General features: G+C 54.3%; 51 protein-coding genes (2 of these 51 only partly in view). 23 read left to right on the top strand and 28 right to left on the bottom strand.

The window, feature by feature from the left end:
* From moaC to MRY16398_RS20265, 5 genes are all read left to right on the top strand, one after another.
* Positions 1-311, top strand: partial view of a cyclic pyranopterin monophosphate synthase MoaC gene (gene moaC, locus MRY16398_RS20285; protein WP_071195595.1) — the 3' portion only. The gene continues 175 nt to the left of window position 1, outside the view; only the last 311 of its 486 coding nucleotides appear in the window; its start codon lies off the left edge, out of view; its stop codon occupies positions 309-311.
* The gene (moaD, locus tag MRY16398_RS20280; protein WP_071195596.1) at positions 304-549 is read left to right on the top strand and encodes a molybdopterin synthase sulfur carrier subunit; all 246 of its coding nucleotides are present in this window, start codon (positions 304-306) and stop codon (positions 547-549) included. The genes moaC and moaD overlap by 8 nt, the downstream gene beginning before the upstream one ends.
* A gap of 1 nt (position 550) precedes the next feature.
* Positions 551-1,003, top strand: a complete 453-nt coding sequence (gene moaE, locus MRY16398_RS20275; RefSeq protein ID WP_071195597.1) for a molybdopterin synthase catalytic subunit MoaE — start codon at positions 551-553, stop codon at positions 1,001-1,003.
* Between the two features lie 58 nt (positions 1,004-1,061).
* The gene (locus tag MRY16398_RS20270; protein WP_039077229.1) at positions 1,062-1,769 is read left to right on the top strand and encodes a Bax inhibitor-1/YccA family protein; all 708 of its coding nucleotides are present in this window, start codon (positions 1,062-1,064) and stop codon (positions 1,767-1,769) included.
* Positions 1,770-1,864: 95 nt separating this feature from the next.
* The gene (locus tag MRY16398_RS20265) at positions 1,865-2,566 is read left to right on the top strand and encodes a Bax inhibitor-1/YccA family protein (protein WP_125125081.1); all 702 of its coding nucleotides are present in this window, start codon (positions 1,865-1,867) and stop codon (positions 2,564-2,566) included.
* Here MRY16398_RS20265 and MRY16398_RS20260 read toward each other — a convergent pair whose 3' ends face one another.
* From MRY16398_RS20260 to MRY16398_RS20250, 3 genes are read right to left on the bottom strand one after another with little or no spacing between them, the layout of a single operon-like run.
* On the bottom strand, positions 2,567-3,532 hold the full coding sequence (locus MRY16398_RS20260) for a lysylphosphatidylglycerol synthase domain-containing protein (protein WP_039077227.1): 966 nt from the start codon (positions 3,530-3,532) through the stop codon (positions 2,567-2,569).
* Entirely contained in the window at positions 3,532-4,776 is a 1,245-nt protein-coding gene (gene clsB, locus MRY16398_RS20255) for a cardiolipin synthase ClsB (RefSeq protein WP_071195600.1), read from the bottom strand. The genes MRY16398_RS20260 and clsB overlap by 1 nt, the downstream gene beginning before the upstream one ends.
* Positions 4,773-5,534 (bottom strand): endonuclease/exonuclease/phosphatase family protein, encoded by a 762-nt coding sequence (locus tag MRY16398_RS20250; RefSeq protein ID WP_125125080.1) that lies wholly within the window; start codon positions 5,532-5,534, stop codon positions 4,773-4,775. Before MRY16398_RS20250 ends, clsB begins: the two co-directional genes overlap by 4 nt.
* Before the next feature lie 132 nt (positions 5,535-5,666).
* Between MRY16398_RS20250 and MRY16398_RS20245 the strand changes: the two genes are divergently transcribed.
* Positions 5,667-6,065, top strand: a complete 399-nt coding sequence (locus tag MRY16398_RS20245) for a YbhQ family protein (protein ID WP_039077224.1) — start codon at positions 5,667-5,669, stop codon at positions 6,063-6,065.
* An 18-nt stretch (positions 6,066-6,083) separates the two neighbouring features.
* Here MRY16398_RS20245 and MRY16398_RS20240 read toward each other — a convergent pair whose 3' ends face one another.
* From MRY16398_RS20240 to cecR, 5 genes are read right to left on the bottom strand one after another with little or no spacing between them, the layout of a single operon-like run.
* Complete coding sequence (locus tag MRY16398_RS20240; protein WP_125125079.1) at positions 6,084-7,190, bottom strand: ABC transporter permease; 1,107 nt, start codon at positions 7,188-7,190, stop codon at positions 6,084-6,086.
* Positions 7,191-7,199: 9 nt separating this feature from the next.
* On the bottom strand, positions 7,200-8,330 hold the full coding sequence (locus MRY16398_RS20235; protein ID WP_125125078.1) for an ABC transporter permease: 1,131 nt from the start codon (positions 8,328-8,330) through the stop codon (positions 7,200-7,202).
* Positions 8,323-10,059: an ATP-binding cassette domain-containing protein gene (locus MRY16398_RS20230; RefSeq protein ID WP_125125077.1), complete on the bottom strand. Its 1,737-nt coding sequence runs from the start codon at positions 10,057-10,059 to the stop codon at positions 8,323-8,325. The genes MRY16398_RS20235 and MRY16398_RS20230 overlap by 8 nt, the downstream gene beginning before the upstream one ends.
* Entirely contained in the window at positions 10,052-11,047 is a 996-nt protein-coding gene (gene hlyD, locus MRY16398_RS20225) for a secretion protein HlyD (protein ID WP_125125076.1), read from the bottom strand. Before hlyD ends, MRY16398_RS20230 begins: the two co-directional genes overlap by 8 nt.
* The gene (cecR, locus tag MRY16398_RS20220) at positions 11,044-11,718 is read right to left on the bottom strand and encodes a transcriptional regulator CecR (RefSeq protein ID WP_039077219.1); all 675 of its coding nucleotides are present in this window, start codon (positions 11,716-11,718) and stop codon (positions 11,044-11,046) included. The genes hlyD and cecR overlap by 4 nt, the downstream gene beginning before the upstream one ends.
* Positions 11,719-12,019: 301 nt before the next feature.
* Here cecR and rhlE point away from each other — a divergent pair, with 301 nt between their 5' ends.
* Positions 12,020-13,366 (top strand): ATP-dependent RNA helicase RhlE, encoded by a 1,347-nt coding sequence (rhlE, locus tag MRY16398_RS20215; RefSeq protein WP_125125075.1) that lies wholly within the window; start codon positions 12,020-12,022, stop codon positions 13,364-13,366.
* Positions 13,367-13,725: 359 nt separating this feature from the next.
* On the opposite strand, the gene MRY16398_RS20210 is transcribed toward rhlE, so the two are convergent.
* The 5 genes from MRY16398_RS20210 to licT all read right to left on the bottom strand — a co-directional run bounded on the left by MRY16398_RS20210 (position 13,726) and on the right by licT (position 20,494).
* Positions 13,726-14,685, bottom strand: coding sequence for an alpha/beta hydrolase (locus tag MRY16398_RS20210; RefSeq protein WP_125125710.1), 960 nt, complete (start codon positions 14,683-14,685; stop codon positions 13,726-13,728).
* 63 nt (positions 14,686-14,748) lie between these two features.
* The gene (locus MRY16398_RS20205) at positions 14,749-16,140 is read right to left on the bottom strand and encodes a glycoside hydrolase family 1 protein (RefSeq protein WP_039077216.1); all 1,392 of its coding nucleotides are present in this window, start codon (positions 16,138-16,140) and stop codon (positions 14,749-14,751) included.
* A 9-nt stretch (positions 16,141-16,149) separates the two neighbouring features.
* Positions 16,150-17,622 carry a glycoside hydrolase family 1 protein gene (locus MRY16398_RS20200; RefSeq protein WP_039077215.1) on the bottom strand — a complete coding sequence of 491 codons (1,473 nt, stop codon included), beginning with the start codon at positions 17,620-17,622 and terminating at the stop codon, positions 16,150-16,152.
* An 11-nt stretch (positions 17,623-17,633) separates the two neighbouring features.
* The gene (locus MRY16398_RS20195; protein WP_039077214.1) at positions 17,634-19,475 is read right to left on the bottom strand and encodes a beta-glucoside-specific PTS transporter subunit IIABC; all 1,842 of its coding nucleotides are present in this window, start codon (positions 19,473-19,475) and stop codon (positions 17,634-17,636) included.
* Between the two features lie 164 nt (positions 19,476-19,639).
* The gene (gene licT, locus MRY16398_RS20190; protein WP_039077213.1) at positions 19,640-20,494 is read right to left on the bottom strand and encodes a BglG family transcription antiterminator LicT; all 855 of its coding nucleotides are present in this window, start codon (positions 20,492-20,494) and stop codon (positions 19,640-19,642) included.
* Positions 20,495-20,914: 420 nt separating this feature from the next.
* Between licT and dinG the strand changes: the two genes are divergently transcribed.
* Both dinG and ybiB read left to right on the top strand, forming a co-directional pair.
* On the top strand, positions 20,915-23,056 hold the full coding sequence (dinG, locus tag MRY16398_RS20185) for an ATP-dependent DNA helicase DinG (RefSeq protein WP_071195609.1): 2,142 nt from the start codon (positions 20,915-20,917) through the stop codon (positions 23,054-23,056).
* 25 nt (positions 23,057-23,081) lie between these two features.
* Positions 23,082-24,044 carry a DNA-binding protein YbiB gene (gene ybiB / locus MRY16398_RS20180; RefSeq protein ID WP_039077211.1) on the top strand — a complete coding sequence of 321 codons (963 nt, stop codon included), beginning with the start codon at positions 23,082-23,084 and terminating at the stop codon, positions 24,042-24,044.
* Positions 24,045-24,166: 122 nt separating this feature from the next.
* On the opposite strand, the gene ybiJ is transcribed toward ybiB, so the two are convergent.
* The 3 genes from ybiJ to MRY16398_RS20160 form a co-directional block, all read right to left on the bottom strand.
* Positions 24,167-24,427, bottom strand: coding sequence for a DUF1471 family protein YbiJ (gene ybiJ, locus MRY16398_RS20175; protein WP_039077264.1), 261 nt, complete (start codon positions 24,425-24,427; stop codon positions 24,167-24,169).
* Positions 24,428-24,712: 285 nt separating this feature from the next.
* Positions 24,713-24,979 carry a DksA/TraR family C4-type zinc finger protein gene (locus MRY16398_RS20165; RefSeq protein ID WP_039077210.1) on the bottom strand — a complete coding sequence of 89 codons (267 nt, stop codon included), beginning with the start codon at positions 24,977-24,979 and terminating at the stop codon, positions 24,713-24,715.
* A gap of 111 nt (positions 24,980-25,090) precedes the next feature.
* The gene (locus MRY16398_RS20160) at positions 25,091-25,705 is read right to left on the bottom strand and encodes a flavin reductase family protein (RefSeq protein ID WP_039077209.1); all 615 of its coding nucleotides are present in this window, start codon (positions 25,703-25,705) and stop codon (positions 25,091-25,093) included.
* Positions 25,706-25,800: 95 nt separating this feature from the next.
* On the opposite strand from MRY16398_RS20160, the gene rlmF reads away from it, so the two are divergent.
* Positions 25,801-26,763, top strand: coding sequence for a 23S rRNA (adenine(1618)-N(6))-methyltransferase RlmF (gene rlmF / locus MRY16398_RS20155; RefSeq protein ID WP_125125074.1), 963 nt, complete (start codon positions 25,801-25,803; stop codon positions 26,761-26,763).
* On the opposite strand, the gene ybiO is transcribed toward rlmF, so the two are convergent.
* The 6 genes from ybiO to rhtA form a co-directional block, all read right to left on the bottom strand.
* Positions 26,726-28,963, bottom strand: coding sequence for a mechanosensitive channel protein (gene ybiO / locus MRY16398_RS20150; protein ID WP_071195612.1), 2,238 nt, complete (start codon positions 28,961-28,963; stop codon positions 26,726-26,728). The two genes, rlmF and ybiO, sit on opposite strands and share 38 nt — an antisense overlap.
* A gap of 130 nt (positions 28,964-29,093) precedes the next feature.
* The gene (gene glnQ / locus MRY16398_RS20145) at positions 29,094-29,816 is read right to left on the bottom strand and encodes a glutamine ABC transporter ATP-binding protein GlnQ (RefSeq protein WP_039077206.1); all 723 of its coding nucleotides are present in this window, start codon (positions 29,814-29,816) and stop codon (positions 29,094-29,096) included.
* Positions 29,813-30,472 (bottom strand): glutamine ABC transporter permease GlnP, encoded by a 660-nt coding sequence (glnP, locus tag MRY16398_RS20140; RefSeq protein WP_071195613.1) that lies wholly within the window; start codon positions 30,470-30,472, stop codon positions 29,813-29,815. Before glnP ends, glnQ begins: the two co-directional genes overlap by 4 nt.
* 137 nt (positions 30,473-30,609) lie before the next feature.
* Positions 30,610-31,353: a glutamine ABC transporter substrate-binding protein GlnH gene (gene glnH, locus MRY16398_RS20135; protein WP_039077204.1), complete on the bottom strand. Its 744-nt coding sequence runs from the start codon at positions 31,351-31,353 to the stop codon at positions 30,610-30,612.
* 374 nt (positions 31,354-31,727) lie between these two features.
* Positions 31,728-32,231 carry a DNA starvation/stationary phase protection protein Dps gene (gene dps, locus MRY16398_RS20130; RefSeq protein WP_039077203.1) on the bottom strand — a complete coding sequence of 168 codons (504 nt, stop codon included), beginning with the start codon at positions 32,229-32,231 and terminating at the stop codon, positions 31,728-31,730.
* Positions 32,232-32,528: 297 nt separating this feature from the next.
* Positions 32,529-33,416 (bottom strand): threonine/homoserine exporter RhtA, encoded by an 888-nt coding sequence (gene rhtA, locus MRY16398_RS20125; protein WP_071195614.1) that lies wholly within the window; start codon positions 33,414-33,416, stop codon positions 32,529-32,531.
* Between the two features lie 353 nt (positions 33,417-33,769).
* Between rhtA and ompX the strand changes: the two genes are divergently transcribed.
* Complete coding sequence (gene ompX, locus MRY16398_RS20120; protein WP_039077201.1) at positions 33,770-34,282, top strand: outer membrane protein OmpX; 513 nt, start codon at positions 33,770-33,772, stop codon at positions 34,280-34,282.
* A 66-nt stretch (positions 34,283-34,348) separates the two neighbouring features.
* On the opposite strand, the gene MRY16398_RS20115 is transcribed toward ompX, so the two are convergent.
* On the bottom strand, positions 34,349-35,932 hold the full coding sequence (locus MRY16398_RS20115; protein ID WP_039077200.1) for a phosphoethanolamine transferase: 1,584 nt from the start codon (positions 35,930-35,932) through the stop codon (positions 34,349-34,351).
* A 277-nt stretch (positions 35,933-36,209) separates the two neighbouring features.
* Positions 36,210-36,338 carry a manganase accumulation protein MntS gene (gene mntS / locus MRY16398_RS20110; protein WP_039077199.1) on the bottom strand — a complete coding sequence of 43 codons (129 nt, stop codon included), beginning with the start codon at positions 36,336-36,338 and terminating at the stop codon, positions 36,210-36,212.
* Positions 36,339-36,530: 192 nt separating this feature from the next.
* On the opposite strand from mntS, the gene mntR reads away from it, so the two are divergent.
* The 9 genes from mntR (at position 36,531) to MRY16398_RS20065 (ending at position 47,198) form a co-directional block, all read left to right on the top strand.
* On the top strand, positions 36,531-37,001 hold the full coding sequence (gene mntR, locus MRY16398_RS20105; RefSeq protein WP_039077198.1) for a manganese-binding transcriptional regulator MntR: 471 nt from the start codon (positions 36,531-36,533) through the stop codon (positions 36,999-37,001).
* A complete protein-coding gene (locus MRY16398_RS20100) occupies positions 36,998-38,107 on the top strand; it encodes an anion transporter (RefSeq protein ID WP_039077197.1) in 1,110 nt (369 codons plus the stop codon). Before mntR ends, MRY16398_RS20100 begins: the two co-directional genes overlap by 4 nt.
* 100 nt (positions 38,108-38,207) lie before the next feature.
* Positions 38,208-39,311 carry an HlyD family secretion protein gene (locus MRY16398_RS20095; RefSeq protein ID WP_079498276.1) on the top strand — a complete coding sequence of 368 codons (1,104 nt, stop codon included), beginning with the start codon at positions 38,208-38,210 and terminating at the stop codon, positions 39,309-39,311.
* Complete coding sequence (locus MRY16398_RS20090) at positions 39,308-40,879, top strand: DHA2 family efflux MFS transporter permease subunit (protein WP_071195617.1); 1,572 nt, start codon at positions 39,308-39,310, stop codon at positions 40,877-40,879. Before MRY16398_RS20095 ends, MRY16398_RS20090 begins: the two co-directional genes overlap by 4 nt.
* Before the next feature lies 1 nt (position 40,880).
* Positions 40,881-42,404, top strand: a complete 1,524-nt coding sequence (locus MRY16398_RS20085; protein WP_039077194.1) for an efflux transporter outer membrane subunit — start codon at positions 40,881-40,883, stop codon at positions 42,402-42,404.
* 103 nt (positions 42,405-42,507) lie between these two features.
* Positions 42,508-43,548: an aldo/keto reductase gene (locus tag MRY16398_RS20080; RefSeq protein ID WP_039077193.1), complete on the top strand. Its 1,041-nt coding sequence runs from the start codon at positions 42,508-42,510 to the stop codon at positions 43,546-43,548.
* 177 nt (positions 43,549-43,725) lie between these two features.
* Entirely contained in the window at positions 43,726-45,102 is a 1,377-nt protein-coding gene (locus MRY16398_RS20075) for a glycoside hydrolase family 1 protein (protein WP_125125073.1), read from the top strand.
* A 41-nt stretch (positions 45,103-45,143) separates the two neighbouring features.
* Positions 45,144-46,466, top strand: coding sequence for a PTS sugar transporter subunit IIC (locus MRY16398_RS20070; protein WP_039077191.1), 1,323 nt, complete (start codon positions 45,144-45,146; stop codon positions 46,464-46,466).
* 15 nt (positions 46,467-46,481) lie between these two features.
* Complete coding sequence (locus tag MRY16398_RS20065) at positions 46,482-47,198, top strand: GntR family transcriptional regulator (protein ID WP_039077190.1); 717 nt, start codon at positions 46,482-46,484, stop codon at positions 47,196-47,198.
* Between the two features lie 45 nt (positions 47,199-47,243).
* On the opposite strand, the gene ldtB is transcribed toward MRY16398_RS20065, so the two are convergent.
* On the bottom strand, positions 47,244-48,164 hold the full coding sequence (gene ldtB / locus MRY16398_RS20060) for a L,D-transpeptidase (protein ID WP_039077189.1): 921 nt from the start codon (positions 48,162-48,164) through the stop codon (positions 47,244-47,246).
* 216 nt (positions 48,165-48,380) lie between these two features.
* Here ldtB and MRY16398_RS20055 point away from each other — a divergent pair, with 216 nt between their 5' ends.
* Positions 48,381-49,973 (top strand): ABC-F family ATPase, encoded by a 1,593-nt coding sequence (locus MRY16398_RS20055; protein ID WP_039077188.1) that lies wholly within the window; start codon positions 48,381-48,383, stop codon positions 49,971-49,973.
* Positions 49,974-50,128: 155 nt separating this feature from the next.
* Positions 50,129-52,120, top strand: coding sequence for a M48 family metalloprotease (locus MRY16398_RS20050; RefSeq protein WP_125125072.1), 1,992 nt, complete (start codon positions 50,129-50,131; stop codon positions 52,118-52,120).
* Positions 52,121-52,178: 58 nt separating this feature from the next.
* Here the strand turns inward: MRY16398_RS20050 and MRY16398_RS20045 are convergent, their stop codons facing one another.
* Both MRY16398_RS20045 and MRY16398_RS20040 read right to left on the bottom strand, forming a co-directional pair.
* On the bottom strand, positions 52,179-54,542 hold the full coding sequence (locus MRY16398_RS20045) for a glycoside hydrolase family 31 protein (protein ID WP_103245798.1): 2,364 nt from the start codon (positions 54,540-54,542) through the stop codon (positions 52,179-52,181).
* 15 nt (positions 54,543-54,557) lie between these two features.
* On the bottom strand, positions 54,558-55,862 hold the full coding sequence (locus MRY16398_RS20040) for an MFS transporter (RefSeq protein ID WP_039077185.1): 1,305 nt from the start codon (positions 55,860-55,862) through the stop codon (positions 54,558-54,560).
* Positions 55,863-56,160: 298 nt separating this feature from the next.
* Between MRY16398_RS20040 and MRY16398_RS20035 the strand changes: the two genes are divergently transcribed.
* Positions 56,161-57,234, top strand: coding sequence for a LacI family DNA-binding transcriptional regulator (locus MRY16398_RS20035; protein WP_039077263.1), 1,074 nt, complete (start codon positions 56,161-56,163; stop codon positions 57,232-57,234).
* Here MRY16398_RS20035 and MRY16398_RS20030 read toward each other — a convergent pair.
* A protein-coding gene (locus tag MRY16398_RS20030) for a DUF1479 domain-containing protein (protein WP_039077184.1) crosses the window boundary here: on the bottom strand, positions 57,231-57,671 show its final stretch. Its footprint extends 816 nt past the window's final position; the window shows 441 of its 1,257 coding nt (coding positions 817-1,257); its start codon lies beyond the right edge, outside the window — the gene reads right to left on this strand; its stop codon occupies positions 57,231-57,233. The two genes, MRY16398_RS20035 and MRY16398_RS20030, sit on opposite strands and share 4 nt — an antisense overlap.

The following is a 57,671-nucleotide window of genomic DNA, read 5'->3' as shown; positions in this document are numbered from 1 at the left end:
GCATTGCGGGCATCCAGGCGGCAAAACGCACCTGGGATTTGATTCCGCTGTGTCACCCGCTGTTGCTTAGCAAAGTGGAAGTGCAATTACAGGCACAGCCGGAACATAACCGGGTTCGCATTGAGTCGCTATGCCGTCTGACGGGCAAAACGGGCGTGGAAATGGAAGCGCTGACGGCGGCGTCGGTAGCCGCATTGACGATTTACGATATGTGCAAAGCCGTGCAGAAGGATATGGTCATTGGCCCGGTACGTCTGCTGGCGAAAAGCGGCGGTAAGTCCGGTGATTTCAAGGTAGAAACAAATGATTAATGTACTTTTTTTCGCGCAGGTGCGCGAACTGACCGGGTGTGACCGGTTGACGCTGGACGAGATCTTTCCGTCTGTCGAAGCGTTACGCCAACACCTTGCCGCGCGTAACGATCGTTGGGCGCTGGCGCTGGAAGAGGGCAAACTGCTGGCGGCGGTAAACCAGACGCTGGTGAGCTTTGACACTCCCCTTACCGATGGCGACGAAGTGGCGTTTTTTCCGCCGGTGACCGGAGGCTGAGATGGCGCAGACACGTATCATGGTTGGCCACGCGCCGTTTAACGTCGGCGAAGAGTATCAGTGGCTGAATGCGCGGGATGAAGACGGCGCGGTAGTGACCTTTACCGGCAAAGTGCGTAACCATAACCTTGGCGATAATGTCAGCGCTCTGACGCTTGAACACTATCCGGGGATGACTGAAAAGACGCTGGCCGGGATTGTTGATGATGCGCGTGAGCGCTGGCCACTTGGTAACGTCACTGTGATTCATCGCGTGGGCGAACTCTGGCCTGGCGACGACATCGTCTTCGTCGGCGTGACCAGTGCACACCGCAGCAGCGCCTTTGAGGCAGGGCAGTTCATTATGGATTACCTTAAGACGCGTGCGCCGTTCTGGAAGCGCGAAGCCACGGCGCAGGGCGAGCGCTGGGTAGAGGCGCGCGATAGCGATAAACAGGCGGCGCAACGCTGGTAACGCTTTGTCGGGATTGTGTTAATCTTGAAGATGGGTATCCACTTTTTGAGGAGTCATTATGGACAGATTCCCGCGTTCCGATTCTATCGTTTCACCCGCCCGTGCCGGTTTGCAAACCTATATGGCGCAGGTCTATGGTTGGATGACCTGTGGGCTACTGCTGACGGCTTTTATCGCCTGGTATACGGTATTTAATGAAGCCGTATTAATGGCTATCTACTCCAGCCGGGTGGTCTTCTTCGGGCTGATTATTGCGCAACTGGCGCTGGTTTTTGTGCTCTCCGGCCTGATCCACAAACTCAGCGCGGGCATGGCGACCACGCTGTTTATGCTCTATTCCGCCCTGACCGGGCTGACGCTTTCGGGCATCCTGTATGCCTACACCGCGGAGTCTATTGCGGCGACCTTTGTCGTTACCGCCGGGATGTTCGGCGCGATGAGCCTCTACGGCTATACCACCAAACGCGACCTGAGCGGTCTTGGCAGTATGCTGTTTATGGGGCTAATCGGTATCCTTCTGGCTTCCCTGGTTAACTTCTGGCTGAAAAGTGAAACGCTGATGTGGGCGGTGACCTATATCGGGGTGGTTATTTTTGTCGGGCTGACCGCGTATGACACCCAGAAACTCAAAGACATTGGCACACAGCTTGATGTGAATGATAAAGCGCATCTGCGGAAATATTCGATTTTAGGGGCGTTAACGCTCTATCTCGACTTTATCAACCTGTTCCTGATGCTGTTGCGTATCTTCGGCAACCGTCGTTAATGTTATCCCGGCTTGGGGACGTCAGATAGCCAGTGAAAAGCATAAGCCGCACCCGGTTATGTCCGGGTGCGGCTTGTTCACCTCAGGGAGAAGAGATGAAACCTTTTGGTTGGCTTTCGCCGCCGCACATTAAACCCACGGAACTTATCGTTAATATCTGCCTGTGGCTGGCTGGGGGCATGGTGCTGGGTATCGGTGTTGCCTGGCTGGCGCTGCATCTTCCCGTTATTCGGGCGTGGTTTATTCCCGGCCCTGCCATCCTTGTGATGATTGCCGCCTTATTTATCAGCGGTCTTCTCCTTTACTGCCTCTTTGAGCGCTTTAGTACGCCGCTGGCGCTGTTCTGGCTCATCTTGATGAACCTGCTGACCGGGCTACTTTTCGCCTGCATCTTCTCTTGGGCGGGAATCGCCTTAGCGCTGGGCGTAACTGGCGCGATGTTCGCCATCAGCGCGGTTATCGCCCATTATGCGGGCAGCAATATCAGCGGCGGTGGCTATTATTTGTTGATGTTGCTGGTGGGACTTAGCCTGACGGCGCTGGTTAATATCAGGCTGCACAATGGCCCATTGGAGTGGATTGGCTGCCTGGTGATGGTATTGCTGTTTGGATTAACGACGGCGGGCAGCAGTTCACGGATTCAGATATCCGCCCGTGAACTCTATATGAAACAATTTACCACGGTACAGGCCTGCGCCATCCATGGCGCATTGCGGGTCTGGCTGAATATTGCCAGTCTCGTGTTTGAACTGCTACGTCTGGCAAGCTATGTGATTGATGGCATACGCTCCCGCTAATCAACCTTTTGCCATCGCCTTTTCATTTTTCGCACGCAGTTTCTTCGCCCGACCTTCCAGTATCAGATAGGCAATCAGCGCCAGCAGTAGCGGGATAAAATAATAGAGTACGCGGTAGGCCAGCAGGGCTGCGATGATAACCCCTTGTGACATATGTTCCCCGGCCAGCAGTGCCAGAAAGACGGCTTCCAGCACGCCAATCCCCGCCGGGATATGGACAATCACGCCGGCGATACTGCTGACCAGCAACACGCCCAGCACAAAGAAGAAGTTGGCCTGGTGCCCCATCAGTAGCCAGATAATCACCCCCATAGCTATCCAGTTGGCGCTGGAAATGGCCATCTGGGCAAGGGCAAATTTCCACGAGGGAATCACTAACTTCTGTCCTCTAATCGTGAAATGGCGACGTTTCGCAAAGCCGCAGGCCCACAGATAGAAGGCGATAAAGAGCAGCAACACCACGCCAATAATGCGCAGTGTGGTGTCGGAGATATACCAGTGCGCCGGGATATCCACCACGCCGAAGGTAAAGATGATGCCGCCGAGTAAAATATACCCCAGCCAGTTGGTGGTGATGCTGAGCGAGAAAATCCGCGTGATGGTGCTGCTGGGTAATCCAAGGCGGGAATAGAGACGATAACGCATGCCGATCCCGCCCACCCAGGTGCTGAGCGTCAGGTTAAAGGCATAGCAGATAAACGACACCAGCATTACCTGGCGTTTAGCCAGTTTATGTCCGCAATAGGCGCGACCCAGCAGGTCGTAGCAGCCATAAATCAAATAACTGACCACGACCAGCGCGGCGGCACCCAACAGCACGATGCGGTTATAGTCGTGAATAACCTTCCAGACATCATCCCAGTTGACCTTCTGGGCATACAGCACTAACAGGACGGCAACGGCGATAAAAAAGAGCCAGGTGAGAACTTTTTTTGCCAGTCGCCAGCGTGGATGTGATTTCGCCATCAGGATTTCCCTCCGGAATTTTCAGAAGCGACGCGATCCTGAGTCTCTATTTCCGGCTGGATGGGGGGCTTCACTTGGGCCAGCCTTGGCGTATGTGCGGGCAGCCAGCCAACGAGTGCAGGAAAATGGCGCAGGAAGTGGAACACCACCACGCTCTTGGCGAGATTCCACCAGGTCCGCTTGGGTGCCATCGATTCGTCCACTCGCAGGCAGTCTTTGGCGATAATCGCGTTGAGGTTGTCGCGCAACGTCTGGTTGAATTCCCGATCGTGAATGATCAGATTGGCTTCAAGATTTAGCGACAGACTTAACGGGTCAAGGTTGCTCGACCCGACGGTTGCCCAGTGATCGTCCATTAACGCCACCTTGCCATGCAGTGGGCGACGGCGATATTCGTAGACCTGAACGCCCCCTTTCAAAAGATAGTTATAGAGCAGCTCGGCGCCGACTTTGACGATTGGCATATCCGGCTCGCCTTGTACGATGAGCTTCACTCGTACGCCCCGGCGGGCCGCGTTTTTCATTGCATGCAGCAGGCGGTAGCCGGGAAAGAAATAGGCATTGGCGATAATCACTTCGCGCTTCGCATTGGCGAGCATTTTGAGGTAGTGGCGTTCAATGTCATCACGGTGATCGTCATTGTCGCGCCAGACAAACAGCGCCTGAGCTTCACCGGGCGTGCGGTTATCCTCCGCCTGGTGGCGACGTCGTTGCCACCAGCGTCTGACCGGCGCGTTTTCAGGCAGATTTTCCACTTCAAATTGCAAAATGTCGGCCACCACCGGGCCTTCAACCCGCACGGCATAGTCCTGCTTGGCTTCGGGGCCGTAGCTGGTGACATGTTCAGCGGAATAATTAATGCCGCCGACAAATGCCACCGTGTTATCGATCACCACGATTTTACGGTGCATGCGGCGAAAGACGTTGGTCCGCAAACCGAACAGACGTGGACGGGGATCGTAGTAGCGGAAGACGACGCCAGCAGAGGTGAGCGTATTGACGAATTCATCGCTGAGATCCGGCGAACCATAGCCGTCGAGCAACACTTCGATATTCACGCCGCGACGGGCCGCTTTGAGTAAAACAGCATGCAACTCACGTCCTACTTCATCTTCAAACCAGATAAAGGTTTCGAGGATAACTTTCTGCTGTGCCTGCTCAATAGCGGAATACACCGCCGGGTAAAAGTTTTCGCCATTTTCGAGAAGCTCAATACGATTACCCTCTTTCCATGTGCATTTCATAGGTGGATCTCCGCACTCAGAGGGGCATGGTCGGATAAATGGCGCCAGTTGCGCAGCGGCAGTGCTGTGGGCGAGCTGACGCCAGCATTTTTGACATAGATACGGTCCAGACGTAACAGCGGCAGGCTGACCGGAAAGGTGCGGGCAGGGCGGCCATGGGCGCGGGTAAAGATCTCTTCCAGCCCGGCCTGGACTTTTAACGGATGGTTCGCCCGCTGCCGCCAGTCGTTAAAGTCGCCAGCCACCACCACTGGTTCATTTTCCGGCAGCGAATTTACCCATTCCGCCAGCATCATGAGCTGTGCCTGGCGATGGGCTTCACGTAAGCCCAGATGCACACAAATCACATGCACCGGCCGCTCAATATCAGGCGGCACGATACGACAATAGAGCAGGCCGCGTTTTTCACTGCCGTCCACGGACACGTCGCGGTTCTCATAGTGTTCGATAGGAAAACGGGAAAGCACGGCGTTACCGTGGTGGCCTTCAGGGTAGACAGCATTACGCCCGTAGGCGTAATCGCTCCACATAGCATCAGCAAGAAATTCGTAGTGGGTGGTATCCGGCCAGTTCTCCACATGCAGCGGATGAACCTCATGCGCGCCCATCACTTCTTGCAGGCAAACAATATCGGCGCTGACGGTGCGCACCGCGTCGCGAAGTTCCGGCAAAATGAAACGCCGGTTAAAGGCAGTAAAGCCTTTATGGGTATTTATGGTGAGTACTTTCAATGAAAATTGACGAGTTTGTTGGGTCATAATTCTCCTGCCAGCCTCACTATCCTGATGAAAATAAATTGTAGTCTCTGTCACAAAAAGATGCGGGGTTACGGAATTTTCTGTAAATATCAGTACTCTTTGTTAAGAGAAAAATTCGTCAGGAGAGATGCCATGAAGTGGCAACAACGTGTTCGTGTCGCAACCGGTCTGAGTTGCTGGCAGATTATGTTGCATATGCTGGTTGTGGCGGTGTTAGTAACAGCCTGGATGAGCGGCGCGCTGGTGCGGGTCGGCCTGGGTCTGTGCGTCCTTTATAGCGTAACGGTGCTGTTGATGCTGTTTTTGCAGCGCCACCACGAAGAGCGCTGGCGCGGCATTGGCGATGTGCTGGAAGAGTTGACCACCACCTGGTATTTCGGTGTTGCCATGATCGTGCTGTGGCTGCTGTCACGCGTCATGCAAAACAACCTGCTGCTGGCCCTGGTCGGGCTGGTTATCCTCGCAGGCCCAGCGGTGGTCTCCCTGCTGGCAAAAGAGAAGCGTATCCCGTCCAAATCCTTCAAAGTTTAAGGTGCGAGCGGCGTAAGGTTACATCACCTTACGTCGGAACATCGCATAGGCCGCTGAACCCGTGGTGGCCGTTATCACCAGTAGCGGCCACACGCTTTGCCAGACAATCGCGAAGCTCGCATCCTTTAAATAGATCTGCTTGGTAATGTCCGTAAAATGGCGGATAGGGTTAATCCATGTCAGATCCTGCAGCCAGACCGGCATATTCTCGACCGGCGACACATATCCCGAAAGCAGAATAGCGGGCATCATAAAGACAAACACCCCAATAAACGCCTGCTGCTGTGTTGAGCACAGGGACGAGATCAGCAGGCCAAACCCTACCAGCGACAAGCCGTAAATCAGCATCGTGAAATAGAACAGCAGTAGCGATCCGGCAAAGGGGATGTTATAGGCAAGGATCCCGGCGAGCAGCACGATGGTAGCCTGGAACGTCGCCACCACCAGCGCAGGTACCGCTTTGCCGACAAAAATTTGCCAGGTCGCTAGCGGTGAGACCAGCAGTTGATCCAGCGTACCCTGTTCCCGTTCGCGAGCAACCGAGAGTGAGGTAACGATCATCACGCCAATGGTGGTGATCATGGCGATAAGCGATGGCACCACGAACCATTTGTAATCGAGGTTTGGGTTGTACCAGTTGCGGATCACCAGTTCGCTGTTGTTCGGTTTCGTTTTCCCCTCTATCAGCTCCTGTTGATACTCTTTAACGATCTCTTGCAGGTAATTGGCGGCAATCTGCGCGCTGTTAGAGTTTCGTCCGTCGAGAATTAGCTGTAGCGGTGCCTGGGTGAAGGTATCCAGCTTGCGGGAAAAATCAGCCGGAAAACGCACCAGCAGCAGCGCTTTTTGCTCGTCGATTGTCGGGAGAATCTCTTGCGGGCTTTTCAGCATCAGCACATGGGTGAAGGCTTTTGCCCTGGCAAAGCGCTGGGTCAGCTCTACCGCATGTTTGCCGTTATCTTCGTTATAGATGGCAATGGTGGCGTTAGTGACCTCCAGCGTCGCGGCAAACGGGAACAGCAACACCTGGATGACAACCGGCAGAATCAAAATGGCGCGGGTCTGCGGTTCGCGCAGCAGCGACTGCAACTCTTTGCGAATCAGTGTCCATAAGCGATGAAACATGGTGCCTCCCTAATCCAGCCGCCGTTTGGTTTTCACCCACGTCAGGCCAATAAACATGATTGCCGAAGCCAACAGAAACAGCACGTTGATGACCAGTACCACCGGGATATTGCCTGCCAGAAACAGGCTTTGCAGGGTACTGACGAAGTAGCGCGCCGGAATAATGTAGGTCACCGCCCGGATCACCGCAGGCATACTGTCAATCTGGAAGATAAACCCGGACAACATAATCGACGGCAAAAAGGCGGCGTTAAGCGCCACCTGCGCGGCATTGAACTGATTGCGCGTAATGGTCGAAATCAGTAACCCCATCCCCAAAGTGCTGAGCAGAAATAGGCTGGTGATGAAAAACAGGATCACCAGCGAACCGCGATACGGCACCCCGAGAATAAATACCGACACCAGCATACACAGCAACATGGCCAGCATTCCGAGGAAGTAGTAGGGGATAAGCTTGCAGAGCAGAAGTTCAGTACGGGTAACTTCGGTAGAGAGCAGCGCCTCCATGGTGCCACGCTCCCATTCGCGCGCCACCACCAGCGAGGTGAGGATCGCGCCGATCACTGTCATGATGATGGTGACCGCGCCGGGGATAATAAAATGCTGGCTGATGGCGGCGGGGTTAAACCAGTAGCGCATCTGCACGTCAATCAGCGGTTCGAAACTTTCGCCGCGATCGTCGGCCCGCTGTTGTTGCCAGACCTGCCAGATCCCCTGTACATAGCCCTGAACGAAGTTGGCGGTATTGGGTTCGCTGCCATCGGTGATCACTTGTAGCGGGGCATCTTCACCGGGGCGCGCCATCTGTTCGGCAAAATTCACCGGAATGACCACCAGCCCGCGAATGCGCCCGGCCTGCATCATCTGAATGAGTTGCTGGCGATTATCGCTGACCGTCGCGTCAAACCACGGAGAGCCGGTCATCGTATGGGTGAAGTCCAGCGCCTCTTCGCTGTGCTGCTCCAGTAAAATACCCACGCGCAGCTTGCTGGAGTCCAGGTTTATGCCGTAGCCGAAAATAAACAGCAGCATTAACGGGATCACCACCGCAATCAGCCAGCTACTGGGATCGCGCACAATCTGGCGCGTCTCTTTGACGCAGAGCGCGCGCACGCGACGCAGGGAGAGAGGGCTATGCATCGTGATGCTCCTTATCCCAGTTATGGATCAGCGTAATAAAGGCATGCTCCATCGTCGGGTCGGTGTGCTCTGCATCGGCCGTTTGCGCTTTCAGGGCATCCGGCGTGCCGCTGGCGATAAGTTTACCGCGATAGACCAGCCCGATGCGGTCGCAATATTCGGCTTCATCCATAAAGTGGGTGGTAACCATGACCGTGACCCCTTTCTCCACCATGCTGTTAATGTGCAGCCAGAACTCGCGGCGGGTCAGCGGGTCGACGCCGGATGTCGGCTCATCGAGGAACAGAATGTCCGGCTCATGCATCAGCGCGCAGGCCAGCGCCAGGCGTTGCTTAAAGCCCAGCGGCAGGGCGTCGGTTGCCTGATTGGCTATCGCCTTAAGGCCAAACGCGTCCACCATCCGTGTGATTTTATCCTGCTGCGCCCGTCCCCGCAGGCCGTAGACGCCGGAGAAAAAGCGCAGGTTTTGCGCCACCGTCAGGTTGCCGTAAAGGGAGAATTTTTGCGCCATATAGCCAAGATGCTGGCGTGCCTGGCCGGAGCTGGTTTTTAAATCCATATTCAGTACCAGCGCTTTGCCGGAGGTGGGGACCAGCAACCCGCACATCATCTTGAAGGTGGTGGATTTCCCCGCGCCATTCGGCCCGAGCAGGCCGAAAATCTCGCCGCGCTTGACGGCAAAATCGACGTGGTCGGTGGCGGCGAAATCGCCAAATTTTTTCTTCAGTTGCCGGGCTTGGATCACTGTCTCATCCGGCGTACCTTCCACGGTATGCAGAATGGCCCCCAGCGGCGACTGGGTGAACGCGGCACCGCCCAACAGGTCGATAAACGCGTCTTCAAAGCGCGGCGCGGTCTCTTCGATGTCTAACCGGGTCAGTGACGATGCGCTGCGCAGTGCGTCCACCGTTGAGTCTTTCGCCAGAATCACCCGCACCGAACGTCCCTGAATCATCCCGTCGCTGACCTGCGGCAGTTTCAGCAGGCGTTGCAATAACTGGCGGTTGTTTTCCTGCGGGCTGCTGGCGAGAAAACTGCGCCCGGCCATGGTTTGCGTCAGCGCGCGCGGTTCGCCCTGATAAAGCAATTCCCCTTCGTTCATCAGCAGCACATCGCGGCACTGCTCGGCCTCATCCAGATAAGAGGTGCTCCATAAAATCAGCATGCCGTCCCCGGCGAGGGTATGCACCATCTGCCACAGTTCACGGCGTGATATCGGGTCCACGCCGACACCGGGTTCGTCCAGCAACAGCACTTTCGGTTGCCCGACCAGGGTGCAGGCAAGCCCCAGTTTCTGTTTCATGCCGCCGGACAACTTGCCCGCCAGCCGCCCGGTAAAGGGGGCGAGGGCGGTGAATTCAAGCAGTCGGGCAAAGGTCTCCTGGCGCTGTTCCCCGGTGACGCTGCGCAGATCGGCGTACAGGTTGAGGTTTTCTATTACCGTGAGATCTTCATACAGGCCGAATTTTTGCGGCATGTAACCGAGCGAGGCATGCAGTTCGCTGTTGTTGGCGATGGGATCCAGGCCAATAACCTCCGCGCTGCCTTCATCGGGTTTCATCAGTCCGGCGAGCATGCGCATCAGCGTGGTTTTCCCCGCGCCATCCGGGCCAACCAGCCCCGTGACGTATCCGGCTTTCACGGTGCAGTCCAGACGGGCGACGGCGGGTTTCTCCATCCCGGCGAAGCGCTTGACCAGGCCGTTCAGACGGATGGTTGCCTCACTCATTCCGTGCTCCATTATCGAAGCTCACGGTAACCGGCATCCCCTGGCGCAGAGCGTCATCGGCGTCGGTGACGATAATGCGCAGCCGGTAGACTAAATCGGTACGCAAGTCCGGCGTTTCCACGGTTTTCGGGGTGAATTCAGCCGTCGGGGAAACAAAGCCAATTTTGCCGTGGTAAGGCTTATTGGGGCGGCCATCTACGTACAACAATACCGTCTGGCCGGGCTGGGCCTGATGTAAATTGGCTTCACTGATGTAGGCGCGAACCCAAACCGGGCGGGTCAGGGAGAGCGTCAGAACGGTACTCCCGGCATTTAACATACTACCCGGCTCCACGGCGCGGGTGAGCAGAGTGCCATTAGAAGGCGACACCAGTTGGGTATCCTGCAAATCCAGTTGTGATTGCGCCAGTTGCGCCTGTGCCTGCTCGAGGCTGGCTTTGGCCTGGGCTATCTCCTGCGGGCGATTACCAGTACGGTACTGGCTGAGTTTATCTTTTGCCGATTTCAGTGTGGCTTGCGCCTGGTCGCGGGAAGAACGCGCATTTTCCAGGTCGTTGGCGGAAATGGTCCGGCTTTTCCATAGCCCCTGCTGGCGCTGATAAAAGTTTTGCGCGTAATCGTAGGCCGCCTGCGCCTGATTGACCGCCGCCGCCGCCTGGGCAATCTCTTCATCGCGATAGCCCGCGGTGACCAGATCGTATTTTGCCTTCGCCGTCGAGACATTGGCTTGTGCCTGCATAAGGGCATTCTCGTAAGGGGCTTTGTCGATTTCGCCAAGCTTCTGCCCGGCGGTTATCGCATCCCCCTCATCCACCGCAAGTGAAGCGAGACGTCCGCCGACCCGGAAACTGAGGTTCACGGTGCGGATATCCACATTCCCGTAGAGCGTGAGGGTGGCTGCCTGTCGGCTTTGATACCACATCCAGCCCCCGCCAAGCGCGGCGAGTAAGATAACGACAATCAACACGATGACGACAGGCTTTTTCATAACCCGGAACTCCTTGTTAATCCCTGAAGGATAAGATCGATATGGCACGTGATGACCTGGCAAATCAGGTCGGCTTTCTCATCGTCGAATTGCGCCCATCCGGTGCGCAGTAAAATGGTTTCCCGACCCAGGCGGAAGGCGAGGATCTCGCCGATCAGCGCATGGGTGTGCAAAATGGTTTGCGTATCATTGGCTTCTCTGCCGGTGTAAGCCGCAATCAGCCGGGTAAGATGGCTGTGCAACGGGGCGATCACCTGGTCATGAACTAACTGGTAGGCGCGGGTAGGGGAGAGCTGTTCGCGCGAGATAAATTTACTCAGATTCAGCGTGTCATCGTGGGTGAGCAGCATAATCATGTTCTTGCAGGCCCGATGAATCAGTTCACGTATCGCCTCTTTATCGGGTTCCGCCTGGGTAAACAGGATTTCGGCGGCTTCGGCGTGGGGGCGAAAATTTGCGCCAATAAAATCGGCGATCCACTGGGCGCAGGCGAGATAGAGATCCTCTTTTGAACCGAAGTAGTAGGGGATCGCGGCAATATTCTGCCCGGCCAGCGCAGCGATATCGCGCGTGGTGGCATGCAACCCATATTCGCCGAACTGTGCGAGGGCAGCGGCAATCAACTGGTTTCTGGCCTGCTCACCTTTACTGGTCGTCGAGTTCATATTCATCGGTGGAATAAAGTTAATCAATCGATTGATTAACTTTATGGCTATTTTTTCACCGTGTCCAGTCGGGTGTTATCACTCTCTTACCGCTGAAAATAGCGTGCCGTTCCCCAGGCCCCGGGCCATACGGGTTGGGAAAATCGGAGAAATATTTCTTCAATGATTAGCAGAGCGATATTTTATGCGCTGTGTCACAAAAGCTGTTACACTCCGCCCCTTCATGACATTGTGGTTTTTGTCATCTGTCATATTATTATCTCCTCGAAAACTACACCTGTTATGGTCGGGGCGGTGCGGAGTTGTTATGTCTTTTGATTCCCTTGGCCTGAACCCGGAAATTCTGCGTGCTGTTGACGAGCAGGGCTACCGTGAGCCAACCCCTATTCAGCAACAGGCGATCCCAGCGGTGCTGGAAGGCCGCGACCTGATGGCTAGCGCCCAGACGGGTACTGGCAAAACCGCGGGCTTTACGCTGCCGCTGCTGCAACGTCTGGTACAAAAAGAGCCGCATGCGAAAGGCCGTCGCCCGGTGCGTGCGCTGATCCTGACGCCAACGCGCGAACTTGCCGCGCAAATCGGCGAAAACGTACGTGATTACAGCAAATATCTGAACCTGCGCTCGCTGGTGGTTTTCGGCGGCGTGAGCATTAACCCGCAAATGATGAAGCTGCGTAGCGGTGTCGATATCCTCGTCGCCACGCCGGGTCGTCTGCTGGATCTGGAACACCAGAACGCCGTCAAACTGGACAGCGTGGAGATCCTGGTGCTGGACGAAGCTGACCGTATGCTGGACATGGGCTTTATCCACGATATCCGCCGCGTGCTGGCTAAACTGCCTGCGCGTCGTCAGAATCTGCTGTTTTCCGCGACCTTCTCGGATGACATCAAAGGTCTGGCCGAAAAGCTGTTGCGCAACCCGCTGGAAATCGAAGTAGCGCGCCGCAACACCGCCTCTGAGCAGGTAACGCAGCACGTTCACATGGTCGACAAAAAACGTAAGCGCGAGCTGCTCTCCCAGATGATTGGCGAAGGCAACTGGCAGCAGGTGCTGGTCTTCACCCGCACCAAACACGGTGCCAACCATCTGGCTGAACAACTGAATAAAGACGGTATTCGCAGCGCGGCTATCCACGGTAACAAAAGTCAGGGCGCGCGTACCCGTGCGCTGGCAGACTTTAAATCGGGTGATATCCGCGTACTGGTTGCAACCGACATTGCGGCCCGTGGTCTGGATATCGAAGAGCTGCCGCACGTAGTGAACTACGAGCTGCCGAACGTGCCGGAAGATTATGTACACCGTATTGGCCGTACCGGTCGTGCTGCGGCAACCGGTGAAGCGCTGTCGCTGGTCTGCGTCGATGAACATAAACTGCTGCGTGACATCGAACGCCTGCTGAAAAAAGAGATCCCACGTATCGCTCTGCCGGGTTACGAGCCCGATCCGTCTATCAAGGCCGAGCCGATTGTGAATGGTCGTCAGAGCCAGGGCCGTGGTGGTCGTGGTCAGGGCGGTGGCGGTGGTCGCGGACAACAGCAGCCACGCCGTAACGACGGTGGCGCGCCGAAAGCGCCACGTACTCAGGAAGGAAGTAAACCGGCGGGTGAGAAACCGCGCCGTCGTCGCCCGCGTAAACCCGCGGCGAGCGCCTGACGCCTGATGTGATTAAGAAGCCCTGCCCGCGTGCAGGGCTTTTTGTTTTTGGGGTTGAGTAAGGGGCTGTATGTTCCCCCTCACCCCAGCCCTCTCCCTGGAGGGAGAGGGGGCCGATCGAGCTGAGTTCGGCTCTGTTTTTCTCCCTCTTCCTGGAGGGATGAGAGGGTCGGTCGAGCTGAATTCAGCTCTGTTTTTCTCCCTCTCCCTGGAGGGAGAGGGGGCCGATTGAGCAGAGTACGGCTCTGTTTTTCTCCCTCTTCCTGGAGGGATGAGAGGGTCGATCGAGCTGAATTCAGCTCTGTTTTTCTCCCTCTCCCTGGAGGGAGAGGGTAGGGGTGAGGGGGAAAAGGAAAAGCTTATACCGCCGTCGGCCTGAATTGTGCAATCCATGCCTGACGTTGTTCCCGCGCCCGCTGGGCCACGCGCGCCTGCGGATCAGAGTTAAAGCCGTGATACGCCCCAGGCCACACATTCATTTCTACCGCCACGCCTGCACGGATTAACGCCTGCGCAAAGCGAAGATTCTCATCAAGAAACAGATCCAGCGTGCCCACGCCGAGCCAGGTAGGTGGCAAATTAGTCAGGTCCGTTGCTCGTCCCGGCGCAGCATAAGCCGACACCCCCTCCGAGCCCGGCTCGCAGCCCAACAGCGATCGCCAGCCAAAACGGTTATATTCATGCGTCCAGACAAACTCACCGGTCACCGGATTCGGGTTTTCTTCCGTCACCGTACGATCATCGAGCATCGGAAACATCAGGTTCTGAAAGGCAATACGTGGGCCATTGCGATCGCGGGCCAGCAGCGCCAGCGAGGCCGCAAGTCCGGCCCCTGCGCTGTCGCCCATCAGCCCAATATGGTCAGAATGGATACCGAGTGCGGTGGCCTGCTCGTTCATCCACACCAGCGCGGCGTAACAATCCTCCAGCGATCCCGGAAAGACCGTTTCGGGTGCCAGACGATAATCGACAGAGACAATCACGCAGTCGTGTTGCAACGCGGTGGCGCTGGTCAGCGACAGTGACTGCTCCGGGCTACCGAAAAGATGACCGCCGCCGTGAATATGCAAAATGCCCATTCGGTTCTGCCCCGGCGTTGCGGGGGTAATGACACAGACTCTGACGGCAGGATGTGCGGGTGAGGAGATAAGATGTTCTTCCACCGATAACCCAATGTCCCGGAAACTTTGCACGTTAGCCAGCGCTGCCTGCTGGCGTTGTTGGCGAAGGGCAACGAGAGCGTCTTGTGTCAGGGAGAGGGGGCGGCTATCCGCCAGTGCCGGGCGTAATTCAGGATCGACCAAATTCCATGTGTTCATCATGTAGCCTTGTCTGTCTCGGTAATATTTGCAGAGCGGGAAATCTCCCGCTCCGTCATTACCTTACAGTGTTTCGCCGTTGCTGGCGATAACCTGCTTATACCAGTCAAAGCTGCGCTTTTTACTGCGTTTTAGCGTACCGTTGCCGTCGTTGTCCTTATCGACATAGATAAAACCGTAGCGTTTTTTCATCTCGCCGGTCCCGGCGCTGACGATATCAATCGGTCCCCACCAGGTGTAACCCATGATGTCGCAGCCATCGGCAATGGCCTCGCCCATTTCACGGATATGCTGGCGACCATAATCAATACGCGCGGTATCGTTGATGACACCGTTTTCATCTGGCTCATCCACCCCGCCATAGCCGTTTTCGACGACAAACAGCGGCTTACGATAGCGGTCCGCCAGTTCATTGCAGACGATACGGAAACCTTTGGCGTCAATTGGCCAGCCCCAGGCGGTTTTTTCGAGATACGGATTGTCCTGACCGACAGTACCGCCGGTGTCGACGCGAAACTCACCGCCTGCCTGATGCAGCACGCTGCGATAATAACTAAAGCCCAGGTAATCGGACGGGTAACGGGCGATAAGGTCGAGATCGCCATCCTCCATGACCAGCTCAATGTTCTGCTCGCGAAACAGGCGTGGTGTCCAGGCCGGATATTCACCCAGCATCATCACATCAGAGTAGAAGAGTGAACGGCGGCGCAACTGCATGGTCGAGAAAATATCTTCCGGGTTGCAGGTGGCCGGGTAGACCGTGCTCAGCGACAGCATGCAACCTATCTTCGCGTCCGGGATAATCTCATGACACAGCTTGTTGGCCAGCGCGTTGGCGACAAACTGATGATGGTTTGCCTGATATAGCTCCTGCGCCGTGGAGTTGGGGTCAACCGCTCCTGTCGCAAAGGGCATCCGGTTCATATTGTTCAGTTCGTTAAAGGTCATCCAGTATTTGACCTTCTCGCGATAACGCCTGAACACCACCTCACAGTAGCGGGTGAAGAAATTCACCAGTTTGCGGTTCTTCCAGCCGCCATACTCCTGATACAGCGCCAGCGGTGTTTCGTAGTGGGAGAGCGTAATCACCGGCTGAATACCGTATTTCAGCAGCTCATCAAACAGGTCATCATAAAATTTCAGCCCGGCCTCGTTAGGCGAGGTTTCATCGCCACGCGGGAAGATGCGCGTCCAGGCGATAGAGGTGCGAAAACAGGTAAAGCCCATCTCAGCGAACAGCGCCACGTCTTCTTTGTAATGGTGATAGAAGTCGATGGCTTCATGGCTGGCGTAGTATTTATGCGGGTCGATAACCGCATCGTGTTTGCCGGAGGCGATACCGCCGCGTACCACATCGGAGATAGACGGCCCTTTGCCGTCCACATTCCATGCCCCTTCTGCCTGGTTGGCGGCAATGGCACCGCCCCATAAAAAATCGTTCGGGAAAACAGACATATCCACTCCTTAATCCGCCAAATCTTCGCCATTGGAGGCGATCACTTTTTTGTACCAGTGGTAGCTCTTTTTCAGGGAACGCTTCTGGGTGCCGTTACCCATGTCATCCTGATCGACATAGATAAACCCGTAGCGTTTGGAAATTTGCGCGGTGCCCGCGCTCACCACGTCGATTGGCCCCCACCAGGTATAACCAAACAGATCCACGCCATCGGCCAGCGCCTCGCGCATCTGTTCGATATGCAGACGCAGATACTCAATGCGGTAATCGTCGTCGATAGAGCCGTCCGGATTCACCGTGTCCACTGCGCCAAGGCCGTTTTCGGCAATAAACAGCGGCTTCTGATAGCGGTCATATAACTGATTTAGCGCCAGGCGCAGCCCTTTCGGATCAATCTGCCAGCCCCACTGGCTGGTGGGCAGATGCGGGTTACGAACACCGCCGGTGATCAGGTTGCCCTCGGCCCCTTCCAGTTTTTCCGGGTGGGCGCTGACGGTGCTGGACATGTAATAACTGAACGAGACGAAATCCACCGGGTGCTGACGCAGGATCTCATCGTCACCCACCACTTTTTGCAGCGTGACGCCTTTCTCTGCCAGCATACGGTCGGTATAAGCCGGGTAGTAACCGTGCGCCTGCACATCGCTAAAGAACAGCGACACGCGCTGCATCTCTTCGCAGGCCTGCAAATCGTCCGGGTGACAGGTGTGGGGGTAGAGCATCTGGTAGCTGATCATGCAGCCGACTTTCGAGTCGGGAATGATCGCATGGCAGGCTTTAGTCGCCAGGGCGCTGGCGACGAACTGGTGATGCGCCCCCTGGTATTTATCCTGCTCCAGGTGCGGGTTATCCTCTTCAATCACCCCGACGCTGACGTACGGGTGGTGCTTCACGCAGTTAATCTCATTGAAGGTCATCCAGTACTTCACTTTTTTGCGATACCGGGTAAAGCAGGTCGTGGCGAAACGCACATAGAAATCCACTAACTGACGGTTCGGCCAGCCGCCGTAATCGGTCACCAGCGCCAGCGGCATTTCGTAATGGGAGAGGGAAACAATCGGTTCGATACCGTGAGAGTGCAGGGTGTCAAACACCTCGTCGTAGAACTTAAGCCCGGCTTCGTTAGGCTCGCTTTCGTCACCACGCGGGAAGAGACGCGTCCAGGCAATCGACATGCGGAAGCATTTAAAGCCCATCCCGGCGAAGAGAGCGATATCCTCTTTGAAGTGGTGGTAAAAGTCATTGCCCTTGCGCTTCGGGTAATATTTGGTGCTGTTCGGATCCTGCGCTTCACGCACCTGCGCGTGGGTCATTCCCAGCCATTGATCGAGCCAGCGCTCTTTGGGCGTATTGATGTCAAAGGTATAGACATCGGACACGGACAGCCCCTTGCCGTCGACGTTCCACGCCCCTTCGAGCTGGTTTGCCGCCGTCGCGCCACCCCACAAAAACCCTTCCGGAAATGATTTAGAAAATGTCATGCGCTTGCTCCTCATGCCGCTGATGCGGTCAGTGTCAGAAATTCGTCGCGGCTGGCAACATCGCCGTTCGCTTTAACCGGGCTGATATCGCCGTAGCATTCGCTGTTGGTCACCACCAGGATGACGCTCGGATCAATGCCTTCGGCCCGTAAGGCGTCAAGATCAAAGGTGACCAGCAGGTCGCCCACTTCGATAAACTGTCCGGCCTCGATATGGCTGGTGAAGTGCCTGCCGCCGAGTTTGACGGTGTCGATACCGATATGAATCAGGATTTCCGCCCCGGTATCGCTTTGCAGCGCCAGCGCGTGGTGAGTTTCAAAGACCGATGCCACCTTGCCGTTAACAGGGGAACGTAACTCACCGGTGGTGGGATAAATTGCCAGTCCTTTGCCGAAAATCTCGTCGGCAAAGACCGGGTCGCTCAGGGTGTTAAGCGCTTTCAGCTCACCGCTTACTGGCGCAAACAGCTTCTCTTCTGAGCGGGCGATGGGCATCGGGCTTACGCCTGCGACCACCGGCTGTGCTGCCTCTTCAAACCCCAGAATCACCGTGAGGGTGGCGGCACAGACAAAGGAGATGGCGATACTGACCAGCGCCCACAAAAAGGTTGGGCCCACCAGCGCCGGAAGACCAGGCAGGCCGCTTAAAGCGAAGGCGTAGGTTTTCACTCCCATCGCCATGGCGAAGGCACCGCCGCAAGCCCCGCCTGCTAACGCTGCGGCAAAAGGCCGTTTGTAGCGGATGTTGACCCCGTACATCGCCGGTTCGGTAATCCCCATCATGGCGCTAAAGCTGGTGGTCAACGCCAGTGATTTGAGCTTTTTATCACGAGCACGCAAAAAGACGCCGAAGGCGGCACCGGCCTGCCCGAGGTTGGCAATGTAAAAGAGGATCTTGATAGGGTCGAAGCCCATGGTACTGATGTTATTGATCATGATCGGCACGATCACATAGTGCATGCCGGTAATGATGATCAGCGACAGCGTGCCGCCGACCACGACGCCTGCCACGATCCCCATATTCTCCACCAGCCAGATAATGCCGCCAGAGAGGGCATTGCCGGTATAAATCCCCACCGGGCCGATGGCGATAAGGGTAATGGGTGTGACAATCAACAGGCACAGCAACGGCACAAACATGGTTTTCAGCGGGCCGGGCATAAAGCGGTCAATGAGGCGCTCAACACGACTAAGCAACCACACGGCAAGCAGAATCGGGATCACCGTTGAGGCGTAATTCACGGTGGGAACCGGTAAGCCGATAAAATTCACCGGCGCGCCTGCTTTAAACAATGTCTGGATAGCCGGATGAAAGAGAACGGCGGCAAGTGCGACCGCAACGTAGGGGTTAGCACCGAATTTCTTCGCTGCGCTAAAGGAGAGCGCTAACGGCATGAAGTAAAAAACGCCGTCACTGATTGCCAGCAGGATTTGATAGGTCTGGTTAGTGGTTTCCACCCATTGCATGGCCACCATCAACGCCAGCATACCTTTCAGAATACCGGCCCCGGCAATGGCCGGAATAATCGGCGAAAAAATACTCGACAGGCCTTCCAGTACCACCGAAACCGGGTTACGCCGTTTGGTGGGGCGAGCGGCATTGTCGAGATCGGGGAGCACTGCGAGTAGGGCTTTGCACAAGGGTTCGACGTCGTTACCAATAATAAGCTGGAACTGGTCGCCGGAAATATTCACACCCATGACGCCATCAAGAGCTTCGAGGGCGGCGCGGTCAGCCTTGTCGTTATCCTTAAGCAGAAAACGCAGGCGGGTAATGCAGTGAAACAGTGAGAGTACGTTCTCTTTGCCGCCAATCCTGTCGATGATTTGGCGAGCCGTGTCCTGATAATTCATAAAAATTCCTCCAGACTGAAGTCAAAAACCGACTTCATCCACAATGACCAGCGTTTGCCGGGACCTTGTTTCCTCTGGGGTTTGCCTGAACTACCCGTCTATTTAGGGGATGAACAGTAACAAGCCTGGATGGAATAACGATATGTTTCAGACTTCCTGACGCGTTAAACTTTCCCTGCGTCGGGCACCGTCCGCTGCACAATATTCTCGATGTGCACCGCAAGGTAGAGCTTTTCCGAGTTGCTCATGGGGTGGTGATAATTCTTGCTGACGAACTCATTCATTGCTTCGACACATTTCAGCGTAGTTTGATAACGGCGCTGGACCAGTTCGAAGAACTCTTCGTCGTCATTATTTAACACCACCCCATCAATCACCCGTTGGGCAAAGAACTTTAGATGAGTAATAAATCGCTGGTAATTCAGACTATGCTCATCAAGCGGGATATTAAAAAAATACTTCACAATGTTTTGTAACTGATATATAAGCCGTGTAATTTGTGCGGTTTTTCCCATGGTGTCATTGAGCCCGGCATTCACAATATGCAGAGCGATACTACACGCCTCGCTGTCGGGTAATAATGTTCCGGTGCGGGCGACAACCATCCCCAGCGCCTGGCGACCGATGGCGTATTCCGCAGTGTAGAAATGGCGAACTTCCCACTCCAGCGGATTGGGTAAAACTTCATTGTTTTGTTGGCGTTGCAACGCAAAATGCAGGTGGTCTGCGAGGGTCACATAGAGCCCATCGCTGAGCTTGTGCGTCAGTACGCTGCGGGCGTGAGTGATGATATCGGCGGTTAACTGCAAAATATCCACCGGCACTTCGCTGACCAGGTCTTTAAAACGAGCAGAAATTTGCGAATCTTCCAGACGGAATATTTTATCGATGGCGTCACGGTCGATGCTGGCACCGTTGTGGGTATTAAACCCCAGCCCCCGGCCGGTTAAAATAACCTCCAGACCATCCTCATCCACTGCGCTGACAACATTATTATTTAATATTTGTTTGACCAGCATCGCCAACTCCTGAAAACAAAAACGGGCAAGACATAAATACAGATATGGGCGGATTGGCCCCTCAGTCTGCATTTAGGTTTTGCCCGATAGTCGGTAACAAGCGTAATGCAGTTAAAACCTAGCACCGCGAAAAAAATTATTCAATGTGACAAAAGGCGTTGCGTAAATTCGTATGCCAAATTGTGATCCGGTCTGCGAAAACGGGCGCGGCGACGGAAAATGTCTGTCAGGTCTCAACCCGGAACCCTTAGCCGGCTCAACCAGGTGATTGCGAAGAACGGTTTTATCCGGGGGAGGCCGGGTAGCGGTTTGCCGAGAGTCATTTTTGCGAGCGGCTTTCCGTAATACGAAAAAGCGTTACCCCTGAAACGTGAAAAATGCCACAATAGTGGCTGTTTATACAGTGTTTCAGGTTTATCGATGGCCCTCACCGCCGCGCTAAAAGCGCAAATTGCCGCCTGGTACAAGGCGTTACAACAACAGATTCCGGACTTTATTCCTCGTGCACCGCAGCGGCAGATGATCGCCGATGTGGCGAAAACGCTCGCCGGGGAAGAGGGGCGGCATCTGGCCATTGAAGCGCCGACAGGCGTCGGTAAGACCCTGTCGTACCTCATTCCCGGCATTGCCATCGCCCGTGAAGAACAAAAAACGCTGGTGGTCAGTACCGCCAACGTCGCCTTGCAGGATCAGATCTACAGCAAAGATTTGCCGCTGCTGCGTAAAATTATCCCCGATTTGCGCTTTACCGCTGCCTTTGGGCGTGGGCGCTACGTCTGCCCGCGTAACCTGACCGCGCTGGCGAGCACCGAGCCTTCGCAGCAAGATCTGCTGGCCTTTCTGGATGACGAATTAACCCCTAATAATCAGGAAGAGCAGAAGCGCTGCGCGAAGCTGAAAGCCGATCTCGACAGCTACAAGTGGGACGGCTTACGCGATCATACAGATCAGGCTATCGAAGACGATCTCTGGCGGCGGCTCAGCACCGACAAAGCCAGTTGTCTCAATCGTAATTGTCACTACTACCGTGAATGCCCGTTTTTTGTCGCCCGGCGTGAGATCCAGGAAGCCGAAGTGGTGGTGGCTAACCATGCGCTGGTGATGGCGGCGATGGAAAGCGAGGCGGTGCTGCCGGAGCCGAAAAACCTGCTGCTGGTGCTGGATGAAGGCCATCATCTGCCGGATGTAGCGCGTGATGCGCTGGAGATGAGTGCCGAGATCACCGCCCCCTGGTTTCGTCTGCAACTTGACCTTTTCTGCAAGCTGGTGGCGACCTGCCTTGAGCAATTTCGCCCGAAAACCACGCCGCCGCTGGCGACGCCCGAGCGCCTGAATGCCCACTGCGAAGAACTCTACGAACTGATTGCTTCGCTTAACAACATCCTCAATTTATATATGCCCGCCGCCCAGGAGGCCGAACACCGGTTTGCGATGGGGGAGTTGCCCGACGAGGTGATGGCTATTTGTCAGCGGCTGGCCAAACTCACCGATATGCTGCGCGGGCTGGCAGAACTGTTTCTCAACGACCTGAGCGAGAAAACCGGCAGCCACGACATTGTGCGTCTGCACCGGGTTCTGTTGCAGATGAACCGGGCGCTGGGAATGTTTGAGGCGCAAAGCAAGTTATGGCGGCTGGCGGCAATGGCGCAGGCCTCTGGCGCGCCGGTAACAAAATGGGCAACCCGTGAAGTGCGCGACGGGCAACTGCATATGTACTTCCACTGTGTTGGCATTCGCGTCAGCGATCAGCTGGAAAAACTGCTCTGGCGCAGCGTGCCGCATATTGTTGTGACCTCAGCGACCCTGCGCTCGTTGAACAGTTTTTCGCGCCTGCAGGAGATGAGCGGCCTGAAAGAGAAAGCAGGCGACCGCTTCGTGAGCCTGGATTCGCCGTTCAATCATGTTGAGCAGGGCAAAATCGTCATTCCACAAATGCGCTATGCCCCGCTGGTAGAGAACGAGGCGGAACATCTTGCCGAGATGGCGGCTTATTTCCGCGAACAGGTTGAGAGCAACGCTCACCGGGGGATGCTGGTTTTGTTCGCCAGTCAGCGGGCGATGCAGCTCTTTTTGACGTTTGTGACCGATCTGCGCCTGTTGTTGCTGGTGCAGGGCGATCAGCCGCGCTACCGTCTGGTGGAACTGCACCGTAAACGTATCGACGGCGGCGAGCGTAGCGTGCTGGTGGGGTTGCAGTCCTTCGCCGAAGGGCTTGATTTAAAAGGTGACTACCTGACCCAGGTGCATATCCATAAAATTGCCTTCCCGCCTATCGACAGCCCGGTGGTGATTACCGAAGGCGAATGGCTTAAAAGCCTCAATCGATACCCTTTCGAGGTGCAAAGTCTCCCCAGCGCCTCCTTTACGCTGATTCAGCAGGTGGGGCGTTTAATACGTAGCCACAGTTGTCACGGTGAAGTGGTCATTTATGACAACCGCCTGCTCAGTAAAAGCTACGGCAAACGTCTGCTGGACGCGCTGCCGGTTTTTCCTATTTCCCAACCAGATGTACCAGACGTTATAGTGAAGAAACCGAAACAAAGCCGCCGTAAGCGCCGCTGACATTGTGAGCCTGTAAGGAGTTTTGATGGATTACCGCAAAATCATTAAAGAGATTGGCCGGGGAAAAAATCACGCCCGCGATCTGGATTTTGATACCGCCCGGGGGCTTTACACCCGGATGCTGGAGGGTGATGTACCCGATCTGGAATTAGGGGGCATCCTGATAGCTCTGCGTATTAAAGGTGAAGGCGAAGCGGAAATGCTCGGTTTTTACGAGGCTATGCAGCAACGTACGATGCGCCTTACGCCGCCGGTCGCGAAACCGATGCCGATTGTTATCCCAAGCTACAACGGTGCGCGTAAACAGGCAAACCTGACGCCACTACTGGCTATTTTATTGCACAAACTGGGTTTCCCGGTGGTGGTCCACGGCGTCAGCGAGGATCCGACGCGGGTAGTCAGCGAAACCATTTTCGCGCTGCTGGGTATTGAGGCGACGCACCATGCGGGTCAGGCGCAGGCACGGCTCGATGGACATCAGCCAGTGTACATTCCGGTGAGCGCGCTGTGCCCGCCGCTGGAAAAACAGTTAGCGCTGCGCTGGATAATGGGCGTGCGTAACAGCGCTCATACGCTGGCGAAACTGGCCACACCGTTTGAGAAAGACGCCGCGCTGCGCCTTTCCAGCGTGTCGCATCCCGAATACGTCTCGCGTGTGGGGAAATTCTTTAGCGATATCGGTGGGCGAGGTTTGTTGATGCACGGAACGGAAGGGGAGGTTTACGCCAATCCACAACGCTGCCCGCAAATCAATCTGATTGATGCGCAGGGGAGCCGCGTTATCTATGAACGTCAGGATGAACTCACAGATGTCGTTCTGCCTGCGGCCAAAGATGCCGAAACCACGGCTAAATGGATTGAACGCTGCCTGGCCGGAAGTGAGCCTGTTCCTCAGTCGATAAAAATTGAGATGGCGTGCTGCCTGGTGGCAACCGGCGAGTCAGAGACGCTTGAGAGCGCATTAGCGCGTATCGACGCGAGTTTTTAAGCGTGGTTCAAACGAAAAAAAGCCCGTCTCATCACTGGACGGGCCAAAAAGGGTAACAACAACAGGGTCAATGAGGGTTGGAGCAGTGTCCGTCGGAGGGTCGCCGACGGGGTAAAACATTCTTATTTGTAGATAACCGCAGTACCGCTCATTTTATTATTGCTGTTCGCGGACGTGATGCTGTAACCCGTTGCGCCAGCGGCGGCTGCTTTCTCAGCCAGTTGTGCTTCAAGGCCGTCCAGCGTGGTCGCGCCGTCAGCAGAGACTACACCGACTTTATTCATGCTCTGTGCCTGAGACGGGCTGATGGCCTGTGCAGCGAAAGCACCGAAAGAAAGGGTTGAAAGAGCGATAGCGGCTACAGCATATTTGATGGTTTTCATGGTCATAATCTCGCAGGTTATTCTGTTAAGGAGACGTTGTTCCGTCGATGTGATAAGTATCACGGTTTTTTGCGAGAGAGAAAATCTAAGAGAATTGACGACCTTGTTCTAAAAAATTGAACAATCACCAAGTCAATGAAATTATTGTGATTTATTGATGTAAATTATGTGTTTTGCCGTTTCGGCAGCCGCGGGATTTTTTTCTGGCACAGAATGCTACTTTATCTGCGGAATTTTGTGCGCAAGAAAGCAACCGCTTGCGCTGATGAGAGAGGTAAAGAATAGTCAACGAAGCTGGCTATCCTTCGATCCTCTGCGGTTATATCCTGCATGTGTAGAGTTATGTAAATCTTTCTGTTGCTGGCATTGCAGACAGAAACGAACGCCGGGAATCGCTTTGCGACGCGCTTCCGGAATCGGTTCGCCGCACTCTGCACACTCTTTAAGGCTTTCTCCTTTCGGCAAGTCGTGACGCGCACGCGCCACCGCATCTTCAATGGTGCTGTCTATTTGATCCTGTACCGCCCCGTCATTTGCCCAACCGGATGCCATTGTGTTTTCTCCTCAGTGGGTAAGGACATACCAGTATAATATTTGCGCAAATATCCGCCATTTCAATGTGTGGGTGAACGAAACAGTGTCCACCTGGCACATATTTATACCTTAGCGATCATCCGGACGACGCATATCAAAACGCTGCGCGTCGGTAACGGTGTAATAGGCCGTCGGGCCACCCGCGCGCAGGATCGGCTGCGCTTTGGCCGTCTGATAGATGCCATTTTCAAGCAGGGATTCATCAATATGAATGGCAACCGCCTCACCCAGTACCAGCCAGCTATCCAGCGCCTCACCGTTTGCTTTGGTCAGTTGAATGCACTGGGAGAGGCGGCACTCAAAATGCACCGGGCTTTCTGCGACACGCGGTGCTTTAATAATGCGGCTGGCAAGCGGGGTCAGGCCGCTAAAGGCGAACTCATCTTCGCCGTGCGGGAGTGAGGCGGATGTCTCGTTCATTCGCTCCGCCAGCGCACGGGTCGTCAGATTCCAGACGAACTCTTTGGTCTCACAAATATTGCGTACGCTGTCTTTCCAGCCGCTGCTGGCAAAGCCGATAATAGGCGGGCGGTAATTGAAACAGTTAAAGAAGCTGTACGGGGCGAGATTCTGTCGCCCTTCGCCATCGAGCGAGGAGATCCAGCCGATAGGACGCGGGCCGATAATCGCATTGAGCGGGTCGTGGGGCAGGCCATGGCCTTGAGACGGTTCGTAAAAATACATTGCGAGTCCCTTTGGGAAGCGAGTTTCTTTAGCCTCACTTATTTACCCTGCCGCCGTCAACGGGTATCTTACGCCGCTGCCAACAGGAGAAAGCCATGAAAGCCCAGAAGCCGGGATTGCACCCGCGTAACCGTCACAATAGCCGCTACGATCTTGACGCCCTTTGCGCCACGATGCCCCCATTGCGTGAATTTATGATTACCAGTCCGGCGGGCGAACCGACGGTTAATTTTGCCGATCCCCTGGCCGTGAAAGCGCTGAACAAAGCGCTACTGGCGCACTTTTATGGCGTAAAAGAGTGGGATATCCCGCCGGGCTTTCTTTGCCCACCCGTTCCAGGTCGCGCAGACTATATTCACCATCTTGCCGATTTGCTCGCCCAGGACACGGGCGGGGCTGTTCCGTCGCAGGCCAGCGTACTGGATATCGGCACCGGGGCAAACTGTATCTATCCGCTGATTGGCGCCCATGAATATGGCTGGCGCTTCACTGGCAGCGAAGTCGACAATGCCGCATTCGCCAGCGCACAGGCGATTATCAGCGCCAATCCTGGCCTGAGCCGTTCAGTGCGTTTACGTCGACAAAAAGATCCGGCGGCGATCCTGGCGGGCATCATCCATAAAAATGAGCAGTATGATGCCACGCTCTGTAACCCACCTTTTCACGACAGCGCGCAGGCTGCGCAGGCGGGCAGTGAGCGTAAACGCCGCAATCTTGGGCTTGATAATGACGCGGCGCTCAACTTCGGCGGCCAGCAGCAGGAGCTGTGGTGCGAAGGCGGGGAAGTGGCGTTTATCAGCAAGATGATTGATGAGAGCAAACAGTTCGCGCGTCAGGTTCTTTGGTTTACCTCGCTGGTTTCTCGTGGTGATAATTTACCGCCGCTATATCGCGCGCTGACCCAGGCCGGTGCCGTTAACGTGGTCAAAAAAGAGATGTCACAAGGGCAGAAGCAGAGCCGCTTTATCGCCTGGACATTTCAGGACGAGGCCCAGCGCAAGCGCTGGGCGCAAACCCGATTTAAGGCGCAGGTTCAACAGGCGGCTGCGGCGCGTTAACCGCTTGTGGCGCAGGGGTACTGCCCGGCATGGGCAGTATCTGGTAGGTTTGTACCGGCGCCCGAACGTCGGCTAAATCGAAGTGTTTTTTCACCATGCTGTCCAGTGCAAAGCGCACTGTCCACTGTTTGAGCGGCAGCGTGGTGCATGTCACCCTCAGCGTGAACGCGGTATTGGTTAGTCCGACCAGCCCGGCAAATGTCGGCTCGCCAATAATCAGTCCGCGAATATCCTCCATCTCCATCAACTCCGCGACCGCATCTTTTAATGCCTGATTCGCTTTTTCCGTGTTTTCGTGGCGATCCACATCATAGTTGGCGACAACCGAACCGATCCCGCGCACGAAGTTGGCAAAGGTGGTTATCGATGACCACGGAATAATATGGTACGCCCCGGTATCCTGGCGTACGCCAACGGAACGAATTGACATCCGTTCAACCGTACCGGTGAGCGGGCCAATGGTCACGAGATCCCCGGTGTTCATCCCATTTTCAAACTGAATAAAGATGCCGGTAATAATATCTTTCACCAGGGTTTGCGAACCGAAAGAGATCGCCAGACCCAGTGCTCCGGCACCCGCCAGCAGCGGCGCGATATTAACGCCTATCTCCGAGAGCACAATCATCACCGTGATGGTACTGATCACCACCGCCAGCGCGTTACGGAACAGGGTTAACAGCGTACGGGTACGCGCGCTGGGAAGCGGCCTGCCGTGAATATCGGAGGCGAGGCGGTTTTCGATAATGCTTGCCAGCACCGTCCAGCCCACGGCAGAGAAAAACAGAATCAGGGCAATGCGAATAATAATATCAACCGCTTTTTCGCCTGCGCCATAGGTCAGCCAGTACCAGAAATCGAACAGGCCCCAGGCGTTGAGCAACAGCAGTACGGTGGCGCAAACAATGAGGATACGTGCCGCTTTCATCGACGCAGAAAGCCAGCCGTTAAGCCGCTTTTGCAGTTCCGGGTAGTTACGCTGCACCTGCGGTGACAGGGTGATGGTCTTATTAATCCAGCGCGACAGCATGCCGGAAAGAAACGCCGCGATGCTTAAAATCGCCACACTGTGCAATGACGCTCCCATCATAAATTTCAGGCTGTTGCCGGGATCAAAGAGTGAGAAGAAAAACAGCACGATGAAGTAAGCGCTGGCGAGCCAGTGCCAGATAAGCGCGAAAGCGCGAATAAACAGGCTAAAGAAGGCAAGTGAATGGTCCGCCAGATGGATCAGGTTGTGCTGGATAATGCGCTTATTGCGAAAGATCAGATACAGCGCCCAGACGGTAATACAGAGCATGATGGTCACATTAGCCAGCGCGCCTACCTGCACATTCACCTGATTGGAGATAATCGGCACGGCGACAAGCAAACCGTAGCCGATGAGGCTGCTCAGCGCACTGAGTCGCAGATGCCAATAGCGGGCGGTGTCGTCCTCAATACGAAATGGGCGCAGCTCCGGAATGCGTGGACAGAAGATAAGCCTCAGAATGGCTTTAAAGAATTCAATCAGTGCAAAAGCATTTAAAAACAGGCTTTGCTGAAAAGCGATGGTCCGGTTTCCATTATTCAGATTGGCGCTAAGTATCTGACCGACAAACAGCGTTAGCGCCAGCAACAGCAGGTCAACGATAAACGCCCCGATAATCATCGCCGGAAGCTGTAACCAGTTATTGCGCTCGCGGTTTTTATTACGCCCCCAGTAGCCCATTTTGCGGTACAACGGCATCACGGCAAGACGCACCAGCAGCCAAAAGGCGAACACCAGTATGGCGAGCAGTAAAAAATGTCCGGCGGCACTGGTAAAGGTTTCCGGGTTAAACGCCTTATGCGGAGAGCCGGTAATGTTGCGATAGAGTTGAGCAAACCGCGACGCGAACTCTTCACCATAGTGGCTGCTGACTTCCGTAACGTTCTCCAGCACCGTTTTTTGCTCAACGATTTGCGGGGGCGTAATGACGGGGACGGGTTCCTGTGGCGGTGTCGCTGCGACTTTGCGCAGTTGATCAATCAGCTCCTGGCGTGATTGCGGGTTATCCAGCACATCGGCCAGCGCGGCATAGGCGGCTTTTTTCTGCTCAATATCGGGGGTTGGGGTTTCGGCGGTGGGCTGTGTGCTCGTGGCCCCGGTTGTAACGCCGGGAATACCAGCCGCCTGCGCGGGCAGCCAAATAAGACTGATGAGTAACAGGATCCACGGCATGGGTGCCTCCGGCGAGAAAGTCCAGCAAAATGATAAGTATAGATGCCGGGAAACGCGTCGAAGGAAATGAGATAAATCCGGGGAGAAGGGGAGATAACCCTCTTCCCGACGGGAAGAGGGTAGCGACAACTCAGGAGACGTGCTGCAAGAATTCCTGCAAGCGCGGGCTTGGCGGGTTCTCGATAAGCGTCTGTGGATTGCCGTCTTCGGCAATACGGCCTTTATCAATGAAGATCAGACGAGAGGCCACTTTCTCGGCAAAACCGATTTCGTGCGTCACGATAACCATCGTCATGCCTTCTTCGGCCAGATCCTGCATGACTTTCAGGACCTCATGGCGCAGCTCCGGGTCGAGTGCGGAGGTCGGTTCATCAAACAGCATCATCTTTGGTTTTACCGCCAGCGCGCGGGCGATAGCCACACGTTGCTGTTGGCCGCCGGACAACTCAGACGGATAGTGATGCGCACGCTCGGCAAGGCCGACTTTCGCCAGCAGCTCTTTTGCCAGTTTCTCGGCTTCGTCTTTTTTCGCACCGCGCACGCGCAGCGGACCAAACATAACGTTTTCCAGCGCGGTCAGGTGTGGGAACAGATAAAACTGCTGGAACACCATCCCGGCTTCCTGACGGATCAGACGCTCGTCAACTTTGGGATCGTTCACTTTCAGGCCATCAACAATCAACTCACCGCTGGTGATCTCTTCGAGCTTGTTGATGCAGCGCAGCAGGGTAGATTTACCTGAGCCCGACGGCCCGATAATCACCACCACTTCGCCCTGGGTAATGTTCAGGTCGATGTTATGCAGCACCTGGGTTTGACCAAAGTGCTTGGAGACATTTTTAAATTCAATCACAGGATTTTCATCCTTCTTTCAAGACGACGCAAAATAAAGCTCAGCACCAGGGTGATGATCAGATAAACAACCGCAACGGCACTCCAGATTTCCAGGGCGCGGAAGTTGCCGGCGATGATCTCCTGGCCCTGACGGGTCAGCTCGGCGACGCCGATAACAATGAACAGAGAAGTGTCTTTAATGCTGATGATCCACTGGTTACCCAGCGGTGGCAGCATACGACGCAGCGCCAGTGGCAGGATCACGTGGCGGATGGTTTCACCCTTAGACAGCCCCAGCGCCAGGCCTGCTTCACGAAAACCTTTATGAATAGACAGTACCGCACCACGGGTGATTTCCGCGATATACGCGCCCGAGTTAATCATGATGGTGATAACGGCGGCGCTAAAGGGGTCGATACGCAAATCGTTGAATGCCATGGGCAGGGCGAAGTAGATAAACATCACCTGAACAACAATCGGGGTACCGCGAATAATCTCAATAAAAACGAGTGCGATGTGGTTGGCGATCCAGCCGCCAAAGGTGCGTGCGAAACCTGCCGCCAGTCCAATAATCAAGCCGCCAACTAAGCCGAGGACCGAGATCCAAAGCGTCATTTTTGCGCCTTCAATCAGAAGCGGAATGGCAGGCCAAATGGCACTCCAGTCAAACTGCATGATGAATTCCTGTAAACCGTGGTGGAAATATACAAACACCCATAGTGCCGGTTTCCCGGCCTACGGGTGATAAGTCTGCTTACGTAGGCCCGGTAAGCTTAGCGCTGCCGGGCAACACTACCGCACAGAACAAAATATTATTTAGGCTCGGTACCGAACCATTTTTTATAGATTTCGTTGTAAGTACCGTTATCGCGCAGCGTTTTCAGCGCGCCGTTCACTTTTTCACGCAGCTCGTCGCTACCTTTCGGGAACGCGATACCGTACTGCTGTGCTTCCAGTGAATCACCTACCGCTTTGAACTGACCGTTACCTGCGGTTTTGATGAAATAGAGAATGTTCGGGGTATCGTGCAGGACCGCATCAGCACGGTTGGTGCCCAGTTCCATGTATGCGTTGTCGATGTTCGGGAACTGACGCAGGTCTTTGGTTTTGATATTCGCTTTCGCGTAATCAACAGAACCGGTACCGCTCTTCACGGCAACCACTTTACCGTCGAGATCTTTTACGCTTTTTACGTCGTTGTTATTGGCTTTAACCATCACCATCAGGCCGCTTTTGTAGTAGCCATCAGAGAACTCAACCGCTTTCTTACGTTCTTCGGTGATGGTGATACCAGCCAGCGCCAGGTCAACGTTTTTAGTTTGCAGAGCCGGGATGATGCCGCTGAAATCCATCGGCTTTAACTCGTAATCCAGTTTCAGTTCTTTCGCGATAGCGGCCCACAGATCAACGTCGAAACCAACGTATTTGTCACCCTGCTTGAATTCGAAAGGAACGAATGCGGTGTCGGTTGCGACAACCAGTTTGTTTGCAGCCTGGGAAGAAACAGCAAAGGCGAGAGCGAGTGTAGCCAGGGAAAGTTTGAATACAGACTTCATAGTTTTTCCTTTTATATCCACGGGGCGATCCCCTGCGAGAACGTACGCAGTATGAAAAAATCATGCCAGGTTTACAACCTGTTGTTTTGTAAAGAGGCGATCTTCTGAATCTGTGCCCTGAACGAAGCGCAAGTGACGTTATGCACCATTTTGGGGCTTCATATTGGTGCGTATTAACTTCTGCACAGAAAACACGATTATTTAGCGCAGGAATGCACCATTTAACAATCTTTTCTTAACAATTTTGTGAAGTGATGATAACAGTCTGGCGGTCTTTCGGGTGGGGAAGAAAAAAATGATGCACCATAAAAGTGCAAACCCCTTTGCCGGGGCGGCAAAGGGGTCATCTGAAGTATTTATGTTAGCGACAGGGCTTATTCGATGTTGGATTCGATAAACCACAGGAATTTATCCAGGTCGCGTGAAGCAGCGGTAAAGATATCTGCGGTATCTTCATCTTTTGCTTCGCTGATGGCTTTGCGTACATCGTTCGCGACGATAGCATAACGGTCAGCCAGTTCTTTCAGGTGATCCTGGACACTGTGAATGTCCAGCGGGTAACTTTTCAGTGCCGTTTTGCTGTTGATGACCTGCGTTGTGCCCAGTGCGACACCACCTAACTGCACGGCACGCTCTGCCATGGTATCAAGGTGATCAACAAGGGCAGTACGGAAGCCGTCGAGCATTTCATGGACGGCGATGAAGTTAGCACCGCGCATATTCCAGTGGGCCTGTTTTGTGATCAGTGACAGGTCAATGAACTGGATCACCTGGCGATTAAGCAACTCGATAGTCGCTTTTTTATCGCTGTCTGATACATCGTTACGGGTATAAAGCAGATTAGACGCTTTCGTTTTAACCAGTTTAGCGGTACTCATAATCTCATATCCTCTTGATGTTTGTGTCCCAGGTAATTATCGAAACTAAGTATAGCACCAGATTTTTGATTGCTGTTTTGGATATACCTATCGGTTCAATAGCAGCGATAAACATACCTCTATACTGGAGAGTAATAATTATTATTTCGCCATTCACGACGGGTATAAATTATCGGGAACGTGGCTTTGGGATGTAAGAATATATATTGAAGTGTGACAATTTATCGCAATGAAACAGCTTTTATTGGCGTGAATGCTTATTCAGCATGGTACGATAACCATGCTGAATAATAATTATTATCCTATCTCCACCTTTTCGACTTTTACTTCTCTGCGTAGCGTCATGGTTGAGCCTATTGAGGCAATCACAATGCACATCAGCGCGGCAACTTGTTGAAGGGAAAGCGTTTCACTCAAGAAGATCATGCCTGATACTGCCGCCAGGGCGGGTTCCATGCTCATCAGCGTCCCAAAGGTGCGCGTCGGTAACCGGGTAAGGGCAATCATTTCCAGCGAATAAGGCAGTGCGGTCGATAATATTGCGACCGCTATTCCCAGCGGTAGCACAGACCATTGCCATAATAGAGCGCCGGACTGGAAAGTTCCTAAAGGTACAAAAACCAGCGCGGCTATTAATGAACCCAGTGCAACGGTTGCCGGACCATGTTCTTCCCCGGCCTTATGACCAGAAATAATATATACAGCCCAGCATGCGCCTGCGCCGAGCGCATATGCCGCGCCGGTTAAATCGACATGGGAAACATTGTCACCAAGCGGTAATAAATACCACAGACCGAGCACCGCCAGAATGACCCACAGAAAATCAATGGGGCGACGGGAGCCAAAAAGGGCAACGGACAGGGGGCCGACGAACTCCAGCGCAACCGCAATACCCAGAGGTATTGTCTGAATTGAGAGATAAAACATGTAGTTCATCGCCCCCAGCGATAAACCATAGGCCAGAAGGGGCAGGCGCTGTTCGCGGGTAAAACGCAGACGCCAGGGTTTAAAGATAACCACCAGAATCAGCGTACCCAGTGCCAGACGGAGCGCGGTCATTCCCGGTGCGCCCACTATCGGAAATAGCGATTTTGCCAGTGATGCGCCCCCCTGTATCGAACACATCGCAATGAGCAACACCACCACAGATAACCAAACCGGTATCTTACGAGACGACCCAGGCATCCTTTCTCCTGTCAAATTATGTCAATCAAAGTAAAACCTGCAGTCTACTTGAAATAGCCCCGGCTGGTTGAGACTTTGTTGAAAAACAGCGGCTAAAAATACGTAAAATAGATGACAGTTGATGGTTAATTAACCTGTCCGATTAGGAATAATCTGGATGAACATGCCGGGTAACACGCTTCATAATGGCATGTCCTGCGGAAAAATGACCGTTTAATGAAAGAGTTAGTAAGCTTATGAAATGTTCTGTTACATGAAATGGGCCATTAGACATCGTTTATCCCAAAGAGTTTCTTAACAATTTTTGATATATTTAAAACTTAGGATTTACTTGAAGCACATTTGAGGTGGTTATGAAAAAAATTGCATGTCTTTCAGCACTGGCCGCTGTTCTGGCGGTATCCGCAGGTTCCGCTTTTGCAGCTACTTCCACTGTTACCGGTGGTTACGCACAGAGCGACGCTCAGGGTGTAGCGAACAAAGCAAACGGCTTCAACCTGAAATACCGCTACGAGCAGGACAACAACCCGCTGGGTGTTATTGGCTCCTTCACGTACACTGAAAAAGATCGCACTGAAGATGGCGTCTATAACAAAGGCCAGTACTACGGTATCACTGCAGGTCCGGCTTACCGTCTGAACGACTGGGCAAGCATCTACGGTGTTGTAGGTGTTGGCTACGGCAAATTCCAGCAGACCGTTGACACTGCTAAAACTTCCGATACCAGCGACTACGGCTTCTCCTACGGCGCGGGTCTGCAGTTCAACCCGATGGAAAACGTTGCACTGGACTTCTCCTACGAGCAGTCTCGCATTCGTAGCGTTGACGTAGGCACCTGGATCGCAGGCGTCGGCTACCGTTTCTAATTCGGCTGGCAATAAAAAATCCGCCTCAAGGGGCGGATTTTTTTTGCCTGCTATTCAGAAATTCGCTTAGCGGTGCGTATCGAAAACATCGGTCGCCAGGCGGTCGTAGTCAATTTTCTGTAACTTAAAGTTGGTAATGTAGACTGGCCCGGCTTTTTGCTCGGACATGAACGGGTAAGAATTTTTAATCTCTTGTGTGGTAATCCCCGTCCACTGCGAGAAGAAGCTCAGGAAATCGTTCGCAGAACGGCGCGCTTTAATCACCCGATGCTTTGTGTCATCGCTCGACAGCACCATAAACGGCACCTGGAAGTTTTGTTTAAACAGGTCGTCATGCGCCAGATATTGCACATCCGTCCCACGCTCTCTGAATGTCAGACCATGGTCAGAGAAGTAGACCATTGAGAAACTGTCATTCGTGGCGACCAGTTGGGAGTAGAGTTTACCCAGCAGTTCATCCGTTGCGGTGATGGAATAGAGATAGCAAGAGGTCTCTTTTGACTGGACGAACTCGCTGTATTTACCGCCGGAGCGCTCGCAGGTTGAAGGGTGTGAGCCCATCAGATGCAGCACAATTAACTGCGGCTGGTTGCGTTTGGTTGCCAGTACCTGATTAGTCAGCTTAAGCAGATCGTCATCACGGGTGTTTTTATCCGCTTCGAAATCACCGCTTTTCAGGAACTGCACTTCATCCGCGCGTTTCGCGATACTGGCAATGGCGGTGTCGTACTCGCCAATTTGCCCCTGATTGGAGAACCACCAGGTCTGGAAGCCCGCACGGTTTGCGAGGGTGACAAAGTTATCCTGATACTGCGGCTTATCATCGACCACACGGTTGAGCGTCAGGCCCAGCGATTTCTGTGTCGAGCCGCTGGCAGAGATGTAATCCATAAAGAATGTGCCATTGGCCTGGCTTTCGAACGGCGTGTTGTTCCAGTGGCCGCCAAAGGCGCCCGCCGCGTCACGGCGTACACTCTCGCCAATCACCACCACATAGGTGTGATACTTTGGTTTGACGCCAAGGACGGTCCAGGTGTCCTTCATACTGGCGAGCTGCGCCATGTTTTCCTGCTCTTTCACCACTTCGTAGTTGTTCACTGCCACATCGCGCACGAAGCGCAGCACCGGAACGCCGGTATCAATGAGCCTGAACTCAAAGCCGCGGAAGTGGTTTTGTACCGGGCCAATAAAATAGGACGCAACGCAAAATACCACGCCGAGCGTATCCCATTTCAGCCACGGGGTTGACGGCTGCGTTACCCGGCGACGCATTGACACAATACCCATCGCAAAGATAAATGCGCCGATAGCGTAGTGGTGCCACGGGAAAATAGTCAGAATCTCCGTCGACTCTTCCATATTGGTCGAGTGCAGGGCCAGCAGGGTATTAAAGTTCGGTGCGCCATAGGCCTGGCCAAACGGGAAATAGCTGGCGGCGACAAGCGAGGTAATACCGATGACAATTTTTTGCGCCCGGGGCGCATGCCGCCACAGTACGCACAGAGCACAGGTAAAGACCACGGCGTACAGGACACTAAATTCATAACCAAGAGCAAAATTAATCAACATTGACTGGAGAAAGTAGAAACCTGTCCACGGATTGATCGTCTGGCTGCGGAAGGCAACGGATTCTTTAAGGATTATGCTCATAGATTACTTCACGAAAACGCCATGTGCTCACCCTGGCGAAAGGGTCAAAACCTGCCGGACAGTGCGTGGAGAGGGGAAGAGGTCCGCTTCTGCGAGCCGCAATTTGTGCAGGGCTGCGCAAAGATAAAGTTAGCCGTGCTGAAGGTCAACACCTGCTACCGTGTCGTTTTGGGAGGGCGGTTGCAAATCAAACAAATAAGTGAAAATTATGTGCGGGCAATCCGATGATAACGGGAGAATGTGACGGAAAAATGAAGCGGCGTACCGCGACGCCGCATTAATGAGAAGTTTTATCGTCTTTCTGTGGCTTACCGTTAAACATATCACACAGCATGTTCAGCAGCAGCAGACGAACCTTAAACGGGGAGTGAGTAAACACGCTCATGCACCTCTGAAATTCGTTCATATTGACCTCCTTACTGACTTGTTCGCTCCCGACCATCCATGCCCGGTTGAACGTATTACATACAGATATAGCACAGGCTATATTTTATAGCTATGGCTAAGACGTTAATTTTTTGTGCTGGTTCACCTATGGTTTACAATGTGCCTTCTCTTATATGATGCGGGTATCGCGTCACCCCTCAGAGGAAGCACAATGAACCGTCGCGCAGGTAAGCAAACAATAAAAAAAGTGACGCTGGTAAATGTTGAAGAGCACGTGGAAGGCTTTCGTCAGGTGCGCGAAGCGCATCGCCGCGAGCTGATCGACGATTATGTTGAATTGATTTCAGATTTAATCCGCGAAGTGGGCGAAGCTCGCCAGGTGGATATGGCCGCGCGGCTGGGTGTCTCTCAGCCAACGGTAGCAAAAATGTTAAAACGTCTGGCGACGGTAGGGCTGATTGAGCAAATTCCCTGGCGCGGGGTATTTCTGACGCCGGAAGGGGAGAGACTCGCCCAGGCCAGCCGCGAACGCCATCAAATTGTTGAAAGCTTTTTACTGGTGCTCGGTGTGAGCCCGGAGATTGCACGCCGTGACGCGGAAGGAATGGAACACCACGTCAGTGAAGAAACGCTTGAGCGTTTTCGTCTGTTCACTTTGCAACAAGGGTTGCCGTCTGAATGAACCTTCCATTCTTTCGCGCGTTACTGCGCGATCGCTTTTTGCACCTCCTGCTGGTTATTGGTCTGGGTCTCTGTTTTGCCGTTCCTTTTGCGCCTGCCACCTGGCCGGGTGCCATTGACTGGCACACCATTATTACCCTCAGCGGTTTGATGCTGCTGACGAAAGGTGTGGAACTGAGCGGCTATTTTGATGTGCTGGGGCGTCGTATGGTGCGGCGTTTTCGTACCGAGCGGCAACTGGCCATGTTTATGGTCCTGGCGGCGGCACTCCTTTCCACTTTCCTGACCAATGACGTGGCGCTGTTTATCGTGGTGCCGCTTACCATCACCTTAAAAAAACTGTGCGAAATCCCGGTCAATCGGTTGATCATTTTTGAGGCGCTGGCCGTAAACGCGGGTTCGTTGTTAACCCCCATTGGCAACCCGCAAAATATCCTGATTTGGGGACGTTCCGGGATGTCATTCCCGGCCTTTATCTGGCAGATGACACCCCTGGCGCTGGCGATGATGGTGACGCTGCTGGTGCTGTGCTGGTTCTGTTTTTCCAGTAAGACGCTTAATTACCATAGCGGCGTTAAAAACCCGGACTGGAAACCCAGGCTGGTCTGGAGTTGCCTGGGCTTTTACCTGGTCTTTATTACGGCGCTGGAGCTAAAGCAGGAGCTGTGGGGACTGGTGGTGGTGGGCGTGGGCTTCTTATTGCTCGCAAGACGCGTTGTGCTAAGCGTGGACTGGACGTTGCTGCTGGTGTTTATCGCCATGTTTATCGACGTGCATTTACTGATCCAGTTGCCCGCATTGCACCATTTGCTCGCCAGTACCAGCCAGCTTTCACCGTCCGGTTTGTGGCTGACGGCGATTGGTCTGTCACAGTTTATCAGTAATGTGCCCGCGACCATTTTACTGCTCAATTATGTGCCGCCAGACACTCTGCTGGCCTGGGCGGTCAATGTTGGTGGATTTGGCCTGTTGCCCGGTTCGCTGGCGAATCTGATTGCGCTGCGTATGGCAAATGACCGCCGCATCTGGTGGCGCTTCCACGTTTATTCTCTTCCCATGCTGCTATGGGCCGCGCTGGTTGGCTACGGACTATTCCTGGTCAGATAGTGCTGATTTGTCAGTTTATCCTGGCAAATGTATAGCTACCGCCTAAGTTTAGTGAACGGCGTAACTGTGACGCCGTTCACTGACAGGACTGTTGCGTACTATGGCAGAACATTCAACCGCCCCTGAGAACGGGCAGGAAACTCAAACAGAAGAGACGCAAAACCGCAAACGCCCCGGTAAAAAGCCCCTCGTTATCCTCGGCATTGTGGTGATTGTGATGGTTGTCGTCGCGCTGGTGTGGTGGTTACTGACCCGCAATGAAGAGACGACAGACGATGCGTTCACCGACGGCGATGCGGTCACCATTGCGCCGAAAGTGGCGGGCTACGTCACTGAACTGCGTGTCAAAGATAACCAGCAGGTGAAAAAGGGCGATCTGCTGGTGGTGATTGATCCCCGTGACGCCACGGCGCAGCGCGATCAGGCGCAGGCGCAACTTGGGCTGGCAACGGCGCAGCTCCACCAGGCGCAGGCACAACTGGATTTGTCAAAAGTGCAGTACCCGGCCCAGCGCGACGAAGCGCGGGCACAGGTATTGAAGGCGCAGGCGGATTTAGCTAACGCGCAGGCTGCCTATAAACGCCAGCGCGGTGTCGATCCTCGCGCCACGACACAACAAAATATCGACAGCGCCAATGCGCAGTTACGCAGCGCGCAGGCACAACTGGCGAGCGCGCAGGCGCAACTGGAAGTGGCGGATCAGGTGCAGTTGCAGATTCGCCAGCAGGAGACCAATGTCGAGGCCCGTCAGCGTCAGGTGGATCAGGCGAAAGCACAGCTTGAAACCGCCGAGCTGAATCTCTCCTGGACTGAGGTCCGTGCGCCGTTCGACGGGTTTGTCACCAAACGTAATGTACAAACCGGCACCCTGGTGCAGGCGGGTACGGCGCTGTTTTCGCTGGTCTCACCGCAAATCTGGGTGACGGCGAATTTCAAAGAATCGCAGCTTGAACGCATGCGTCCGGGCAATAAAGTGACGGTGAAGGTCGATGCCTGGCCGGATCTGGAGCTGGAAGGGCACGTTGACAGTATTCAGCAGGGGAGCGGCTCGAAGTTCTCTGCTTTCCCGTCCGAGAACGCTACCGGTAACTTTGTCAAAATCGTCCAGCGCGTACCGGTGAAAATCGTCATTGATAAAGGGCTGGATACGAACCGTCCGTTGCCGCTGGGTCTGTCAGTTGAACCGAAGGTAACCGTGGAATGACTGACGTTAGCCATGAAAACTGGCGACCGGCCAGTAATCCATGGGCCGTCGCCTGGGTGGTGACGCTGGCGGTCTTTATGGAGATCCTCGATACCACCATCGTTAACGTCGCACTGCCGCATGTTGCCGGTTCGCTTTCCGCCAGTTACGACGAATCCACCTGGGTACTGACCAGTTATCTGGTGGCCAATGGTATCGTGCTGCCCATTTCGGCGTTTCTCAGCCGCGTGTTCGGTCGCAAGCAGTTTTTCCTGATTTGCATCGTGATGTTCACGATTTGCTCCTTCTTGTGCGGTATCGCGACGGAACTGTGGCAAATCATTCTTTTTCGCGTGCTGCAGGGCTTTTTTGGCGGCGGCTTGCAGCCAACGCAACAGTCGGTGCTGCTGGATTACTTCAAGCCTGAGGATCGCGGCAAAGCGTTTGGCCTCTCTTCGATTGCCATCATTGTTGCCCCCGTAATGGGGCCAACATTGGGCGGCTGGATCACCGATAACTACTCCTGGCGCTGGGTCTTTTTTATCAATATCCCGGTCGGTATTGTCACGGTACTCGCGATTTATCAGCTACTGGAAGATCCGCCGTGGGAGCGTAAATCGGACAAAAAATTGACCATCGACTGGCCGGGGATCGGCCTCATCGCCCTCGGACTCGGTTGCCTGCAGGTGATGCTGGACCGTGGGGAAGATGAAGACTGGTTCGCCTCTGATTTTACCCGCATTTTTGCCGTACTGACGGCAGTCGGCATTGTCGGCGCGATTTACTGGCTGCTATATGCCAAAAAGCCGGTGGTGGATTTGCGCTGTATGGCCGATAAAAACTTTGCTGTCTCCAGTCTGCTGATGGCGGGTATGGCGATGATCCTCTATGGCAGCTCCGTGGTGATCCCACAACTGGCGCAGCAGGATCTGGGCTACACCGCTACCTGGTCCGGGCTGGTACTGTCACCGGGCGCGGTACTTATTGTGCTGACTATCCCGCTGGTGCTCAAACTGATGCCCATCGTGCAAACGCGCTGGATTATCGCCTTTGGCTTTTTCTGCCTCGCGGCCTCGTTCTGGTGGTCGCGTACGCTGACGCCGGATATCGATTTTGAAACCCTGATGCTGTTTCGCAGCGCGCAATCGATAGGCCTGGGCTTCCTGTTTGTACCGCTGACCACCATTGCTTTTATTACCATTCCTCGCCAGCTTAATGCCGATGCGGCCGCGCTGTTCACGATGTTCCGCAATGTCGCGGGATCGGTGGGCATTTCGCTTTCGACGGCGGCGATAACCGAACGGTCGCAGGCGCACAGTGCGCATCTGGCCTATAACATGTCGCCGCTTAATGAACAATTCCAACTGGCGGTGCGCGAATCAGCGCAGGCGATCCGCAATTTCACTGCACTGGTGGGTGACCCGATGAATACAGCGATGGGGCAGATGTATAAAACGATGATCGCGCAGTCGCGTTTTCTGGCCTATATCGACGTGTTCACACTGCTCAGTATTGTCGCACTGTTATTGATTCCTTTTTGTTTACTGCTATCGCCGATTAAGAGCGAAGGCAGCGCAGGAGCACATTAATATGTCCAGGCGTGGTGTTTCACTGACATTTCTTTCTCTTTGGCTGGCAGGCTGTAGCGTGGGTCCGGATTACCAGCAGCCGTCGCCGCAAACCCCAACGCACTGGAACGATCCGGGCGATAAAACCGTGGCCTCGCAGACCGTGTCGCAGGCGGTTAACCCGCGCTGGTGGACCACCTTTCAGTCACCGCAACTTAATAGCCTGATTGAGCGTGCTATCGCCGGGAATCTCTCGTTGCAACAAACGGTGCTACGTATCGCAGGGGCGCGTGAACAGATTAATCAGGCTGGCGGCGCATTTTTACCGGCGGTCAACGGCAGCGTCAAAGCCACGCGCCAGCAACTGGGGCTGGAAGGGGAGCTGAAATCCCACGATGTTTACGGCCAACTGGACAATGTTGACCCGCAAATCGCCGGGGCGCTGGGGGCGTTAACGCAGCCGGTGAACCTTTATCAGGGCAGTTTCGACGCGCAGTGGGAGTTGGATCTGTGGGGTAAAGTACGCCGTCAGGTTGAAGGGGCGCAGGCGCAGCAGCAGCAGGCGATTGAACAGCGTAACGATGCGCTGGTGTCGCTGGAGGCGGAAGTAGCGCGTGCGTGGCTGCAACTGCGCGGCGCGCAAAGCGTTATCTCCACTTTGCAGACGCAAATCGAGACGGCGCAGCAAACCTATACCCTGACGGATAACCGCCAGCGTAGTGGGTTGTCGCCGCAAATGGACGTTGAAAATGCCCGGGCCCAGGTGGGTAGCCTGGAAGCGCAACTACCGCAGTATCAGGCCCAGGAGCGTCAGGCCATGAATGCGCTGGCGATTTTGCTCGGCAAACCGCCAGGTGCGCTGGATAGCGAACTCAGGAATGTGCAGCCATTGCCGAAGCTGCCTGCGCTGGTCTCAACCGGCATTCCGTCGACGCTTGCCCGCAGACGCCCGGATATTCGTGAGGCAGAGGCGTCATTACACGCCGCGACGGCGCAAATTGGCGTCTCTGTCGCGCAGCTTTTCCCGAGCCTGACGCTGAGCGGGCAGTTTGGCTTGCGTAACAGTGAGACCGACTGGCTCACCGACTGGAGCAGCCATTTCTACAGTTTCGGCCCGCAGATTTCTATCCCTATTTTTCAGGGCGGGCGGCTGGTCTCCAGCGTGAAACTGGCCCGCGCGCAGCAGGGGGCGGCGGTGCTCAATTACCGCCAGACGGTGCTGGAAGCGCTGGGGGATGTGGAAAATGCGCTGGTCAGCTATCGCGCCGATCAGCAGCGCGAGGCCGGGCTCGATAAAACCCTTGATGCGCTGCATAACGCCTTTACGCTGGCCAGCGACAGTTATCGGCAAGGTATTGCCAGCTTTATCGATGTGCTTGATGCCCAACGTCAACTGGCGCAGGCGGAGCAGCAACGTGCGCAGGCGCGGGTGCAGAGCAGTCTGGATTTAGTGGCGCTGTATAAAGCGCTTGGCGGCGGCTGGGAGCCTTATCAGCAGGTGCGTTTGCCGGAATATTCTGTCTTTGGCGATGCCCCGCGCGGATAAGGTTTAGAGGATTGGGCAAGAAACAGACAGGATCGCCACATTCCACAGCACGCCGTATTGCGTATAACTATCTGCGTCAACCAACAGTGTGAGGAGACGCCAAATGCGTTATCAAAAACTCGGCAATACCGGTCTGTTTGTTTCTGAACTGTGCCTCGGCACCATGACGTTCGGTGGTGAGGGCGGCATGTGGGGCAAAATTGGGCAACTGGATCAGGCGCAGGCGGACAAGCTGGTCGGCAGCGCGCTGGACGCAGGCATCAACTTTATCGATACCGCTAACGTCTATTCCGAAGGTCGCTCCGAGCAAATCACCGGGCAGGCACTGAAAAACCTCAAGGTGCCGCGTGAAAATGTGGTGGTGGCGACCAAAGTGTTCGGCGAAACCGGCACGGCGGGGGTGAACTCGCGCGGCAGTTCCCGCTATCACATTATTGGCAGCGTGAAAGAGAGCCTGAAACGGATGCAGCTCGATCATATCGATCTCTATCAGTTGCACGGCTTTGACCCGGCGACGCCCATGGAAGAGATGCTCTACGCGCTGGATAACCTCGTACAACATGGGCATGTCCGCTATATCGGCGTATCCAACTGGGCGGCGTGGCAGATTGCCAAAGCACTGGGCATATCTGAACGGCTTGGGCTGGCGCGTTTCGCGTCCTTGCAGGCCTATTACACTATTGCCGGACGTGACCTGGAGCGTGAACTGGCGCCGATGCTGCAAAGCGAAAATGTGGGCCTGATGGTCTGGAGCCCGCTGGCGGGCGGCCTGCTTAGTGGTAAATATAGCCGCGATGGCAAGGGCGAAGAGGGCAGTCGTCGTCTGGCGTTTGACTTCCCGCCGGTGAACAAAGACCGCGCGTTTGACTGCATCGACGTGATGCGCGTTATCGCCGAGGCAAAAGGTGTTTCTGTCGCACAGATAGCGCTGGCCTGGCTGCTTCATCAGCCGGTAGTAAGCAGCGTGATCATCGGCGCTAAACGCCCGGATCAGCTTGAGGACAATATCGCCGCGACCCATATTCGCTTAACGGAAGAGGAGTTGCGCCAGCTTGATGCAGTGAGTGCGTTGCCGCGCGAATACCCCGGCTGGATGCTCGAACGCCAGGGTGAATATCGTCGTAACCAGTTAGCCCACAAGTAACCCCGCATTTTGATTTTTCCCCGGCGGCATGTCGCTGACCGGGGATTTTTCTTCCCACCTAATTTCTCAATCCCGCTCACAAAAACGATCCTTTCGTTTTGCCTGACTTTTCACCTTTGACTATATGACTAGTCATATACACGAAATGACTAGTCATATGATGAGGGAGATGTCCAGATGAGTAAAACGTTGCCGCCAGGCTTTTTATGGGGAAATTCCGTTTCCAGTATGCAGACCGAAGGGGCATGGAATGAAGGTGGAAAAGGGCCATCGGTTTACGACATTCGCGAAGCCAGCGAGTTTGCTTCTGACTGGAAAGTCGCGACCGATTCCTACCATCGTTATCAGGAAGATTTTGATTACATGCGCGATTTGGGCATGAACTGCTACCGCTTTCAGATATCCTGGAGCCGTGTCTGCCCGGACGGTGACGGCGCGTTCAACGAGGAAGGTATCGCCTTCTACGATCGCTTTATCAACGATCTGCTCGCTCGCGGTATCGAACCGATGATCTGCCTGTACCACTTCGATATGCCGCTGGCGCTGGCGGAAAAATACAATGGTTTTACCGATCGTCACGTGCTGGACGCGTTTGTCCGCTATGGGCAGAAGATGATCGACTGCTTTGGCGATCGCGTAACCTGGTGGCTGACGTTCAACGAGCAGAATATCTACCATATGCCGGAAGCGTTTCGGGTTAGCGGCTATCTGCGTGGCGACAAAACGTTGCGTGAGCTGTATCAAATTCAGCACCACGTGATGATGGCCCACGTACAGCTAACCCAGTACCTGCATGAGACCAAACCCGGCAAACTGATGGGCGGTATGCTGGCCCATCAGCTTGTCTATCCTGCGACCTGTAAACCGCGTGATGTTTTTTGTGCCCAGCAATACGACGAGTTTCTCAATCAGAATCTCCTTCGGGTGTTTGCCGGCCAGGGCTATAGCCCGGCGGTGATGGCGGTGGTTGAGCGCGAAGGCTTTAGCGATGTCTATCGTGCTGAGGATCTGGCGCTCATTGCCCGTGTGAAAAGCGACTATATGGCGTTTAGCTATTACGCCAGCAAGGCGCTTAACAGCGATGCGATCGCACCAGACGCGCCGGTGAACTATTACCTGCAACAGGGCGATGTGCCTAATCCGTATTTGCACGCCACCGAATGGAACTGGCAAATCGACCCCCTCGGTTTTCGCGCCATTATCACCCGCTACTACAACGACTGGCGCTTGCCGGTTTTCCCTATTGAAAACGGTATCGGCGTGATTGAAACCTGGGACGGGGTGAATCCTATTAATGACGATTACCGCATTGCCTATCACCGTGATCACCTTCAGGCGATGAAAGACGCCATGTTTGAAGATGGCGCGCAGGTGGTGGGCTATCTCGGCTGGGGGCTTATCGACATTCTCAGCTCACAGGGTGATATGCGTAAGCGTTATGGCGTGGTCTACGTCAATCGCGATAACCATGACCTAAAAGATCTTAAACGCGTGCCGAAACGGAGCTACGCCTGGTTAAAACAGGTGATACACAGCAACGGCCGCGAATTGTAAACAGCAGCGTACCGTTTGATGCCGAACGAAGGGAGACCATGATGCCTGAAACAAAAACAACAGCGAACATGCAGTCTTTTGTGGATAAGTTCGTCGATTTTTCCGCCCGCCTGGCCAACCAGGTTCATCTGCGTTCCTTAAGGGACGCCTTTGCCGCCGTGATGCCGATTTTTATCCTTGCCGGCCTGGCGGTTCTGGTCAATAACGTGGTGTTCCCGTGGATTCTGGAAGGCGAGACGTTAGTGCGCTTCAAGGTCTGGGGGGAAGCGGTCATCAACGGTACGTTGAACATTGCAGCACTATTGATTGCCCCCATGACCGCCTGGTCGCTGGCGCGCAATCGCAACTTTGATAACCCGGTTTCGGCGGTGGTTATCGCGCTCTCCAGCTACATTATGATGATGCCGATGCATCTGGAGGTGGTGCCGGACGGGGCGAAAGCGGCCGTTACCGTCAGCCAGATGCTCTCTTTTGCCAATATTGGCTCCACCGGTATTTTCGCCGGGGTGATTATCGGTTTACTGTCGACGGAGTTATTTATCCGCATCGCCAGCATCGAAAAGCTGAATATTTCACTGGGTGAAAATGTACCACCGGCGGTGGGTAAATCCTTTTCCGCTCTGATTCCGACTATTATCACTCTGTCGACGTTCGCGGTGATCGCCGCCGTACTGGCTAATGTGCTGCATACCGACTTAATTCATCTGATCACTACGCTTATCCAGCAACCGCTGCGGCTGATTAACACCAGCCTGCCAGGAACCATTTTTATTTATAGCTTCGGTAACTTCCTGTTTACCCTGGGGATTCATCAGTCGGTGGTAAATGGGGTGATTCTGGAACCGTTCCTGCTTATCAACACCAATGAGAATATGCTGGCCTTTGCCAATGGTCAGCCGATTCCACATATCATCAATAATATCTTTGTGCCGACCTTCGGCATGATTGGCGGGACGGGCAGTACGATTTCCCTGTTGCTGGCCATATTCATTTTCTCGCGTCAGAAATCGGCGAAACAGGTGGCGCGGCTGTCGATTTCACCGGGGCTGTTTAATATAAACGAACCGGTTATCTTCGGTCTGCCGATTGTCTTTAACCTGCCGCTGATGATCCCCTTTGTTTTGCTGCCCGCCATCGGCATTTACTTTGCCTGGCTGTGTACCACGCTGGGGTGGATGTCGCGTTGTGTGGTGATGATCCCGTGGACGACACCGCCCATTTTAAGCGCCTGGCTGGCGACCGCGGGAGACTGGCGGGCGGTGGTGGTTCAGTTGATAATCATCATCTTTGGTGTATTCTTCTACCTGCCTTTCCTCAAAATAGCCGAGAGAGTGGCCTTAAGAAACAATGGGATAGCTGAATAACAAGAAGGAAAGGCAATGGCGTCGAAATACATTTCTATTGCGCGCGAAATTAAACAACGGATCCTGAGTCAGCAGTACTCGTCCAATGAGCCATTGCCCGATCAGTTTGCCCTTGCGGCGGAATTCAATACCAGCCGCATGACCATCCAGCAGGCGATGCGTCAGTTGATTGTCGAAGGGCTGGTCTATACCCGTAAAGGATTGGGCACCTTTGTACGCAAGAATTTTATGCAACTCTCCCGCTGGGATTTACCGGGCAGCGACTATTACGGTGCGACTAAGACCTGGGAAAACGTTGGCCAGGTCACCAGTAAAATCATCAAATTCGAGCTGCGTTTCCCGACGGAAAAAGAGCAGGACTCTCTACTGCTGGGGCCAGACGAGCCGGTCTACGACTTTAATCGCTTACGCCTGCTGGAAGGGGAGCCGGTGTCGCTGGAATTTACCCTGATGCCGGTAAACCTGGTGCCGGGGCTTAACCGTGGACATCTGGAAAGTTCGGTGTTTCGCTATGTGCAGGACGATCTGGCGCTCAAGATTATGGGGTCTTATCGCATCGTGCGCGCGCTGAAACCTGGCGTTGAGGACCGTGAATATCTGAACTGTGACGAGACGGACCCGGTGCTGGAAGTGGAGCAGGTGATTTATCTGGAGGACGGCACGCCGCTGGAGTATGCCCATTGCCGTTACCGCTACGATCATGGCGGCATTATTGTGGTAAATAACGGATAAAAAAAAGCGGGTTTTAAACCCGCTTTTTTCATGCTTGCGCAAGGATCAGTTCACACGAACCGGCATACCGGAGCGGTTCTGGATTGCCTGGTCTACGATGTTCTGGTCAACGTCAGACTGGCTGGTAACGCTCTGTACACTCTTGGTCAGCGCGATCGGCACGATTTCACCGCCGTTGAACTGCGCTTCGGTGGTGGACAGCGGGTTGTGTACTTCGATGTAGCGGCTGCCATCCGGCTCGGTGGTGGCTTTTACCGGCTCATCAATAAACTGTACGCGCGTGCCGACCGGTACGTTTTCGAACAGGAATTTGATGTCGTCGTTACGCAGACGCACACAACCGTGGCTTACGCGCAGACCGATACCGAAGTTGGCGTTGGTCCCGTGGATCGCATACAGGCGGCCAATGTACAGTGCGTACAGACCCATCGGGTTATCCGGACCCGCCGGGACGACTGGCGGCAGCGGTTGACCTGCGGCGGCATATTCAGCGTGCATTTTCGCCGTTGGGGTCCAGGTCGGACCGGCTTTCTTACGTTCTACTTTAGTGGTCCAGGCAATCGGGGTGTCTTTACCCAACTGGCCGATACCGATCGGCAGAACGATAACGGTTTTGGTCCCCGCCGGGTAATAGTACAAACGCATTTCGGCGCTGTTGATAACGATACCTTCATGGACGGTATCCGGCAGAATCAACTGCTGAGGCACGTTCATCACCGTACCGCCTTTCGGCAGATAGGCATCAATACCCGGGTTCGCTTCCAGCATATTGGAAAGACCCATCTGATATTGCGCGGCAAAGTACTCCAGCGGCTGGCTGTTGTTCTCTGGGATGGTTACGACCTGGTTTTGACCGATCACTCGGCTGCCATCGGTCGGAAGCGGATAAGTTACAGCAGACGCGGTTTTGCAAAAGCCCACGACGGCAAACGCCGCCGCTAAAAGCGTTGTTAATTTCATATTCATGGTGTGCGAGATTCGTGCCACAGGCCGTTAGGTTAATGGTTCTTTCTAATAGATGGGAGCGCATTATATGTGCATTCCCGCGCACAGGGAATTGAGATGTGTACGAAATCACACTTTTTTCCCGTTGGTTTCATTTTAGCCCTTCGTTTCCGGGCAGGAATCTAATTCGGAATTGTGGCATAATAGGGTGTTTGTCACACATTTCAGGATAATTCCGTGTTAGTCACCAGCAACGTCACCATGCAGTTCGGCAGCAAGCCGCTGTTTGAAAACATTTCCGTCAAATTTGGCGGCGGCAACCGTTACGGCCTGATCGGCGCCAACGGGAGCGGTAAATCCACCTTTATGAAAATCCTTGGCGGCGATTTAGAGCCGACGCTGGGGAATGTCTCCCTCGATCCGAATGAACGCATCGGTAAGCTGCGTCAGGATCAGTTCGCCTTCGAAGAGTTCACTGTCCTCGACACCGTGATCATGGGTCATGGTGAGCTGTGGGAAGTGAAGCAGGAGCGCGACCGTATCTACGGTCTGGCCGAAATGAGCGAAGAGGACGGGTACAAAGTCGCCGATCTTGAAACGCAATATGGCGAGATGGACGGTTACTCCGCCGAGGCGCGCGCAGGCGAACTGCTGCTCGGCGTCGGGATCCCGGTTGAGCAACATTACGGTCCGATGAGCGAAGTGGCTCCCGGCTGGAAACTGCGTGTCCTGTTGGCACAGGCACTGTTTTCCAATCCGGACATCCTGCTGCTCGACGAACCGACGAACAACCTGGACATCGATACTATTCGCTGGCTGGAGCAGGTGCTGAACGAACGTAACAGCACCATGATCATCATTTCGCATGACCGTCACTTCCTGAATATGGTCTGCACCCATATGGCTGACCTGGATTACGGCGAACTGCGCGTTTATCCGGGCAACTACGACGAATATATGACGGCGGCAACCCAGGCGCGCGAACGTCTGCTGGCGGATAACGCCAAGAAGAAAGCGCAAATTGCCGATCTGCAGTCGTTTGTTAGCCGCTTTAGCGCCAACGCCTCTAAATCTCGCCAGGCTACATCACGTGCGCGCCAGATTGATAAAATCAAACTGGAAGAGGTTAAAGCCTCCAGCCGTCAGAACCCGTTCATCCGTTTCGAGCAGGACAAGAAACTGTTCCGTAACGCGCTGGAAGTGGAAGCCCTCGCTAAAGGGTTTGATGAAGGCCCGCTGTTTAAAGGTGTTAACCTGCTGCTGGAAGTGGGTGAGAAGCTCGCGATCCTCGGTGCGAACGGCGTGGGTAAATCCACCATGCTGAAAACGCTGGTGGGTGAACTGGAAGCGGACAAGGGCACCGTGAAATGGTCAGAAAATGCGCAGATTGGTTACTACGCGCAGGACCACGAATACGAGTTCGAAAACGACCTCACCGTGTTTGACTGGATGAGCCAGTGGAAACAAGAGGGCGATGATGAGCAAGCGGTACGCAGCATTCTGGGGCGTCTGCTGTTCAGCCAGGACGACATCAAAAAGCCCGCGAAGGTGCTGTCCGGTGGTGAGAAAGGCCGCATGCTGTTCGGCAAGCTAATGATGGAAAAACCCAATATTCTGGTGATGGACGAACCGACCAACCACCTGGATATGGAATCTATCGAATCGTTGAACATGGCGCTGGAGATGTATCAGGGTACGCTGATTTTCGTCTCTCACGACCGTGAATTTGTGAGCTCGCTGGCGACCCGCGTCATCGAAATTACGCCGGAGAAAGTCATCGACTTTACGGGCAATTACGAAGATTATCTGCGCAGTAAAGGCATCGAGTAATTTCTTTACGCTTTCTTCCATCCGGAAGAAAGCGTTTTTATTTTTTCTGATTCCGTGTAAACCAAATTTTAGTTCTATTTCCTTATTAATAGAATACGGTAGACTTTTTTAACGTGCGGGATGCACGTCTGCAATAAACACAAGGAGCGTTTTTCGTGGAAAGGCATATTGGCAGAACATTTATTATTCCAGTCATTATTTTTATTTATGGTTTATGGCAATATTCGCGGGTGAGCGGCCTGGCGAAGTTGGCTTTTTATTTCCAGGATAATACCGTTATTTTTCGTTACGGCATGACTTGCCTTGGTATTGTCTTTGCTGTCCTTGCAGCCGTTACAATTGGCTATGCTATGGCGTTGTGTCATTTCAGCGCGCGCGCTTCCCGAAAGTCGCAGGATATATTAATTGCGAAATTTACCCGTTGCCGACGACTGTTGCCATTTTTAATGGTAGGGGAAATGGTATTTTGTGGACTGGCGATAGTCTGTATAGCGCTGTCGGAAATAGCATGGTTTACCGATAATTTTCGATTGAACGGCGGGGGAATAAAAATAGTCCTAATCGCCCTGTTTACGCTTTTGAGTATTCTCTGGATGCTGTTTAAAGGCATTCTCTCTATCAAAAAATGTTTCGCTATTTTCCAGCAGGATGATTCACATATTTACGGTGTGAATGTTCTGCGCGACGATGCGCCTGCGCTTTGGTCATGGGTCGAAACGTTGGCGCAGCGCGCCGCGCTTATTGTACCGGACAATATTGTTATCGGTTATTTTGACTGCTTTTACGTCACGGCTAACGCTATTCAACTGGAACAGGGGGCGCGCCTGACCGGGAATACACTGTACCTGCCCCTGGGTTACGCCGCGCTGATGGATAAAGAAGAAATAGCGGCGGTGATCGGCCATGAACTGGGGCACTTCACCGGCAATGATACCCAGTACAGCCTGCGTTTCGCGCCGCTCTACGCTGGCATGATAACCAGCCTGCATGAGATAGCGAATGGGGCGCAGGTTGGCTCGTGGGTGGACAAGGTTGTGCTTATCCCGTCACTGGATATGGGGGCGTGGTTTCTTGACCGTTTTCATGAAACCGTGAGCCACTGGAGCCGCATTCGTGAATATGCGGCTGATGAAGCAGGCGCGCGTGCGGCATCTGCGCCCGCCCTGTCCAGCGCGTTGCTGCGCATTACTGCCCTGAGCGAGTATGTGGATAAAAATGCAGATGCGGCGGCGAACGGTGACGTTTCTCTGGTTGGCTGGGTTGAAAACCTTATCGCCGAACAGCAAAACGGCAAGCCGTTAAAAGTAGAGGCGGGGCTGGAGACGGCGCTTGAGCATCCCATGGACAGCCATCCTGCTACACGGGCACGCATTGAGAATCTCGGCGTCGCACTGCATCCCACTCTTTTTGAGCGCGCGGCTCGCCCGGTCACGCAAGACGGATGGCTGATGTTCAGCGCCGTGTTTAACGATATTACGGAGTTATGTCTGCCGCTGGCGCAAAAGGTTGAAGCCGAAATTCACCAACAAAAAGCCGCTTATCGGGAGGCGCTTGAGTCCCATGTCCAGCAGTCTCAGACGACGCTCGATTTTTGGGGGAATAAGGCAGGGGCGTGGTTTTCGCTCGTATTAGGTGGTCTGTTTGGTTTGGGTGGGCTGACGATGCTCTTTTTATCTTTATCCCATAGCGAGCCCTTTTTCCCGCTTCTTGGCTGTATCCTGCTTTTACCCGGATTGCTGCTGATCCTCGCCGGATATAAGCAGATAAAACAGGCTGCGCATCCGCTCTTCTCCTTAAACGAGGAGAGTATTACCAGTTGTTTTATTGCGAAGCCATTGCCGCTACATAACATTGACTCCTTGCTCGTTCGCCAGTCATCGGAAACGGTAACGGTAGAGCTCTATCTTCGCGACGGGTATGAACCCGATATCACGACCAAACGCTTTATGCGCGCCATTCGCTTTGACCCAGGCAAGCGTGCCGTGACCATTTTACTGGCCGGCAAACTTATTCAGAGCGATGAAAACGGCAAACAGAAGCTGGATGGTGCGGAGGTTGCTGAGCGAATTGCGCAGTACCTCTACGCAGTGCATGCGCGGGATGAGTTAAAACAGCTACAGGCAGATAACGAAAGCCTTGCGGGTTAATTATTTGCCCGAAGCAGTATTCACCCTCTCCCTTTTGGGAGAGGGCCGGGTGAGGGGACTACAGCACCCACTCGCTCCGCGCTTCGCCGTTGATCAGAAGCTTACGTCCTTCGCCTGCCGGTAACGATACCTTAAGCGACGGCCATGCCGGACGGTAATCACCGGTTGCGGCGATCGTCAGATTGATAGAGTCCGCGTCGCAGGCCATTGTCCATTCCAGCCACAGAGCATTCCCGTTCTGATAACCCCAGCTCTCACCATCATCTTCAAACAGCAACCCGTCTGAGCGCCCCGTTCCTTTCACCGGAAACAGTTTCAGCTCACGGGTATCATCCGCCGTCGCGCTAACATGCCTGATTCGCGCGCTGAGCGGCAATCCCGCCCCGGCGCGGACCAGCAATGGCAGTTTTTCCAGCGGCGCGTCGCGCACAATCCACTGCCCGCCGCAGAACCACTCGTGAGTGTAAAAATCATACCAGCCGGTCTCGTTCGCAGGCAGCCAGACACGGCGTTCGCGCTGACCTTCTTCGACCACGCTGGCCACCAGAATATCGCGGCCCAGCAGGAAATCGTCGCACTCTTCAAACGTCTGCGCGTCATGCTCGTGATCGAGGAAGGTCGGGCGCAGCATCGGTTCGTCATCCGCATGCGCCTGCCACAACAGGGTATAAAAATAGGGCAGCAGACGGTAACGCAGTTCGATGGCGCTGCGAATGGCCGGTGTCACCCCCGGATACATCCACGGCTCATTCACCGTATGATCGTCATTCCATGAATGGATGGTGAAACGAGGGTGCATCACGCCGTTTTGTACCCAGCGAACAAACAGTTCAGCATCCGGTTTATCCCCGGAGAAGCCGCCCACATCGTGCCCCACGTTATACAGCCCGGACAGACTCATCCCGAGCCCCATTCGCGTGTTAAAGCGCAGCGTATCCCAGTTGGTCCGGTTATCACCGCTCCAGGTTTGTACGTAGCGCTGCATCCCGGCGCAGCCAGAGCGGGAGATCAGGTACGGACGTTTATCCGGGGCGAATCGTTGCTGTGCTTCCAGCGAGGCGCGCATCATCAGCAGCGGCATCACCGGGCGAATATGTTTGATGGCAATCTCGCGGCCAAAACCGTAGCAGCGGGCTTCGCCATCCCACACTTCAAACTCGTTGTTATCGTTCCACGTAGAGTCGATGCCCATCTCCAGCAGTTGCGTGGTCACGCCTTGCTGCCACCATTTGACGGTCTGCGGATTCGTAAAGTCGAGGTGCGACCCTTCATCGTCCCAGAAGCTCGAACGTTCTGGCGCATCCTTTTCTGAATCGCGAATAAACAGCCCTTTCTCTGCCACTTCGTTATAGCGTGGATGGTCCTGCAGCAGGCACGGCTTGATATTGGCCGCCAGTTTCAGGCCCGCATCGTGGAAGGCCTGGCTCATGACTTTTGGCTGCGGCACCTTGTCGTAGTTCCAGTTAAAGACGTAGCGCTTACCATTAATGGAGGTATAGCCCGAAGAGAGCTGGAACGAATCGCAGGGAATCGCATGCTCAGAACACAGGCGAATAAAGTTCATTAGCTGGTTTTGCGCATCCGGCGCATCGGTGTAATGCATAGTGGATCCGCTGTAGCCCAGACTCCACTTCGGCCCAAACAGGGTTTTCCCGGTCAGGCGGACAAACGCTTTGGTGACATCCAGCGCCCGCGCGCCGGTAAACAGGTAATAATCGATATCGCCCGCTTCGGCCTGCCAGCGGCGATAGGCGGTATGGTAATTATCGATTTCATTACCCAAATCCAGCCAGCAACTGCTCAGGTTGTCATAAAACAGACCGTAGCTGATGTCGTCCCGGCGGGTGAGGGTAAACGGAATATGTTTGTAGAGAGGATCGGTACTGACCGCGTTATAGCCCATCGCGTCCAGATTGCGCATTTCATAACGTTTGCCGTTACGCTGCAAATTGCCTGCTTTCTCGCCGAGACCATAAAACCGCTCATCTTTTTTACGGCTCAGATAATGCGCCACACCGTCGCCATGCGCATTAAGTTGATAGGCGCTGGTAGGACGATCGCCTGCCAGCCATTGCCACTCTCCGGCCTCATTACGATAGTGCCATTCCAGCCACAGCGGCTGGTGCACGGTGACCCGTAACGCTTCGGTGGCGAGAACCAACTGCTGGTCGTGTTGCTCAAGCGTCCAGTCCGGGCAGGTAAAGCCGCTGATATCTTCACGGTGACGGCCTTCCCATGGCACATCCTGCGTGGGGGCAATACTCCAGGTTCTGTCCAGCGCCAGCTCACCTTTACGTTTTAACAGCACGCGGAACAGCGTTTTTTCCAGCACATACAGGCACAGCGTATGCTGCCCATCCACCAACAGTTCAATATGGTGAGCCGCCTGTTTTTGTAAGGTCCAGTTTTTCAACGTTTTCATATCAGACATCCATTATCAGACGCGTTTTGCGCGACGTTCAGCAATAAATGACACCAGGAAAATGGCCCCAATCAGGTCAAAAAAGCCCATTGCGATAAACAGCGGATTGAAACCGATTTTGTCAGCGGTAACGCCAATCAGCAGAGAGAAGAGGAAGCTGGCGATCCATGCCGCCGAGCCGCGCATACCGTTAACGGTAGCCATCTGGCCCTTATCGAAGGATTCCACCACCAGCGCGCTCAGCATGCAGGAGATGATCTGGTGACCGAAACCGCCAATCGAGATCAGCACGATAGTGATATAGGGATCGCGGGTAATTGCGACGATGCCCAGCGAGATCATCAGAAACGCACCGGTGACGGAGCTTGCCACCACCGAGTTCACCCGAGAGCAGCCGAACCAGCGGGTATACAGTTTGGTGAGATAGCCGCTTGCCACGCTGCCCAGATCGGCGGCAAGGAAGGGGAGCCAGGCAAACATGGCGATTTGCTTAAGATCCATCCCGTGCTCTTTCGCCAGATACAGGGGTACCCAAAAGCTCAGCACGGCCCAGGCGGGTTCCGCCATAAACGCCGGGATGGCGATACCGTAAAAGCGTTTGTTTTTGGCGACGGTTTTCAGCGCGGAAAAGAAGGGCAGTTTGACCGCAGGCGCCTCGTTGTCCTGCTTGATATAGGCCAGTTCCTCTTTGCTCAGGTTCGGGTGTTTTTCCGGGTTATAGTAAAACGCCCACCACAGCAGCACCCACACCAGCGCCAGAACACCGGTAAACATAAACGCGCCCTGCCAGCCAAAAGAGGCATGGGCAAAATAGATAATTGGCGGTGCCAGCATGGCGCCAATCGAGAAACCAACGCCAGCCCAACCTGCGGCAACCGGGCGCTCCGATTTCGGGAACCACTCGCCCAGGGTTTTGGCATTCGCTGGCGTGGCGGCCGCTTCGGATGCCCCCATCGTGAAACGCAAAATAGCCAGTTGCAACCAACTGCTCGCCCCGGCGTGGAAAATACAGGCCAGCGCCCAGATGATGGCACAGACCATAAAGCCCACTTTCAGGCCAATCACGTCAATCAACCAACCGCATAATGGCTGGAAAACGGTATAGGCTAACTGAAAAGCGCCCACAATCCATGAGTACTGCTCGGTCGTAATGCCCATACTGGTTTTCAGTTCGGGGGCAAGAATGCCGAGTGAGTTACGGGTGATGTAGTTCACCGTGACGCCCAGTAAAAACAGGACCAGCACCCACCAGCGTAAGTTTTTGACTATCCGGCGGCTTTTGCTTGCCACCACTTCATTATTGTTGATTCCCTGGCTCATTTTTTTCTCCACGCACCGTTCTGTAGGGAAGTCGTTGCGGGCCATTCGAAATTTGTTATACCGATCTGGACCGCATGGGGATTTTTTTCTGCTTTAGCCTGAAATACGCCGACAACTAGTATGGAAGTTGTACGACATCTTTACGTTAGGGGAGAAAAAAGGTCAGCCATAGTGGATTTTGTGCAAGGATTCTCATCAATTCGCCAAAGAAAAGGGCACTATGCTTTCCGAACCAGTATTCATGAGGCTTATGCTTCATGAAAATTTTCCCATCGCGGAAACGGAGCAAGATCACAGAATGGATAAAAAGCTAAAAATCACTGAAATCGCCCGGCGCACCAACCTGTCGACCAGCACCGTTTCCCGTGTGCTGGCGGGTAAGGCCAATACCAGCGAAACGGCCAGACGCCTGGTACTGGAATGTGCGCGTGAGTTAGGGGTAATGGAGGGGATTGCCGCCGGGAGGTTGCTGCTCAATAACCTGGTGATCTTCGCGCCACAGCGGGCGTTCGATGAGCGCTCCGATATCTTTTATTACCGCGTGATTCAAAGCATCAGTAAGGCGCTGGATTCTCATGAGGTGCGGCTGCGTTACTGCCCGCTGGAGGAGCTGGATAGCGATGCTAATGTATTTATTTCACGAATGAATGAGCCGGAAACCCAGGCGGCAATTTTGTTGGGGATTGACGATCCGCATATTCACGAACTGGCCGCGGATTTTGCCAAACCTTGCGTACTGATTAACTGCCGTGATAAGCGGATGCGCCTGCCGACGGTGGCCCCGGATCACCGGGCAATCGGTGAGTTTGCCGCTGACTATCTGTTTGACTCCGGCCATCGCGATATGGTGGTCGTGATGTGTCTGCGCCGCTATACCATGGATCTGCGGCTGGCGGGCATTAAAGAAGCCTGGCAACAGCGAAATCTGCGTTTTCAGAGTAAGCGCGATCTGATCACTGTTCCCAGTTTTAGCGCCAGAGAAGCCCAGCAGCGGGTTGCAGAGTGGCTCGACAGTCCCGCACATAAAAACCCGCCGACCGCGTTTTTAGTCGGGGGAGATTTTATGGCGGAAGGGACCGTGCGGGCGCTGCAACAACGCGGCTTACGCGTTCCGCAGGATGTCTCGGTGATGAGCATTGATGCCTTCAACCTGGCCGCCATTCAGGATGTGCCGCTAACGGCGGTCCATGTGCCGCGCGATGAACTTGGTACTGAGGCCGTTCACATGTTGCAGCAACGGCTGATTCGCCCGCAGGCGGCAATTGGCTCGCTGCTGATTAATGGCATGCTGGTAGTGAGGGAGTCGGTACGGCGGATACGTCCGGGACAACGACGTACCGCCGTGGAGCGAGAAGGGCTGTATGACGTTTAGTCTATGCCCAGCGCACGTTTTCCATAGGCGTTTAAATCGGCCAGCGTGAAGCGCCCCTCCCAGTTTGCTTCATAATCTTCGCGCGGAAAGTCACCTGGCGATACGCCATTTTCCAGCGCGACTTTTGCTTTACGCGCCCAGGCGAGGTTTTTCTCGCACAGGGGGGCGGCGGGGATATACATCACGTTACCCCAGCCCTGTTGATCGTTTACCGGGGCGACGGAGTGAATCACATCGCAATGCCACCAGACGGAGTCGCCCGCTTCCAGCGCCGGGATGGAGGTTAACGCCTCTATCAGCAGCGGGTGCCATTTCTCCGAAATGGGGAGCACCTTACCCGGAGCCACACCGCACAGCTCATCTTCCGGCACATCATCCAGCAGTGGGCGTAGCAGAATATAGGCCATTGCCTCCGGGATCGGCACGACATGCAACAA

Source organism: Phytobacter sp. MRY16-398 (assembly GCF_003925915.1).
Classification (GTDB): domain Bacteria; phylum Pseudomonadota; class Gammaproteobacteria; order Enterobacterales; family Enterobacteriaceae; genus Phytobacter; species Phytobacter diazotrophicus.
Note: the sequence above shows the minus strand (reverse complement) of the source record. Positions and strands in the feature narration are given on the sequence as shown.

Bases quoted from the DNA above. Each gene is read 5' to 3' on its own strand.
- moaD (WP_071195596.1), top strand. From the start codon at position 304: ATGATTAATGTACTTTTTTTCGCGCAGGTGCGCGAACTGACCGGGTGT.
- moaE (WP_071195597.1), top strand. From the start codon at position 551: ATGGCGCAGACACGTATCATGGTTGGCCACGCGCCGTTTAACGTCGGC.
- MRY16398_RS20270 (WP_039077229.1), top strand. From the start codon at position 1,062: ATGGACAGATTCCCGCGTTCCGATTCTATCGTTTCACCCGCCCGTGCC.
- MRY16398_RS20265 (WP_125125081.1), top strand. From the start codon at position 1,865: ATGAAACCTTTTGGTTGGCTTTCGCCGCCGCACATTAAACCCACGGAA.
- MRY16398_RS20260 (WP_039077227.1), bottom strand. From the start codon at position 3,532: ATGGCGAAATCACATCCACGCTGGCGACTGGCAAAAAAAGTTCTCACC.
- clsB (WP_071195600.1), bottom strand. From the start codon at position 4,776: ATGAAATGCACATGGAAAGAGGGTAATCGTATTGAGCTTCTCGAAAAT.
- MRY16398_RS20250 (WP_125125080.1), bottom strand. From the start codon at position 5,534: ATGACCCAACAAACTCGTCAATTTTCATTGAAAGTACTCACCATAAAT.
- MRY16398_RS20245 (WP_039077224.1), top strand. From the start codon at position 5,667: ATGAAGTGGCAACAACGTGTTCGTGTCGCAACCGGTCTGAGTTGCTGG.
- MRY16398_RS20240 (WP_125125079.1), bottom strand. From the start codon at position 7,190: ATGTTTCATCGCTTATGGACACTGATTCGCAAAGAGTTGCAGTCGCTG.
- MRY16398_RS20235 (WP_125125078.1), bottom strand. From the start codon at position 8,330: ATGCATAGCCCTCTCTCCCTGCGTCGCGTGCGCGCGCTCTGCGTCAAA.
- MRY16398_RS20230 (WP_125125077.1), bottom strand. From the start codon at position 10,059: ATGAGTGAGGCAACCATCCGTCTGAACGGCCTGGTCAAGCGCTTCGCC.
- hlyD (WP_125125076.1), bottom strand. From the start codon at position 11,047: ATGAAAAAGCCTGTCGTCATCGTGTTGATTGTCGTTATCTTACTCGCC.
- cecR (WP_039077219.1), bottom strand. From the start codon at position 11,718: ATGAATATGAACTCGACGACCAGTAAAGGTGAGCAGGCCAGAAACCAG.
- rhlE (WP_125125075.1), top strand. From the start codon at position 12,020: ATGTCTTTTGATTCCCTTGGCCTGAACCCGGAAATTCTGCGTGCTGTT.
- MRY16398_RS20210 (WP_125125710.1), bottom strand. From the start codon at position 14,685: ATGAACACATGGAATTTGGTCGATCCTGAATTACGCCCGGCACTGGCG.
- MRY16398_RS20205 (WP_039077216.1), bottom strand. From the start codon at position 16,140: ATGTCTGTTTTCCCGAACGATTTTTTATGGGGCGGTGCCATTGCCGCC.
- MRY16398_RS20200 (WP_039077215.1), bottom strand. From the start codon at position 17,622: ATGACATTTTCTAAATCATTTCCGGAAGGGTTTTTGTGGGGTGGCGCG.
- MRY16398_RS20195 (WP_039077214.1), bottom strand. From the start codon at position 19,475: ATGAATTATCAGGACACGGCTCGCCAAATCATCGACAGGATTGGCGGC.
- licT (WP_039077213.1), bottom strand. From the start codon at position 20,494: ATGCTGGTCAAACAAATATTAAATAATAATGTTGTCAGCGCAGTGGAT.
- dinG (WP_071195609.1), top strand. From the start codon at position 20,915: ATGGCCCTCACCGCCGCGCTAAAAGCGCAAATTGCCGCCTGGTACAAG.
- ybiB (WP_039077211.1), top strand. From the start codon at position 23,082: ATGGATTACCGCAAAATCATTAAAGAGATTGGCCGGGGAAAAAATCAC.
- ybiJ (WP_039077264.1), bottom strand. From the start codon at position 24,427: ATGAAAACCATCAAATATGCTGTAGCCGCTATCGCTCTTTCAACCCTT.
- MRY16398_RS20165 (WP_039077210.1), bottom strand. From the start codon at position 24,979: ATGGCATCCGGTTGGGCAAATGACGGGGCGGTACAGGATCAAATAGAC.
- MRY16398_RS20160 (WP_039077209.1), bottom strand. From the start codon at position 25,705: ATGTATTTTTACGAACCGTCTCAAGGCCATGGCCTGCCCCACGACCCG.
- rlmF (WP_125125074.1), top strand. From the start codon at position 25,801: ATGAAAGCCCAGAAGCCGGGATTGCACCCGCGTAACCGTCACAATAGC.
- ybiO (WP_071195612.1), bottom strand. From the start codon at position 28,963: ATGCCGTGGATCCTGTTACTCATCAGTCTTATTTGGCTGCCCGCGCAG.
- glnP (WP_071195613.1), bottom strand. From the start codon at position 30,472: ATGCAGTTTGACTGGAGTGCCATTTGGCCTGCCATTCCGCTTCTGATT.
- glnH (WP_039077204.1), bottom strand. From the start codon at position 31,353: ATGAAGTCTGTATTCAAACTTTCCCTGGCTACACTCGCTCTCGCCTTT.
- dps (WP_039077203.1), bottom strand. From the start codon at position 32,231: ATGAGTACCGCTAAACTGGTTAAAACGAAAGCGTCTAATCTGCTTTAT.
- rhtA (WP_071195614.1), bottom strand. From the start codon at position 33,416: ATGCCTGGGTCGTCTCGTAAGATACCGGTTTGGTTATCTGTGGTGGTG.
- ompX (WP_039077201.1), top strand. From the start codon at position 33,770: ATGAAAAAAATTGCATGTCTTTCAGCACTGGCCGCTGTTCTGGCGGTA.
- MRY16398_RS20115 (WP_039077200.1), bottom strand. From the start codon at position 35,932: ATGAGCATAATCCTTAAAGAATCCGTTGCCTTCCGCAGCCAGACGATC.
- mntS (WP_039077199.1), bottom strand. From the start codon at position 36,338: ATGAACGAATTTCAGAGGTGCATGAGCGTGTTTACTCACTCCCCGTTT.
- mntR (WP_039077198.1), top strand. From the start codon at position 36,531: ATGAACCGTCGCGCAGGTAAGCAAACAATAAAAAAAGTGACGCTGGTA.
- MRY16398_RS20100 (WP_039077197.1), top strand. From the start codon at position 36,998: ATGAACCTTCCATTCTTTCGCGCGTTACTGCGCGATCGCTTTTTGCAC.
- MRY16398_RS20095 (WP_079498276.1), top strand. From the start codon at position 38,208: ATGGCAGAACATTCAACCGCCCCTGAGAACGGGCAGGAAACTCAAACA.
- MRY16398_RS20090 (WP_071195617.1), top strand. From the start codon at position 39,308: ATGACTGACGTTAGCCATGAAAACTGGCGACCGGCCAGTAATCCATGG.
- MRY16398_RS20085 (WP_039077194.1), top strand. From the start codon at position 40,881: ATGTCCAGGCGTGGTGTTTCACTGACATTTCTTTCTCTTTGGCTGGCA.
- MRY16398_RS20080 (WP_039077193.1), top strand. From the start codon at position 42,508: ATGCGTTATCAAAAACTCGGCAATACCGGTCTGTTTGTTTCTGAACTG.
- MRY16398_RS20075 (WP_125125073.1), top strand. From the start codon at position 43,726: ATGAGTAAAACGTTGCCGCCAGGCTTTTTATGGGGAAATTCCGTTTCC.
- MRY16398_RS20070 (WP_039077191.1), top strand. From the start codon at position 45,144: ATGCCTGAAACAAAAACAACAGCGAACATGCAGTCTTTTGTGGATAAG.
- MRY16398_RS20065 (WP_039077190.1), top strand. From the start codon at position 46,482: ATGGCGTCGAAATACATTTCTATTGCGCGCGAAATTAAACAACGGATC.
- ldtB (WP_039077189.1), bottom strand. From the start codon at position 48,164: ATGAATATGAAATTAACAACGCTTTTAGCGGCGGCGTTTGCCGTCGTG.
- MRY16398_RS20045 (WP_103245798.1), bottom strand. From the start codon at position 54,542: ATGAAAACGTTGAAAAACTGGACCTTACAAAAACAGGCGGCTCACCAT.
- MRY16398_RS20040 (WP_039077185.1), bottom strand. From the start codon at position 55,862: ATGAGCCAGGGAATCAACAATAATGAAGTGGTGGCAAGCAAAAGCCGC.
- MRY16398_RS20035 (WP_039077263.1), top strand. From the start codon at position 56,161: ATGGATAAAAAGCTAAAAATCACTGAAATCGCCCGGCGCACCAACCTG.